The sequence below is a fragment of the Gelidibacter salicanalis genome (assembly GCF_007997285.1).
GTDB classification, from domain to species: domain Bacteria; phylum Bacteroidota; class Bacteroidia; order Flavobacteriales; family Flavobacteriaceae; genus Gelidibacter; species Gelidibacter salicanalis.
The window spans coordinates 1-57,671 of sequence record NZ_VORX01000006.1 but is presented as its reverse complement, the minus strand read 5'-3'; the positions used below and the strand labels follow the sequence as shown (position 1 = coordinate 57,671).

Below are 57,671 nucleotides of genomic sequence, written 5' to 3'. Positions count from 1 at the left end.
ATACGCCGCGGTTTGGCTATGATAGCCGTTTTTATCGTTATAAACAATAGCACCTACGGCGGACTGCGTTTCGCCAATTCTACTATTGATGCTCATCGTTTGCAATGCAGGCGCATTATCTTGACCAAACCATTGCTTACGAGCGGTCAAACGTATCTTTGCACAGTTAGCAACACCAGCCATTGAAGGATGTATCAAATAATAATTGTCAGTTAAATAATCAGAATATATAGGTAATCCTTCTTGCGCAGTACTAAGCTGTGCAGCAAACACTATAAGTATTATTACACAAATTTTTTTAAACATCATAGGTTGTTAGTGTCTTGAGGTATCTAAAATATAGTAATTTCTATCACTACTCGTACCATTCAATTTTCTCGTATGCCAATCACTCTCGCAAATTTATATACCCGTCAAATATATAAATTTTTACGCTCGCATTACCATTCGTCCGAAAAATATTCATTACATCGATAAATGAGCTTGAGATCTTCCAGCCTTAAAATCGCTAACTAATTAGATAGAACAAGATAAACAATTAAAATTGAACTCATATTGACAGATGAGTTATTACAAATTCCGTAATTTCCGCGTTCCGATTAGGGCAAAAGCATCTGGTTAGATGTCATCCTAAGGGCATCCACTAACAGTGTGCATTAAGTCGCCTCAAAAAATCTCTTTTACCCTTTAGTTTTCATATTTTTGCATAAAGAAATGAACCTATGGAAACGATCACAATTTCAATACAGACTACAAGTAACCCAACCATACTGAAATTTGAAGCTGACAAGTTTTTAACCAATCACGAAAGCTTCGAATTTAATAATATTGACGAAGCAAAGGCATCGCCCTTAGCCCAAGAATTGTTCTACCTACCCTTTATCAAAAAAGTCTATATCTCAGGAAACTTTGTTGCCTTAGAGCGATTTGACATTGTAGAATGGGCAGATGTACAAGAAGAAGTTGCTGAGCAGATTGCAAATTATATCAATGCAGGCAAACAGGTGGTCACCGAATCTTCCACACCTAAGCATACACCAACAACCGTTTATGCGGAAAGCACGCCCAACCCTACGGCCATGAAATTTGTGGTGAACAAAAAATTGGTTCCTACTTCTTACGAATTTGTCACTCTTGAAGAAGCCAAACATTCGCCTTTAGCTACTGAATTGTTTCATTTACCCTTTGTAAAAAGTGTGTTCTTTGATGAGAATTTCATCTCCATTACCAAGCACGATAACGCGGACTGGAGTGAAATCACTACGGAATTAAGAGATTTCTTAAAAAACTATATTGAAAGCGGTAAGGATATCATAGCCGCTAATGCTCCAAAAGCAACAAAACAGTCAGAAGCAGATGCCACAGCAGAATTTGAAGATTACGATGATATTTCAAAAGAGATTATCATCATTCTTGAAGAGTATGTAAAGCCTGCAGTAGCCAATGATGGCGGTAATATTGAATTCCAGTCCTATGATCCCGATACTAAAACAGTGAAAGTTATTTTGCAAGGCGCCTGTAGCGGTTGCCCGTCTTCTACCTACACTTTAAAGAATGGTATTGAGAACATGCTCAAGGAAATGTTGAAGGATAAAGAACTGACTGTTGAAGCCATCAATGGGTAATTTAATTTATTATGCTTATCTTTAAGCAAGTAGTAAATTATTAATTAAAAAATCTATAAAAATGTCAGTATTAAAAGTAGTTGAAATTTTATCAAATTCAAATGATAGCTGGGAAGACGCTACCAAGAAAGCCGTCAAACACGCTTCTAAAACCGTTAAAAACATTAAATCTGTTTATGTAAAGGAACAAAGTGCCATCGTTAAAAATGACGAGGTTACGGAGTTTAGAGTAAACTTAAAAATCACTTTCGAAGTGAACTAATTTCGATAGAGACCTTTTTCTAAAATAGCGCTTTTTAAGCGCTATTTTTTTTGCTACAAATCTGATCGTTTTTCTTTAGAATCTACTAAAACACTGGGTTTTGCTTCCTCAAATGCTCCATAAAGCCTCGCGAAATTTTTTATTCCTTTTGATAAATGATAACTTTGCATTTTAACCATAAAAACGATTACATGGAATTACAGCATTGGATTGACAGAGGTTTTGAACTCATAATTATATATGGCCCAAAATTATTAGGGGCTATTGTGATTTGGATTGTAGGCTCATGGGTGATTAAGATGATCATGAAAGGCGCAAGTAAAACAATGCAGCGTGGCAACTACGAAGTAAGTCTTCAGAAATTTCTTTTGAACCTCATTAACTGGGCTCTTAAAATAATTTTAATAATTGTGGTCTTGGGAATTTTTGGCATAGGAACCACATCTTTTGCTGCAATTTTGGCCGCTGCAGGTTTAGCTATCGGTTTAGCGCTGCAGGGCTCATTGGCCAACTTTGCTGGTGGCGTATTGCTTATGATCTTTAAACCCTATAGAGTGGGCGATTTTATTGAAGCGCAGGGTGAAGCTGGTTCTGTAAAGGAAATTCAGATTTTTACGACGAAATTAACCACTCCAGACAATAAAGAAATCATCATCCCAAATGGAAAACTCTCAAATGACAATATCGTCAATTATTCTACTATGGAATTGCGCCGGGTTGATTTAGTATTTGGGGTAGGCTATGACTCAGATATCAAAAAAACTAAAGAAATTTTGATGCATCAATTAACTTCACATCCTGCAGTTTTAAAAGAACCCGCTCCGTTAGTGAGGTTGTCAGCACTTGCAGACAGTTCACTTAATTTTAACGTTAGGCCATGGGTTAAAAATGCTGACTATTGGAGTACGTATTATGACTTGATGGAAAGCACTAAAGAAGCATTGGATGCTGCAGGTATCGATATCCCTTACCCACACCAGGTGGAAATTCATAAAGAAGGTTAAGACTTTGCTTTAGTACCAATAAAATCCTTTAAATAAAAAGGCTCAAAATAGGCGACATTTTCAATGTCGCTTTTTTTGTACTTTATAGTGGCCAGTTTGCCCATTTCGTTAGCGGAAGGTAGCTTATTCTCAATAAACAAGGCATTGGGATGCGTAATAATCTGTTTAGTTTTCTCCACACCATTGCCAATAAAATAAACTTTCCCTGCTTCTAAAAACGTTTTAAAACTGTTGGCATCTACTATTTCCGCTTCAATAGGTCTGATTTGTTGGTGATCTTTATCATACACCGCCGCGTATACCTCCATCCGACGTGCATCGAGCATGGGGACGATACAGCCCTCTTCAATATTCAGCTGATGGGACAATGACTCTAACGTATCTACAGCAATCAACGGTTTGTCTAAAGAAAAGCAGAGCCCTTTTGCTGAAGACACCCCAATCCGCAACCCCGTATAAGAACCCGGGCCCCTACTCACCGCAATGGCATTAAGATCTTCTGGTTTTAAATTGGCCTCCTTCAGTACAGCATCCATAAAAAGATGTAAGGATTCGGCATGGGAATAATTGGAATTATAATCTTCCTTTAAAACCAAAATCTCTCCTTCCTTAGAAAGAGAGACAGAACAATTGGTTGTTGCGGTTTCAATATTGAGTATATAAGACATTAGAAACTATTTTATGGACTATTTCTCAATAGCCGCTGGTTCATTCTTTACTTCAATTTTATCGCCAGAATTCAAGGTTTTACTCACCACATTGTAAGGCCCCACAATTATGACGTCATCCTTTTTTAATCCGGATAAGATTTCAATGTTAGAATCGTCCTGAATACCTGTTTTTACAACTCTCAGCCTAGCCTCATCATTTACTTTCACGAAAACGCATTCAAATTTCTCACCACTTTGAGACATTACAATGCCTTCTTCACCGTCTTCTGTTTTGATTGCGGTTTTCTTTACAGATGACGTATCCGTTTTTATGACAATTGCACTAATGGGCACACTCACCACATTCTTACGTCGTTTGGTAATAATATCAACAGTAGCAGTCATTCCCGGTCGGAATGGCGAATAGTTTTCACCTTTTCCTTCCATCAAATCTTCATAAGACTCTTCAATGATTCTAACTTTCACTTTAAAGTTAGTCACCTGATCTGCTGTAAGCGCTCCTGCTGCCGAATTGGCAATTGCAGTGACAATGCCTTTAAATTCTTTTTTAAGATACGCATCCACCTCCACAATGGCTGAGTCGCCTATCTGAACCTTAACAATATCATTTTCGTTGACATCAATTTCAACTTCCATATTGTTTAAATTGGCCACCCTTAAAATTTCAGTACCCGCCATTTGCTGGGTTCCTACAACACGTTCGCCCAATTCTACATCTAATTTAGAAATGGTACCACTCATGGGTGCGTAAATCGTCGTTCTGTTTAAATTGTCTCGCGCTTCACTAACTGAAGCACCAGCACTTTGCACATTGTAATAGGCGGATTGTCTACTAGCTTGTGCAATTTCATAGCCAGATACCGCTTTATCCCATTCGGATTTAGAGATGATTCCTTTTTCAAAAAGCTGTTTGTTACGATCGTAATTAGATTTAGCTTCCCTTAATGAGGCTTCAGCCTGCTCTAAACCTGATTTGATATTTTGATAGGTGGCTTGACTTCTGTTCACTGCGGATTGAATTAAATCAGGGTTGACGCGTACCAATAATTCACCTTTCTTAACTTGCTGTCCTTCTTTAAACGGAAGGTCAATAATTTCGCCAGAAACCTCACTAGAAATTTTGACCTCAACTTCCGGTTGGATTTTACCTGTAGCAGAAACTTTTTCTACAATGTCCATCAAGGCTACTTGTTGTATTTCAACCTCTTTAAAGTTTCCTGTTTTGCCAAACCATCCTGCTTTTTTTCCTACAATCAATACCAAGATCAGCACGACGACTGTGGCTATGATAATTATTATTTTTTTCTTGCTCATAATGGTTAGTTTATAATTAAGGTGTGTGTTGTTTTGTAGTGATTTCTTTCGAATTAAAATTTTAATTCCAAGGCAGGTATTCCAAAGTAAAGTTCAAGCACTTTTAATTTGAAAATATAATCATATTTAGCGCGGTTCAACTCAATTTTACTATTGTCAAATCGGACTTTCGATTGACTGAAATCGAAAGCATTGGTCAGGCCAACGTCGTAACGTTCTTTTGCGTAATCATAAGCCAACTCCTGAGATTCTAAAGCTGATTGGGCCGCTTCGTAAGATTTTAAAGCGCCTTTAACATCAACATAAGCTTGGTATACAGTCGATTCTAAATCTAATTGTGCCTGTTCTAACTGATTCTGTGTACGCTCTAAATTAATTTTACTTCTTTGGATATTTCCTTTGGTAGAAAATCCATTCAAAATTGGAATGTTCAAGGACAGACCGTATGAAATACCATCATTTTGGTACAACTGGTCTACAAATGGATCTGCTCCCACAAGCATGGGTACAGAGTTGGGAAATTCTCCAATAACCGATTGTCCAGTTTCCTGCACCACACCAATCTCTCTAGTCACAATAGGATTGTTAGGGTCAATTGTATTGATGAACGAAGCGGCATCCGTGTATCTTGTATCATAACCAAAAAATGCTGAAAGTGTCGGATAATTGGCACTTTTCGCAATTTGAACATCTTTCTCTGCCAAGTCTACACTTTTTTCGGCAATTTTGATCTCTGCTCTGTTTTCTTTTGCACTTCCAATAATTTCGTAAACATCCTTGTCCGAAATACCCTCATCTACAATATCGTACCCTTCATCTTCAATATCAAAATTCTGATAATCTTTAATCAATAATAATTGTGCCAAGCTAATCAACGACACTTGCACGGCATTTTCAGCATTTACGATGGCTTGTTTTTCACCAGCATCCGTAGCTCTGATTTCCAAAAGATCACCTTGGGGTAAAACCCCTGCATCAACTAGGTCCTGCGTTCTTTGCATTTGATCATTAGTCACTGTGTTTTGTGAAGTCAAAACCTCCAGATTTGCCTTATTCAAAATAACTTGCAAATAGTTGTTGGCTACGAATAATGAAATATCATCCTCCATTTTAGTCAATCTATATTGGGCTGACATTTTTGATATTTTAGCACGTTGCACTTCCCTAAAATTACGCAGACCGTTAAATATGGTATAGCCAACATTTAAACGCCCTGATGCCGAGAAAAATGTGGTGGTTTGCGCATTGTTGGTTACCGGGTTAAAACTCAATCCGGTATTTTCTGATGCATTCGCACTCATGCTAACGTCTGGCAAAAAATTACCAACTGCCTGTAGATTTTCAATATCTGTCAACTTTAAATCCAGTTGGCTTTGCTTTACAGAAATATTGTTTTCCAACGCATATGCCACACATTCTTTAAGTGTCCATTTCTTTACTTGTGCCTGAGATGTGATTGCTACAAGAGCAAAAACGATAAGTATTGATTTTTTCATAATTAATTTATAGGTCTATGTATCAATTAAAGTGTTACACTTAAATACGAATTATTTCTGTTGTGCGTAATCTGGAATGCCTTGAACTTGGTTCCAAACCTTGATTTTATCGGATTTGCTGATGCCATTCTTTACCTGAACAAAAATACCATCACTGATTCCCAGCTCCAAATCCCGACGCTCAAATTTTTGATCGCCTACCATCACTTCCACAAATGGTTTTTTTGTTTTAGGATCATATTGTACCAGAGCTTCCTTAATGGCCAAAACGTTTTCAGCCCTCTCCAAAATAATGGACGCGTTGGCGCTTAAGCCAGCTCGGATAAATGTAGAATCAATCGATTGCAAGGTGCCCTTAATTTCAAATTGAATGGCGCCATTTTCAGCAATACCTTTAGGGGCGATATAATCTAATACTGCGTCAAATTTGACATTTTCGATAGCACCCACAGTAATCTCAAGCGGTAATCCTTCTTTAATTTTACCCACTTCACTTTCGTCCACTTTGCCTTCAAAAATCATCTTCTTCACATCTGCCAAAGAAGCAATTGAAGTGCCTTCATTAAAGTTGTTGGCTTCAATAACTTGGTTCCCCGCTTTTACGGGAACATCTAACACCATCCCAGAAACCGTAGCTCTTACCTGCGTTTGGGCAATATTACCCAATCCTGAAGTGGTACCAGTTTTAACGATATCATAATTTTGACGGGAAGAATTTAAGTTGATTTCCGCCTGTTGTACACTTTGTTTCGTTTGAAGAAAAGTATTTTGGATGCTCTCAAATTCATTGGAAGAAATGACGCCTTTATCGAACAAGGCTTTTTGACGGTCGTAATTAGTTTGCTGGGTTTGCAGATTAATTTTTGCCGTCTGCAATGCTGTTTGGTTGGACGAAATATTATTTTTTGCGCTGGTTAAGGAGGACACATTTGGGATGACACGAATCTGAGCAATTAAATCGCCCGACTTTACATATTCCCCTGCTTCAATAAAAACTTCTTCAATGACCCCAGAAATATTCGATTTAATGAGGACTTCATCTTTTGGGACAATATTTCCTGTGGCTACCGTTTTTACGACAATAGTCTGCTCAATAGGAGAATCGGTGGTGTAAGTGACTGGATCTTCTTGATTCTTTAAATACAAATAGATTAAGGCCGTTGCGAACAAAGCAACGATTAACACTAAAATGATGACTGTTTTTGTTCTTTTCATTTGATAGTTATTATTGTTTTTTATTGGACAAATGGTGCACCTAGCAGATAGTTGTATACAAATAAGACAATACGCAATCGGTGGTTCATTTGATGATTATTATTGTTTTTTAATGGACAAATGTTGTACCTCCAATCCTATGGTTTATGAGTACTAATGTACTGTAAGGTGGTTCCTTTAATAAAATTTATTATTTTATAATGGTCAAGGTGACTAGGACGTTATGTTAGTAATTAATCAATTCTTAAAGCATCTACAGGTTTCATTTTTGTCGCGCTATTGGCAGGTATCAATCCTGCTAACAATCCGGATACCACAAGAATAACCAATGCAACAATGACGACAGACATACTCACACTCGGATTGGCAAAATTTTCTACAGGGCCATTGGCATCCAGGGCATAATTAAAAGCCCAAATGATTCCGGCAGCAAAAGTAATTCCTACCATTCCCGATAAAATAGTCAGAATCAAACTTTCTTGTAATATTTGTGATTTGATGGTCCAAGGAGAGGCCCCTAAGGCGCGTCGTACCCCGATTTCTTTAGTGCGCTCCTTCACCACGATTAACATGATGTTACTGATTCCAATTATACCGGACATCAATACAAGTGCGCCTACAAAATAGCCCACAAATCCGAGGATGGCGAACAAACCGTTAACCCGCCCGAAGGCTTCAGACAAATCGAAATTTCCAATAGCACGTTCATCGTCCGGGTGCACTTTACGTCGACTTTTTAAAGTTTCCATAATTTGGGGTTTGATGGTCGTGATACTCGTACCATCATGAGCAGTCAATGCAAGCCAACCCACATTATCTGCAAAATTGAAAGCTTGTCCAAAGGCGGTAAAAGGCACAAAAATAGTGTTCGCATCTTCTTCCTTATCGCCTTGGCTATTGCTCACCTTAAACGTACCAATCACCATAAAGTTAACGCCATTAATTTTAATATATGTCCCTAAAGCGTCTTCCCCCTTATCATAAAGTCCGTTGACTACACCCGTACCAATCACGCAAACTTTCCGATTGGCGTCGATATCAGAATAACTCACAAAACGTCCCTGAAGGATGTCCATAGGTTGTTGCATGATAAACTCAGGATAATCACCATTCACTTGAAACGCCCCTGTTTTAGTCCCACGGATGACATTGTTTGCCCCACTATAACCGCCCAATTGATTACGGGGAGAAACATATTTAAGTTGTGGAAAATCATTTTTTAAGGCCGTAACATCGTCCAACTTAAAGTTGAAACGGCGTCCTTTAGGCAACCCTTTATAGGGTTTAGAAGTTTGTTGTGTCCAGACGAACATAGAGTTGGTAGCAAAATTACCAAAGCCTGCAGTAACGCCATTCTTAAGGCCATTGGTTAGGGCTAACAACAGCACTAAAATTGTAATGCCCCAGAACACACCAAATGCGGTCAACAAAGTTCTAAACTTATTGGCGTTCAATGCTTCTAATATCTCGTCCCAACGGTCTTTACTGAACATATTATTCGTCTCTTAGTGCATCAATAGGTTTGATTCTAGCCGCGCGGTAGGCAGGAATAAATCCTGCAATGGCGCCAGCAAAAACCAACACAAATACGGTGGATAATGCGGTATTAAAATCTACCTGTGGATATTTTATAAAATCGCTTTCTATCAGTGGTCCTACAAATTCGAGCAGTGCTAATCCCGCCACCAACCCGAAGAGTCCTGAAAACATGGTGACGAAAACAGATTCCTGTAAAATCATGCCTACAATAGACATAGGTTCTGCGCCCAATGCTTTTCTGATGCCGATTTCCTTCGTACGTTCTTTAACGATAATGAGCATAATATTGCCCACGCCAACCACGCCGGCAATGATTGTCCCGATGCCTACAAACCAGAACACGGCTTTAATGGTGTCTACCAAGGAATAGATTTTACGCGCTTCCTCCAAGGTGTTGTTAACGCGAATGGCACTAATATCATCAGGTGCAATAATGTGGGTGGTTTTGATATCATTTTCAATACCTAAAGACACTTGTTCAGAAAGTTTTACGGCCTCATCAAAATTATCGGACATTTTAACGGTATACATCATGCTTCTAATATCATTACCGCCATTAAAAGCCTTTTGTGCCGTGGTAATAGGCATCATCACCTTACTCTCATCACGTTCACCTCCTGGATCAAAAAAAACGCCTACGACCTTGAAGTTGATGCCATATAACGAAATATCCTTGCCAATAGGGTTGTCGCCCTTAAACAGATCGACGCTCAATTTATTCCCAATAACCGCAACTTTTTTATTGCCTACGACATCTGAGTGGTTAATGAACCGCCCTTGGTGAATGTCTGCATTTTCGATAAATTGATTATCTGGCATAACGCCTTGAATCCTGTAGTTTCCGGATTCATTTTTATAATTGACCAATCCGCCCCAAATGGTATAGAAGGCCGATTTATATTCTAAATTGTCGTCGTACTTGGTGACAATATCATTAAAATCTTGATTTTTGAGTTGAATGCGTCGTCCGGGGTTTAAGCCCTTGTATTCTTTGGTGGTGACGCCTGTCCAGACGGAAATGCTGTTGGTGGCGTCCTTTTCAAATTGAGAGGTGACCCCGTTCTGAATTCCAGAACTAAAGCCAAGAAGAATGACTAAAATAAAAATCCCTGAGGCGACAGATAACCCCGTTAAAAACGTACGAAGCTTGTTTTTACTTAAGGTTTCAAATATTTCTTGCCACCGTTCAATATCAAACATACTGAGAGGCTCTTACTTGTTCTACAAAGCTATCGTCAATAATAACACCGTCTTTTAAATTGACAATACGTTTGGTCATTTGGGCAATATCATGTTCATGGGTAACCACTAAAATGGTTTTGCCTTCGTCATTAATCCCCTGAATGAGATCCATTACTTCATAAGACGTTTTTGTATCTAAAGCGCCGGTAGGTTCATCGGCCAATAATACTTTAGGGTCACTTGCCAAAGCTCTGGCAATGGCAACACGTTGTTTTTGACCACCAGACAACTCACTGGGCAAATGGTGAGACCACGGTGCTAAGCCTACCTTATCGAGATAGTGCATTGCACGCTCTACACGTTCTTTACGTGCTACACCCTGATAATATAAGGGTAGCGCCACATTATCTAAAGCCGATTTATAATTGATTAAATTAAACGATTGAAAAATAAATCCGAGGAATTTATTGCGGTAGTTAGCGGCAATTTTCTCATTTAGATTTTTAATGGGAACAGTGTCTAAGGTGTAAGATCCTTCATCAGCTTCGTCCAACATGCCCAAGATATTAAGTAAGGTCGATTTTCCTGATCCTGAAGATCCCATGATAGATACCAATTCACCTTCTTTCACGTCAAAATTAATTCCTTTTAAAACATGAAGTGAATTGTTTCCCATGTGATAGGACTTGTGTAAATCTTTTATTTGTATCATATAGAGACGGTTGATTGTACAATGTTACATAAAACAAGACGCTAACTCTATTAACAAATTGTTAAGACTTGTACTAAATGTGCTCTATTTAGACTATTAAAAAGAGAAATTGTTACACAAGTAACTTAAATTTTATGCTTTTTTCTTGCGGAAGTACTTCATATAAATGGCAAGTCCAATGCCGCCCACCAATAAATAAGGAATGACCATGAGGTAAACAATCCCGTCATTTACCCCTTTTGCAGTAGATTGTCCATCTTCACTTTCTAAAACCGCGCGACACATGGCACACTGTGCATTTGTATTGACGAATGTAAACAGCGTAAAGAGCACTAAGAAAATTTTCTTCTTCATGTTAAGCATAATAAGGTGAAATCATAATATAAACAACAACTCCTGAAATCGCAACATACAACCATAACGGGAAAGTGATTCGGGCAATTTTTTTATGGCGTTCAATATTGTTGGTAATCGCCCTCACATAGGTAATCAAAACAAAAGGAATGATGATAATAGATAATATAATATGAGTAATTAATATAAAGAAATACACCGTTCTCATCACACCCTCCCCACCATAAGACGTAGAATTACTGGTCATATGATACGCTACATACATGACCAAAAACAACACCGAGCAGCCAATTGCAGTAGTCATCAATTTTTTATGAAGCGCAATTTTTTTATTTTTAATAGCCACAAAGCCAATCACCAATAGTACAGCCGTAAGAGCGTTGATTGTGGCATAAATGGGTGGTAAGAACGTAAGTGGGGCAACATCATAGCCCATATCGCGTAAGTTGACTCCGAACAAGCCGGCAACCACTAATGGAATCACGATAGATAAAATGATGATCCACTTATTGTATTTTTTTTCAGCAGCTAGATTCGGGGTCTCCATTATTCTTTCAATAATTTAGCAATATCTTCCTTTAACATGGTGATTTGTTGTTCCATGCCTTCGTCATCGGTTTGTTCTTCTTCAGAAACCATCCCATTGTAGTAAATAAGCGGCATCCCGGAAGCATCGGTACGTGATCTTATATAGCCGTTTTTATCTATCAAGGCAAAATTGCCAGAGTGTTCAAATCCGCCTTCAACGCTATCATCCTTCGCAGTGTAAAGATAAAACCCTTCGTTGGCCAATTTGTAAATATCATCTTGGTTACCCGTCATCAAATGCCAATTAGGGTTTGATATACCGTGCTCTTTGGCATACTCTTTTAAGACTTCAGGGGTATCAATACTAGGGGCAATGGTGAACGAGGCAATCCCAAAATCATCTTCATTAGGAAAAGTATTTTGAAGCTCCAACATATTGAAATTCATTTTCGGACAAATGGTTGGGCACGTGGTAAAGAAAAATTCTAACACATACACTTTACCTTCATAATCTTTATTAGTAATGGTTTCGCCATTCTGGTTTGTAAAACTAAACGATGGGACTTTCTTACGCACGCCATTAAGTTCGATAAATGCCAAATCTGAAAGATTTCCAGGCTTCTTTTTAGGATTTAAATTGATATCCTCGGTCCTACTTTCATCTCTAACCACATCTTTATTGCTGACGCGATCTATAATTTTAGGCACAAAATAGATACCAAATAACAATACAATAAATGATACACCTACGTAAGAATAATTAGTCTTCTTGCTCATCTGTAACTCCTTTTAAATCGTTAGCACGTCGTGTTGTAGAATCAAAGTTGCCTTTACGCTTCTCTCTGTATTCCGTAAATAACACGCGCATATCTTCACTCATTTTATTTTTCAGTATGGCCACTTCTATACAATCGTAAGAGGTCAAATCATAGGCTGCCACCTTTGTTTCCACTTCACGCTCCGTCCGGTCATCTAAACGACCGCGTTGGTTTAAGTCCATATCAACAATAAACACTCGAGAGGTAGAAAGATTACTGTTTAAAGGTCGGTCAGTCTTTAAGCTATTAAAAAGAGATTTGGTCGCGTCATCAGACAAAAACACAAAATGCCAGTACTTTAAATCTTCATGTGATTCAATTTCCTTTTTAAGCAAATCGAGATTGTCCTTTGCTTCAGGTGAGACTACAGCAATGATCTGAAATTTCTTAAACCCCTTAAACTTGTCGTAGATCAGTTCTTTTAAGTTAGATGCGGCTATTATATTCTGAAGCGGATCTTTTCCAAAGAAGGCCAACACAGTAATGTGGTCTTTTAAAGCATTGTCACTATCCGATTGTAGGTCTTGGACGTTCTCCTTAACGATATCCAAGGCATTATAGTTGTGTTTTGCCGGAAGTAACATCAAAAGGAATGCAACGGGAAGAAAAAACAGAATGCTAAGCACTGCATAACGTATGACAAGTTTTTTATCCATTAGAGATGATTTGCATGATTTTTTGTTCTTGAATGTGAGATGTTGTTTCTAAAAACTCCTCCTGAAGTACCGTTGTGCAAAAATAAAAAAGACGGTTCAAATAACCGCCCTTTTCTGTATGTTTAACACTAATATCCTGCTGTTTTACAGCGTGGTATTTTTTAGAAATCTGTCTTTACAAATCCGTTTGCAAAAACACTCTCTATATAGCCACCTTCCTGTAGAATAATGAAGATTAAATAGGAAATTAAAAAGACTCCGGTCCAAACCACCATACGTCTAAAACTTGCCAATTCATCACGCATGTGCATAAAGTCCCAAGTAATATAATACGCCTTTACAATGGTTAAGATGATGAAGATCCAGTTTAAAGCTTTCATACCTAAAACTTGAACATTTAAAATTTCAGGTTTGAAGATCCCCAAAACAACTTCAATAGCTGTCACTAAGGATAAGAAGATTAAAACGCCCCAGATTTTTTGGGTATTGGATTTAAACTTTACTAATCCTCTAAATATTTCTAATTTATGTGCGTCTGCTGCCATGTTTAAAATAAGTTATTCAAGTTATACTAAGTAGAAGAATGTAAATACAAACACCCAAACTAAATCAACAAAATGCCAATACAATCCGACTTTCTCTACCATTTCATAGGATCCTCTTCTTTCGTAGGTTCCGATAAGTACGTTAAAAAAGATGATGATATTTAACATGATTCCAATAGAAACGTGGAATCCGTGAAATCCTGTGATAAAAAAGAAGTAGTTGGCGAATAACGGCGCACCATATTCATTTTGTCTTAAGTTGGCACCTTCAACAACATTCTTTCCTTTTGTTTCTAACTCTCTAAGAGATTCACTGCGAGACAATGTGGTTTTATGTCCATCTTCGCCAGTATAAGTTGTTCTTACAACAAGATTAGGATTGGCTTTAAACCCGTCTAATACCTCCTCAAATGTATAACTTGGTAATGTACTTTCACTGGTAAACCAAAGTCCTGTTCTACTTTCATGACGTTCACGATCTGAACCTTGTGCAATTGCAAAATCTTTTAAGGCTACCTGATTGCCGTCAGCATCCATAATGTGCAAAATATTACCTCCTTCAGTAGCAACCGCGCCGTAAGTCCCTTTAATAAAAGTAGACCACTCGTAAGCTTGAGAGCTTAAGAAGACCAAACCACCAATAATGGTTAAGAACATATAGATGGTTACTTTGGCTTTCTTCATATGATGGCCAGCATCTACTGCCAATACCATAGTTACAGAAGACATGATCAAAATAAAGGTCATGAAAGCCACAAAAATCATCGGATAGTTACCGTGAATAAACGGAACGTGAGTAAAAACGTTATCCGCAATTGGCCAGGAATCTGCAAATTTAAATCTTGAGAATCCGTAAGCAGCCAAGAACCCTGCAAAGGTTAAAGCATCTGATGTGATAAAAAACCACATCATCATTTTGCCATAACTAGTTTTTAGCGGTTCAGTACCTCCACCCCAACGCTTGTTTTCGGCACTAGTTTTCACGACAGTCGTATCCATATGTAGTGATTAGTTGTATTAATTTAAAAAGTTGCACAAAAATAATCAATTTATTCATCTAACGAAACATCCTCATTAAATTTTGAGGCGCTAAACGCAATGATTATTGCTGTTTTCTCTTAATTGTTACCAAATAAAATCAGCAATTATCTTACAAAATATAAAAATAAAAAGAGATATACCCATAGTATATCAATAAAATGCCAAAAAGTAGCGGCCAGTTCGAGACCCAGCATTTGGTCAGCAGTATACTTTTGTTTAAAATGATTATAAATTACCACTAAAATGCAAACCAGACCTACAATGACGTGGGCAATGTGCACCATAGCGATTAAATAGATGTAAGACATGGTAACATTACTGGTTGGACCCGTAAAATTATACCCCAAATCAATGATTTCCTGAAAGCCTAAAAACTGATTGGCAATAAAACCAATGCCCAATCCTAAGGTGGCAAACAACCAAATAGTAGTCAATTGTCTATTATTTTTCTCGAGTGCTTTTTTAGCTAAAATAAAGGTCACACTACTCAATAAGACCAATACTGTGCTCACAATAAAAGCGTTTGGCAATTGAAAATCCGATAACCAATCTTCCCTACTGCTACTCACCACAAAAGCACTGGTCCATCCGGCAAAAGACATGATTAGGGAGACAATCCCAAACCACAGCATCATCTTTTTTGCTCGGCTATTTTTCTCTTCGAAAGTTCCTTGTGTCAAGTCCATATTATCGTATAAATTTATCTGCAACGTAAACAATTTGCAATAAGGTGATGTAAGACACACTTGCAATCATTAATTGTTTGGCTGCTGTTGCTGTTCTTTTTTTGAATAATTCCAATGCGTAATAAATCATCACTAAACCTAAAGCAAAGACAATGACTGCCGCCACAATTGATAGTTTCAAATCTCCGGTGATTCCAAACACTGGAATGATGGAAATCAGTACGGTCCAGATGGTATACATGATGGTTTGGGTGGCTGTGCCTTTATCTCGTTTTCCTGTAGGCAGCATAAAAAAACCACCCTTTTTATAGTCATCGAATAAAAACCATCCGATGGCCCAAAAATGTGGAAACTGCCAAAAGAATTGAATCGCGAATAAGGTTCCTGGCTCTATTCCAAAATCATTGCGTGCGGCAACCCAACCCAACATAAACGGTATGGCTCCAGGGATAGCTCCTGCAAACACTGATAAAGGCGTTTTGGTTTTTAAAGGAGTATAGACACTTGTATATAAAAATATAGAAATGGCGCCGTACATGGCGGTTCTTGGATTGATCACATACAAGGTCCCAATACCCAAGATTGTAAAAATAACCGCAAGAGTAAAGGCTGAATTGACGGACATCCGACCGGAAGGAATGGGCCTGTTTTTGGTACGATCCATCAACGCATCTAAATCGCGCTCTATAATTTGGTTGTAAGCATTAGACGCGCCAACCATAAAATAGCCTCCAAAAGCCAATAATACAATAATACCAAAGTCAATAGACTCAGCACCCAGCAGATACCCCGCTATGGCCGAGAAGACCACACTTAAGGACAACCTCATCTTGGTTATTTCCTTAAAATCAGAAATAATAGAGACCTTTGAAATTGAAGTTTGCGTGATTGCCAATTGCTCTTGTATTTGTCGCTTTTGAATGCGAGTGCAAAGATACTTTGAAAATTGGTTTTGAGCAATTCAAATTCGCATTAAATAAATTAGAATGGGGAATTTGATATTCAACAAAATAGAAGTCCGTTTTCTAACTCGTAAAACACCACTTTGTAGCTTGAGTATAGTGATGGATGTAAGTGATATTTTGTTTCCGACACCATTTATTTAATAATCAAAATACCAATTGAACAAGTCGGTTTTGACGCCCACATTAAACCACACCGTACTGTTATTAAACGTGGTTTCGGTATTCGCTTCTGGATTAAAATTTCTAAAACTCACATTGGTAAAGATTTTTAAATGACTCACCGGATTCACAACATAGCCCGCCTGCAACTCCGCATTAAAAGTTTTGGTCGTGTTGCCCTGCCCTATTTTTACACCAGAATCAAATGGTCGCTCATTATAATTTCTGTAAACATCTCCGCCGTAGCTGAAATTATCGGTCCCGTCATTAAAATCAAATCCTCGGGTACCAAAGATGAATTTAGCATCTGCAAACCAACGCTCGTAGTTATAATGGCCAATAGCTATAAATTCCCTAAAGTTAGCACCCCACAAGTGCGCCATAGGCTGGTTGCTGTGGGCGTAATTATTAACTATGGTATTATGCGAATAGGTATAAGGGCGCACTTGGTTATATTCTAGTCGCAGCATTAAATTGTCCACTTTAAAAGCGTCATAATATTTGACACCTAATTGGTATCCAAATTTGTTCTTCCAACTTTTATTTTGAGCTTTCACATCGCTCAAGGAAAATTCATCTAATACAAATTGTCCGTACAAATTGATTTTATTGTTCCATTTATATTTTGCGGAAGCACCTACGATCGCATTTCCTGAACCCTGCCCTGCTTCAAACTCCACCGCCCTAAAAAAGATGATGGGATTCAGGTAATTGACATCAAAGCCCCTGCCATTGGTATCGGTCCACATTACCGATTCAAAAAGCCCAATATTTAAGCGTTTGGATACGTTCCAGCTTAAATAATGATTGGCCATATACTTGGTCAAAAAAGCCTTGTCTTCAACTACGGCATCGCGCACATCGCGGAGCCACATCCAGGTATTTGTATATTTAATTTTCCAGAATTTGGTGTTTAATTTTAAAAACGTCTGCGGATTCGATACGTCACTTTGCAATAAGGAACGATAGCCATCCCCTATAAAATTCTTACCATGGCCAAATTGCACATTAATGAATTTGGCCGGTGCATAAGACAAATACGCTTCGGCCACCGGATAATCATACGCATCCTCTTTAAAACGTTTGGCAATACCCCTTCCAGGAACAATGGCCGGATCAGGACCAAAAGCTTTTAAACTCTCGGCATATTGATTGTAATATTGAGCAAAACGCCCTTGACTTTCAAAAACAGAAGCTGAAAAACTAAACTTTCTACCGAGACCCCCCTGAATGTAGATCCCTCTAGTATTATTATAAGTGGTAGAAAAATCAGCATCAGTATCTTTACCAACTTGCAAATCGAAGACTGGATCAATCGTAAACCAATAATCTGCTCCTTGTAGTTGCACCAAATGCTCATCAAATAATTTTCTGCTCCACCAAGCATCTGAACCTTTTAACAAAGCAGCTTTTTCAGCTTTAAAATTGTAATATGGTGCCACTTCTTCATACACAAATGGTTTTGCTGCTGTATGGCTATTAGTACCCAAAGCGTTCATATCAGGATCAAAACGCGAATAGTATTGGTGCGTAAATGGAATGTTTAACTGACTGCTATATTCGAGACCTTCATATTTTTTAATGGCTTTGGTTATGCTATCAAATTCATTGGAGATAATGGCATTGAGATCTTCAGCCTGTGTGAACCTTTTTTCTTCTTCTATTGTGCTCGTACCAAATTCTGAAGGGTGGACGAGTGGGATTTTTATAGCTAACGAATATTGATAAAAGGTTGGCTTTCCATTGTAAGTACCAGGCACTGTTTTAGGAAGGCCAGCAAACACTTTTTTGGCCTCATCTTTTAAGGCTTCAGATAGCGCTTCAACGTAAAGCACATGGATGTCGCCTTCCTTATCCACTTCAAAAAGCACTTTTACATTGCCTTTATATTGATTTTTTAAGAGCTCTTGTGGCAGCTCAAAATTTTCAAAAATATACAGATTGAGTTTAGAGTTAAAACAGGCCTTCAAATCGTTGATGGGCTGGTCCTTACAACCAGGAAAAACGGGTGGTTTTTCATATATTTTGACATTCTGAGAAATACTGCTAAGATAAAAACAGAGACATACACTTAAGAAGACATACTTCATAGACAGTTCCAACCAATTTTTAAAGGAAAGATACTATTTTTTTTAAAATAGATGGATACTATGTCAAAAGTTAGCGCCTTATTCAAATTCAAAAAGAGTTATTGAGATCAAGCTTCTCATAAAGGTGACTCAATAACTCTAGGAAATTAGGTGATGTTTTTGGATGACTTATTGCACATCAAAAATAATAGGTAAGGTATACATCACAGAAACCGGGCGGTGGCGTTGTTTGCCTGGTGTTAATTGTGGCACTTTACTTAAAACCCGCTTGGCTTCCTCCTCCAATTTAGGTGAAGGTGCTCTAGACATGATTTCCGTAACGTTCCCTTTTTCATCAATTTTAAATTGCACATAAATTTTTTGTACGCCCGTCATACCCATGTCACTCGCAATACTCGTGTCGAATCCTTTCTGGATAAGTGTACTGAGTTTATCGGACATACAGGATCTCCGTTCGTCATTAGTAGTCGCAGCTTCACAACCTGGGTAAATTGGCACTTGCTCAACACCTAAAATATTAAAAATTTCAGGTTCATCACGCTCTGGTGGGGCAACCAGATTGATGTGGTCAGGATTGATGGGTTCATGATATACTTCAGGCTCGGTTAACAAAACTTCAGACGGGGCTTCAAAATTGTCTGGCTTGATGATTGGCGTTTGGTTTAATAACACGATTGGTTTTTGAGGTTCCATGCGTCTTAACTTGTTTTCTTCCATCTTAAATAGTTCAGGCGTTACTTCGGCAAAAGGCTCATCGATGACTACTTGACTCAATTGAACATTTTTGCTCTCAAATTTCATCTCAAATAAGGTATAGGTCACAAGCAAACAGAGAATCAACCCGACTTGAAAATATAGCGCGGAGTTTTTTTGTAAATTTGCATCATGCTTGTGAGGTTTTACGTGACGTGGATTGCTCTGGCCAGCAATTTCACTCGTATTTTTAGAATTCTTCATAATATTTAGATTTAAACTGTTAATATTATGCTAAAATCACAACAAGCATACCAAAACGAAAATCCCGACTAAATTAGTCGGGATTCTTATTTTAACGAATTGACACCGAAGGCAATACCACTTAAAAACCAAAAAACCCCGAAGCTTTCGCAACGGGGTTTTACTATTGTAATATGTTTTGTTAATCTTGAACTTGGAACAAGATTGGTAGAGAATACGGTACTGTTACCGCTTTACCTCTTTGCTTACCAGGTTTCATTTTAGGTAGCAAGCCAATCACACGTTGTGCTTCCTTCTCTAAACCAGGGTGCGGTGCTCTAGCCATAATGTTGGTAATACTACCAGACTTATCAATCTTAAAGATCACGCTAATACGTTGTCTTCCTGAAAGACCTAATTCTGATGCTAAATCGGTATTAAATTTCTTATTTACAAATTGACTGATTTTATCAGACATACATTGTTTTTTAGCATTGTTTCCATTTTCGTTTTCACAACCAGGAAAAACTGGTACATTTTCAATAACTGCAAACGGGACTTCAATATCTTCTTCTGGAGCATCTACAACAACCACATCTTCAACCTTCGCTATTTTGTCATCCTGATTTGTTTCAGTAGACTCAATAATAGTCTCTTCAACTTCTTTCTCATCCTCAACAATCTTTATCTCTTCTGGCGCTGCTGGTGGCGGCGGTGGTGGAGGTGGAGGCGTTTGTAACTGCTCAGTAATTGGAATTTCTTCTTCCAATTCGTCATCCATATTGATCATTCCAATATCAATGGCCTCTTTATCGTAAGTCTTGTAATTGATAGCCAAATTGGTTAACAATAACATTAAAGCAAGCCCTACTGCGAAATAGATCGAACTATTTCTACCGACGTCTGCTTTTCTATTTTTTTTTGGTTCCATGTGCTTAGAGTGTTTTAGGAATGCTAAAATAACCAATAATTTGTTAAAAAAGCAAGGGATTAATTTAATTTAACTTTAACTTTCTATAGAAGACTACTAAGAGTACAGCAAATATTGCACCAAAAACATTGGCAATCATATCATAAACGTCAAAGGTCCTGGTACTCGTTAAATAATTTTGAAACAATTCCATCAATACCCCATAGATTGCTGCTGCAGCAAGGGCAAATACTAAAGCGTTTTTATTCTTTAACGTATTTAAATAATTGTACACCAAAATGGTGAGTACAAAATAAGCTCCTGAATGGTAAATTTTATCATCAAAGGTTGACCCTAAGTTTTGGATATTACCAAGTGTAGCCAAGCTCAGCACCAGCAATATAGCTGCATAAGCTATAAGCAGCGCTAAAGCAAAATATTTATGCACCTATTAATTCTTTGTAGGCATCCGCTGAAAGTAACCCGTCAATTTGAGTCACATCTGAAAGCTTAATTTTAATCATCCAACCGTCGCCATAAGGATCTGAATTCACTTTTTCCGGCTCATCTTCCAATGCAGAGTTGAATTCAATAATCTCTCCTGAAAGTGGCAAGAACAAATCAGATACTGTTTTTACAGCTTCAACGGTTCCAAAAATTTCCTCAATCTCTAAAGTTTCATCTACAGTTTCAACTTCAACATAAACGATGTCTCCTAATTCACCTTGTGCGAAATCTGTAATGCCTACAGTTGCAACATCACCATCAATGCTAATCCATTCATGGTCTTTGGTATACTTTAATTGTGCTGGTATATTCATTATTGTAATAAATTTATTAGTAAAGCAAATGTACTTTTTTAAAAGCCGTTAATCAAAATTAATTGCCGAAATTATATCGCAAGGTAATGCCAGACCGTATTGTGGTTTGTGGGAATGCCGTGGATATGGCATATTCTGAGAATGTATAATCAAAATAGAAAATTCCGGTCAAGTTTTTACTGAACGCATAATCTGCAGAATATTTTACACCCCAGATGGTTTGCCCTGAGGTGACCTGATTGTCATCTAAATCTAAATACCTGATGATGGTCTTATTGTCGCGTAAAGACACATCGGCCTTCATGTTCAGATCAGCCTTGATGATTTGGGTAGGTCCCGCCATTTTAGAACGTATTCTTACGTCCTTAATGCGATAACCCAAGCCTAAGGTATACTCATTTCCCTTGATCTCCGTGAGCAAATTATTGTCAAAACTTAAAGAAAGGATGCGGTCCTTTTTTACCTCAGCTAAAATCTTTACTGAATTCTGCATTTCAAAATCCAATTTTACCAATGGGCTAAACATTTCTTCTAAGTTGATATTACTGAACAAGGTTTGATTTTTAAAATTGCCACCCTGGTCAAGTGCCTCCGGAGTGTCCTGATCATAATCTAAATTGGTTCTGAACTGATTAATGGTATATCCAGAGCGGTAGCCATGAGACACTGAAAAACGCTTGAACTTATCTTTAAACCATTTTAGACGCATTAACCCAGTATATTTTAAAGTCCAGTTAGGAATTGGAATATCTCTAAATGCCTTGAGTTTCACATTATCTGGGTTAGACCCTTGGTAGGCCGATAGAAAAGCGGGTAATAATACGGCTTGGTTGTTTTTACCGAAACCTACAGGGTAGCCTTCCGCATCCGTAGGGTAGGCATTGTTTCCATAAAAATCTTGGGCCAAGCGTTGCGCAATCACCAATCGGTTAGATCTGAAATCATTAAAAGCCGCGGATTGTTGCTCATCACTCGGGCTAAACGCGGTTTTAATTAGCGCTGTTGAGATATTGAAATTCCCAAAAGAATTGGTAATGAGCGTGTTGTAGGCATCACTAATCCCATCATTGTCAAAATCTAAAGTGTTGAAATTTTCATTAGTGTTTTCAGAATACATCCTACTCCCTATCAGATCAATTTTTAAATCCTTGATCACTTCAATATTGGCAGACACATCCAGAATACGATTGGTCACTTCGGAGTACTGCTGATTAAAGTCAGGGTACACGGTTAGCCATCCATTTCTAGCCACTAAATCCCTTATATCGCTTTGGCTCCCAAAAGTGTAGCCAAAGGTTGGTTTCATAGTCCCTATAAAACCGGGAGTTCTTAAGTAGCCCGGTAAAAACGACCCATTATTTTCACTGTAGTTAACTTGCACCCGTTTAACCATAGTTACCACATCCACAAAAGTATTGAAAGCCTTGGTGCCGGCATTAGAATCAGGGTTTTTCTGCTGTTCAGCATTTGGATTGTTCGGATTGGTTCTGCGTTCCAAACCATCAGGCGTAGGACGCCTATTTTGCGCCGCAGCGTTCGCATTCCCTTTTCTGACCAGCCCCACGTACTTATACAAAGTTTCCATGTTTAAAGTGGAATTGATGTTATGGGTATTGGCGTTCTGTATGGAATTCCCTAAGTTATAATTGGTAGTAACGCCCGTGGTTTCATCTATGATGGGCAGATTGGTGTTCAAATCTGAACCTTTTTGCCATTGGAAATCGCCAGTATAAGAATACGTCGCTTTTAAGAAACTAAAGGTCGGAATTTTATAAAGTGGGATTTCATAATTTAATTGCAACTGCTGATTCTGAATGTTTGGATCTCCAAAATCAAAAAAGCCGTCCCACACCGTTAAGGTTGGATCTTGTCTGCCATTAATCACATCATCCACAAAATAGTTTCTCACGATATTGGTGTTGTTCGCTGAAAAATTCAAGTTTAATGACTTTGATAATTGGTAGTTGAGGGCATACTGAAAATCGAATCTGTAATTTCGTCGGAACAATTCTTCCAAGCCAATATTATTGCCTGCCAACTCCACCTCTCTAAACTTCTGTTTATTGAATTGACGCAAGATATCCGAATTAACCGTAAAACTATTCGGCAATAAATTGAAATTGATGTCCTTTAAAATTTTAAGATATTTGTTGGTGAACAACGAGTCATTTTTAGCAAAAGGCTCATACGTAATCGGTTCAAAACTATAGGCGTAATTAACTCCGGTCCTTAAATTTTGATCTAAGGCATTTTCAATTTCAAAATCGCGATGCTCTACCTTATTATAGGAATAATTAAAGGTCAGGTTCTCCACATCGTAGAATCGCGGTTTTTCATCGCCTGTACGCTGTTTTCGCACCCCAATAAAATTGATGCTTTTCCGTTTGGTATAATCTTGAGACTGTTCTAGAATTTCATCCTCTTCCTCAGACGAACGTGCTGCCTCACGTCTTGAATCTAAAGTTAAATCGTTATAATATTGATCGTATTTAGGCGTGATCATCTCTTCACTCTGCCCATAATTAAACGGTACTTGAATGCCCCATTTCTTAGGCAATAGTTGACCTAAATTCATATTGGTCACCACATCGTATTGTTGCACGTCTTCACGACTGCGCTCATTAGGACGTTGTTCTATCCCGCCAAAACCTACGGTGCTTTGTCTTCCAGTAGCACTGATGTCAGCAAAATCCGCAATGTTGGAGTCCATACTTAATACTGCAGCCCAACCGCCTTCATTATCTAAATCAGAAAGACGCAATTCATTAAACCATACTTTACCACATAAATTGGTTGCGGTAGTGTTGTTTTTTACGCCCACCATCAACACTCTGACATCTCCAAAGTTAGGATTTCCTTTTATGGCGACACGGGTTTCTCCCACTTCAAAAGAATCGGCGCCAGAAACTAATACAGGCCCTGCTGAGGTCACGTTATAAAGGGTTGGGATTTGATTGGACAACGTACCATCGCTAATTCCCATAGATTTAATTTGCTGTAAAACATCTAAGGTGATATCAATTTCATTTTCAGAAGGCCAAACCTGATCACGTCCGGCACCAGATACCACGTTTAATGGCACTTGAATTTCATAGAAATTTTGGGTAAAGTCATTCCCCATGCGAATAAATCCGACCATTTCGCCTGGATTTAAAGTGCGTCCTTCCGTCGCTTCAGCGTGCATAAACATTTTAAGTTTCTTGTACTGACGCATGTCAATGCTGATATTTTTATAGACGCCGCGAGAGTCGCCACCTTCCAATTCGCATACCTCAACGACCAAAGACTGTTCGTTTTGTCGTTGGATATTGTTGTTGTTATTCAACTGCTCCAATTCTACGCCTGGAGGCAGCACGTAATTACCTTCATTTTCTTGTAATCCAATAACCCCCACACTAAAGGATGCATCACTACTGTTGTTGGTAGGATCCGCATCTAAATCTAAACCATAGCGTCTCCAATCACTTCTAACCAAATCTAAACTTGCAAAACGCATGACGGTTGGTTGAGAGAATTCTTTTAAATACATTCGCGCAAAGCGGATGGATCTGATATCTGTAATTCCGCCAATAGCACGTGTGGCCTCATCGATCGGGATTCGGAATTGGTACCATCTCACATCTCTATTTTCGCCATTAGGCAAGGTGATGTTTCTGGTTTTAACGTCATTTATTAAAGCATTGTTAGGATTGTCTAAACTGGCACGAGAAATATCAACTTCATATTCATAATAACTATCAATGGTGTTCATGGTGTTATCTCTGTTGATATCCTCTACATCAGGTTGCGTGGTGCTACCGCGATTGGTGTCCGAAAAGACATCAGGTGAGTTGCCCTCCGTACCGTTATATTTTTTGTACCGATCAAAAATATTCCCTTCTGCCTGTAAAAAATACTGGTAATTATCGTTAGAAGGATCATCGCCAAATTGCGATCCAAATTCTGCGATTTCCTTAGCATCGTTATAACCATCATAACCGACATCCTGATTTTCGCGCTCTGTTCCCAGACTTGAAAATGCATAGATTAGGGATTGGTTACGGGGCACCACAGAACCAAATTCGGTAGTATTCAAGCCGCTGACATCACCAGTATCTGGCAACCCATTTTCGTACTGTTTTTTACCGTCTTTAAGGATGTCTTCAGAAATATTTCCAAGATTTAAAAGCAACTTCCCGCCCGGGTTAGTCGGATTATCCAAGAATGGATCTTGCACCCAAAATTCAATATATTCAACGTTGGCCTGCTCAAAGTCCGTGCTGGTAATTTGACGTGTGATACCCGCCCAACTGTCACGAGGAGAAGTTAAGGTGTTTGGCAAATTAATATTTTGAGTCTGGAAATTATAAGGTCCGCGTTCATTAGGATAATAGGCCAAATCTAATGTTTGGATCACCGTGCTTTGCCCCTGTACCAAATCGCGTTGCGGGAAAATCTCGTCTATAAAAACACGTCTGGCATATAAGTCGGACAGATCATTCTCAGTAATCCCGTTAGGACGTTGCGAACTGTAAAAAATAGGATCAACGCTGTACCAATTAAGCATCGCTCTATTGTACCCGTTTTGGATGCCAATGTCATCTTCATTGACGCCAATTCCCAATTTTTTTGGACGACTGGACAAGAACCATGCTTGTGGCGCTAATAAATCGATACTCCCTTGCGAACCTTCAAAGTCATCTACATAAGCGGTTGATTCCCCCTGAAAATCGGTGCCTTTTGGAGCGCCAGGCATGAGGTAAGCAAATTCGCCTCTAACCGACAGGTTGGAAGGCACATCCGTATCAATATTTGGCAGTTTATTAGCCAAACGGGTTAGGAAAGGTACGTCTGTCGAGTAATTCCCGTTCAGACCTAAAATAGTATTATTAATCGATTCTGAATTGTAATTGGCTTTTTGGGTGATGGGACGTTCACTAAGATTTAGAAACGTGGCCCCAAGTACAAAATTCTCATTAAATTGATGCTCTACGTTGATACCGGTGAAACGTTTGGTCTGTTGGCCGAACACCGCATTGTTTTCTACTGATACATTAATCGGCGTGTTGGAGGCTTTCAGTGCTTGGTCTAAAATCTCAACCCGTCCTAGTTGATAGTTCACCGTATAATCTACCCCTTCTACTAACACACGGCCACCCGCGGTTACTTTAACAGAACCTCTCGGCACATTAAAAGCACCAATGGCAATGCCATCACTTCCCGTAGATTTATAACGGCCTTTTAATTGGAATTTATTCTTGTCGGCCTCTTCTAATGCGGCTGTTTTGGTGCCTTTATAAAGCAAGTCGTACACATACTTTTCCTGATTGGGATTCGTGTAGGTCGGATCATTATAATCTGAAGGATAGGCAGGATCTGCCAAAACATCAAAAAGATATTTCCCGAAAGGCTCTACTTTTGTGAAGATAATTTTCCCATTTTGGGTCAACACGGTGATGCCCGGTACAAAATCGAAAAATCCATCTCCATTTTGCTGCGGATCGTTGTTGTAGTTCAACCGGTCTAAATGAAACAGGCGGATTAATGGTGTTTCCATTATGGGCGTATCATCAGAAGGATCAGGAGTATTATTATCATAAGGTGGGAAAGCAGTGCCTTCAACTGGTTTAATATAATTGAGCGGTGAGGCTTCCGTATAGAAAATATTTAATTTAAAATCTTCTTGGCTCAATTGGTAGGCGCCAGAGTCATAAATATTCTTCATCATCAAATCCCAAATCGGTTGATTCACGTTAGTGATCGCGCTCTTTAGCATCTTTAGGATCAAGTTATTGTTATTGATCACAATATTTCCGGTATTAGGATCAGTAGCTGAGTCCGTAGCCTCAACCCCATCATTCGCAAACTCCCCAACTTGGTACACCTTGTCTCCCACCGTATATTGGTAAGCCACGGCAAGCACCTCATCATTAAGTAAGCGTTGGTTTAAGGAAATATACCCCAATTGGGTTTGAAGCGTGTAATCATACCCTTCAATCAACTTTCTCGCATTCTCCAATTTGCCAAAGTCAAAACCTTCATTTGCGGGAATATTGATTCCTTGCTCAACACGGGTTATGTCTCTAACGGCAGTATTTAAGTTAGATCCGGCTCCTCCAATGTTAGTAGGATCAAAGCCGTTGTTTTTATTGTCTGGGAGTGGACCTGGCCTTAAGATACTCACATCAGACCCCACCCGTTGCGATTCCCCAAGATCCTGAAAAGCCGCCACATTACGCACATTATCGGTTTGGTTGCTCCGGTTGGTGACCCAGACTTCTATACGGGTAATTTGAACATTACTATTGATGTAGGGGTAACGCTGCAGGGCAACGTCATAGCGGTCTCTAAAATATTGTGCTAAGAAAAAATGCCGATTCTCGTCATAATCGCGCGCGTAAAATGAGAATTCTTCAAGCGTGCCGCCACCTTGTGCCACAACGGAGCGCGACTGTGATTTCTGCTCAGAAAACACCGCTGTAACCCGTGTTTTCCCGAATTGCAATTCGGTTTTAACCCCAAACAAACTCTGTGCTCCGGTAATCAATGAACTGTTGAGCGGCATGCTAACGTTACCTACCTCAATTTTTCTGACGATATCGTCTTCAGTTGGGGTGTATTCTAATTTGATTAGATTTTGAAAATCGAAAGTGGATTCAGTGTCGTAATTAGCGGTGACCTGCAGACGGGTACCCACTTTACCCAATAAACTCAAGCTGATGCGTTGATCAAAATCGAAGGTAAAATTACTGCGGTTTCGAGGTGAAAACGATGGATTGTCCTGTTTGGTAAACAGGATTCCCAAATCCATTTCTACCGAGCCTTGCGGTACGACCTCAATGGTATTCCCGCCAAATATCGATTCAAAAAAACCGGAATTAACGTAAAACTCTGGTAAAAGATTTTTTTGCTGCCCTTCTGTACCGTCTTTTTTTCCTTCGGCGATATCAACTTTCTGCTTGTAATAATTTTTCAGATTCTCTTCCAATACCAATTTCTGGTATTCCGTGGGCGTTAGGATAAGTGGGTAATTGATATTAAAACTTCCTACTGTTTGGGTAAAGATATACCGATCCGTGATTGGATCATATGTGTATTTTGATACAATACTTTTAGGATTAGGCATTTTTATGCTGCCTAACACATGGCCCGTTTTAGTGCTGTCCTGTGCTGCTGGAATTTCCTGTGAAAACCCGAATTGACTGATGAACACTACTATGACCAGAAGCCATACACGTTTTAAAGACTGAAATAAGCTTGGGTTAGTGGTGCTCAAAATCGGTTATAAATTTTTTAATGCCGCCTTTATAATAACTTCAACGTTGGCATCTGGTTGGTTGGCAACAATTTTCTCAACAACACGTTCAGCTTGTTTTCGTGCAAATCCGAGAACTTCTAAAGCTGATAACGCTTCATCTTTATGAGTATTGTTTTGGACTACAGAAAGTTCATCTATGTCATACACTTTAAGAACTTTATCCTTTAGATCCAAGATCACGCGAGCGGCGGTCTTTGCGCCAATGCCTTTGATGGATTGGATTAATGCCACATCACCATGAGCAATGCCCTCGCGCACCTGTTTAGGAGTTAAAGAGGACAACATGGTACGTGCCGTACTAGAACCAACGCCACTAACCGAAATTAATAATTTAAAGATTTCGCGTTCCGCAATGGAAGAAAAACCAAATAAGGTATGGGAGTCCTCCTTGACTTGCAAATACGTATACAGCTTTAAGGATTCCACATCGGGAATTTGAGAATAGGTGTGCAATGAAATATTGATGTGATAGCCTATCCCATTACAATCTATGACAACATCAGTTAAATTTTTTTCAACAAGTTTCCCTTGAATATGTGTAATCATGTACTGGCTTTAGATGATTTCAAATGTAATAAAATTATTTTCATTGCTCAGCGGATTACTTGGCTAAAGCCGCTTTCACTTCTTGCTCCTTTTTCTCCTTATACTGCGCGTCAATCACCGCAATAGCGGTCATATTCACAATCTCATCTACACTGGCATCCAACTGAAGAATGTGCACTGGTTTACGCATCCCCATCATTATTGGCCCAATAGACTCTGCTTTATTTAACTCTTTTAAAAGTTTATAGGTGATGTTTGCCGAATCTAAACTTGGAAAAATTAGGGTGTTTACTTTGCGTCCCGCCAATTTTGAGAAAGGGAAGAACTCCTGAAGCATGTCTTGGTTTAAAGCAAAATCTGTTTGCAATTCACCATCCACCACCAATTCGGGATTGGATTCGTGTAAAATTTTCACTGCATCTCTCACCTTGGTCGCCCTCGGACTAGGTGAAGAACCAAAGTTTGCAAAGGAAATCATGGCCATAACAGGCTCCATCCCGAACATTCTTACCGTTCTTGCGGTCATTTGGGCAATTTTGGCCAAATCTTCCGCCGGAGGATCAATGTTAATAGAGGTATCACTTAAAAACATAGGCCCACGTTGAGTCATCATAAGGTTTGTCGTAGCAATACGTGTGGCGCCTTTGGCCAAACCAATCAATTCTAACATCGGTTTTACTACAGAAGGATAACTGCGTGAGAAACCAGATATCAAAGCATCTGCATCACCTTCATTGACCATCATGGCGGCAAAATAGTTACGCTCGCGCATTAATTTTTGGGCCGAATATAAGGTCACACCTTTGCGTTTGCGTTGTGACCAATACACTTCCGCATATCTATTACGACGTTGTTCTTCATCGTCCGTTTTAGGGTCGATAATTTCAACATTGGCATCAAATTCAATTTCCGCCATCAAACTCAATATCGTTTCTCGTCTTCCCAAAAGAATCGGAATGGAAATACCTTCATCAAAAGCAATTTGAGCAGCTTTTAAAACATCTAAATGGTCAGCTTCTGCATACACCACGCGCTTCGGGTCCATTTTTGCACGGTTGGTCAGTAAGCGTACAATTTTATTATCAGAACCTAAACGTTCCAACAAACTATCGCGGTACTTTTCCCAATCATGTATGGCCTCTTTAGCTACACCACTTTCCATGGCGGCTTTTGCCACCGCTGGTGGCACTTCAGCAATCAAGCGAGGGTCAAAAGGTTTCGGAATAATGTATTCTCTACCAAAGGTCAGATGGGTTTCGCCGTAAGCAATATTAACCTGCTCAGGCACATTTTGCTTGGCCAAATTAGCCAGTGCGGTTACTGCGGCCATTTTCATGGCTTCGTTTATTTTAGTGGCCCTAACATCTAGAGCACCTCTAAAAATATAAGGAAATCCGAGTACATTATTTACTTGATTAGGATGGTCAGAACGGCCTGTAGCCATAATGACATCCTTACGTGTGTCAATTGCCAATTGGTAATCAATTTCAGGATCCGGATTGGCCAAAGCGAACACAATCGGGTTATCTGCCATAGACAGCAACATCTCAGGAGAGAGAATATTAGAGGTGGATAAACCAATAAAAACGTCGGCATTTTGCAGCGCCTCTGCTAAGGTATCAATTTCGCGGTGGGTTGCAAATTCTGCTTTTTCCGCAGTTAAATCGGTACGTGTCTGTCTGATAACGCCTTTACTATCGGTCATCACAATATGTTCACGTTGAGCACCAAATGCTTGGTACAAACGGGTACATGAAATAGCGGCAGCACCGGCTCCACTAATCACAATCTGCACCTCTGCCATGCTCTTACCCGCAAGTTCTAAGGCATTCAACAAGGCTGCTGCCGATATAATAGCCGTCCCGTGCTGATCATCATGCATGACCGGAATGTCTAACTCCTCTTTTAATCGACGTTCAATTTCAAAAGCTTCTGGAGCTTTAATATCTTCTAAATTAATCCCTCCAAACGTTGGGGCAATCATTTTAACGGTCTGAATAAATTCCTCAACATTTTCAGTATTCACCTCAATATCAAATACATCAATATCAGAAAATATTTTAAATAGAAGTCCTTTTCCTTCCATCACTGGTTTAGAGGCTTCCGGACCAATATTGCCTAATCCTAAAACGGCAGTACCGTTAGAGATTACCGCTACCAAATTACCTTTGGCTGTATATTTATAAACGTTGTTGACATCTTTAGCAATCTCCAAACAAGGTTCTGCAACTCCCGGTGAATAAGCCAAGGACAAATCGCGTTGTGTCGCGTATTTTTTGGTAGGAACGACCTGAATTTTACCAGGTGTCGGTTTTGCGTGGTATACTAATGCCTCTCTACGTTTGCTCTGTTTGCTCATATTATTAAAAATTTTGCTAAGAAGCAAAGGTAAGCGTTTTATGAGAAATGTAAACTGACATTAAATGGAATTGCATAAATTTATTTACCTAACGGATGCTGTAAAACTAAGTCTAGAACAAGTATCCCTAAAGTCCGTAAATTCCGTGATTTTAAACCAAGAAAATTAATAGTTTTACCACACTATATTTTTGATAGTGAACACGGCAATTGAATTATATTTGTAAGTTGTATTTTTGAATCCCCAATGTGCTGATGCTTTTAAAATCCCTGCTTTTTATAAGTCTATTTTGTTTAGGTCACGGTGTTGTTTTTTCACAAGAAAAGAGCACTGAAAAAGACTCTACCAATATGTACCAAAAATTAGAGGTATATTCTAAAAAAAGAAAATTCACCAAAGCACTTCACAAACTCGTTTTCAGATCGACCGCAAAAAAACCGCTTAATGCGGTTAAGAATCAGCCCAAGCAAGATTTTGCGCAGTTTGAAGGTAAAATTATCCGCAACATTACTATAGGGAGCCATGACCCGTTTGGATTCTCTTTTTCAGATAGCACTGAAACGGCGAATAGCTGGGTAGAAAAAACCGGAAACTTTATCCATATCAAAACAAAAGCGTTTGCCATAAGAAACACGCTGCTCATTAAAGAGAACACGCCGTTAGATACGTTTCTCTTGAGAGAGAGTGAGCGGTTGTTACGTTCGCAAAATTATATCCGTCGGGTGGAAGTGACCGCAAAACCTGTAGAGACCTCTAACGATTCAATCGACCTTAATGTTGAAGTTTTAGATTCATGGAGTTTAATTCCTAACGCAACGGCCTCTACCTCAAAAACAAAACTAAAATTAAAGAATAGAAATTTTTTAGGTTTTGGCCATGAGTTTAGCAATACAGTTGTAAAAAGTCTGGAAGAAGGTAATTATGGTTACGACATGAGTTATACCGTTCCAAATTTTAAGAACACCTTTATCGAAACCACATTAGCCTACAGAACGGATTTAAATGGCTATTACACAAAACTGCTTAAAATTGACCGCCCTTTTTATTCCGCCTTATCCAAATGGGCCGGTGGAATTTATTTTGATGAACAATATCGCAAGGAATACATCCATAACGGCGATCCAGAACTTCAACTTCAAGATTTTAAGTACTTAACCCAAGATTTTTGGGGTGGTCAGGCGTATCAACTTTTTAAAGGGAATTCAGAAAGAGAGCGAACCACAAATTTTATAACCAGTCTGCGCTACCTGCATGTTGACTATAAAGAACGCCCAACAGCCGCATATGATCCTGTGGGTTATTTTGCTAATGAAACATTTTATTTGGGCAGTGTGGGAATTGCTTCCAGACAATTCGTTAAAGATGATTATATTTTTAGAGATGGCACCATTGAGGATGTACCCGTTGGGACGGTGTATGCGGTGACGGGAGGTTACCAGCGAAAAAATGAGCGCAATCGGATGTATGTGGGTGTTAAGGCTTCCCATGGCAATTACTTTAATTGGGGATTTTTAAGTACCAATTTTGAGATCGGAAGTTTTGTGGACAATAACCATTTGGAGCAAACTACCATTTCATTGCAGGCCAATTATTTTACAAAGCTCATCTCCTTGGGGAAAGAATGGAAGATGCGTCAATTTGTAAAACCTCAAATTCTGATTGGTACAAATCGGCTAGATTCAGAAGGAGACCGTCTCACCATTGACCACAACAATAAGTTTAGAGGGGTCTATGATCATAACTTTGATCTTAAAAATGGCGCAGGAATTAGAGGCTTTGATAGTGACATTATGGGAACCAAAAAATATGTTCTGTCTTTACAAACACAGTTCTATTCTCCTTGGGATTTATGGGGTTTTCGAATGAACCCGTACCTCAATTTTAGTGCTGCTGCTTTGGGGGACGAAGGCACGTCCATAACCAATAGTAAGGTGTACACCTCTTTTGGAGCCGGATTTATTATCCGTAATGACTATTTGGTTTTCAGTTCCTTTCAAGTGTCTTTTTCCTTTTATCCTCAAATTCCGGGACATGGAGAAAATATTATTAAATCCAACGCTTTTGAAACTGACGATTTTGGATTTCAAAGTTTCGACTTAGGAAAACCTAAACCGGTGTGGTATAATTAAATTAACCTTCTTTTATAAAATTAATATTACGCTTTAAACCTTCGAATTTTGTGCGTTTTACTGGCGATTTTGTAAAGAGATCCTTAAACACATCTTCAGTAATATCTTCCCAATCTTTTTTGGTCATGGATAATAAATCAGGATGCGGATTAAATAAGGGTTCACTATGCGCTTTCGAAAAACGATTCCAAGGACAGACGTCTTGGCAGATGTCACAACCGAACATCCAATCGTCAAATTTGCCTTTAAATTCGCTAGGGATTTTATCTTTTAATTCGATGGTAAAATATGAAATACACTTACTGCCATCTACCACATAAGGTTCCGTAATGGCTTGGGTGGGGCAGGCGTCAATACATTTGGTACAGGTACCACAATGGTCTGTTGTGGGTAGATCATATTCCAATTCGAGATCAATAATTAATTCTGCCACAAAATGAAATGATCCGGCTTGTTGGGTTAGCAGCAGGGTATGTTTTCCCACCCAACCTAAACCAGATTTGGCCGCCCATGCTTTGTCTAATACAGGAGCAGAATCCGTAAAGGCGCGACCGTGCACCTCGCCGATTTCCTCTTGAATGAAATTTAGAAGTGATTTAAGTTTGTCTTTAATGACAAAATGATAATCTGTCCCGTAGGCGTATTTAGAAATTTTATAGGTGTGGTCTATTTGGTGTTCTTCGGGATAATAATTTAATAGTAAGGAAATAACCGATTTAGAATCCTCCACCAGTTTTGTGGGGTCCAAACGTTTGTCAAAATGATTTTCCATATAGCGCATCTCCCCGTGCATATTGTTTTTGAGGTAGCGCTCCAATCGTGGTGCTTCTTCCTCCAAAAATTGAGCTCTGCTAATGCCACAAGACAAAAATCCGAGGCGTTTAGCTTCTGATTTTATGAGTTGGCTGTATTTGGATTTATGATTCACTCTTTAATTTGTTAATTTACTATCTGCCTGATGGCAATCTAAATATTCGTCTGGCTGCACGTTGTTAAACTTTTGTCAGGCTGAGCGTAGTCGAAGCCCATAAGAAACTCATAAAGTGCGATGTACTCGCCTATCACGTTAAACTCTGTGCTCGTCTCTCAGGCTGAGCGCAGTCGAAGCCCTTACTTTCCATTATCAGGCCCATATTTATAATGCGTCGCATTCCGACATTCCGCTAATATTTGCAATCTATCAAAATCCCCCTCAATTAAGGCCTTCTTTTTAGCCCTTGACCACCCTTTTAATTTCTTTTCATAAAAAATAGCTTGCAACACATCATTAAACTCTTGATAAAATTCCATTTTGACTGGTCGTTTCTTAAACGTGTAACAATCTTTATGTTTTCCTAGTTGATGCTCTTCAAATCTACGTGCAACATCGTTTGTGATTCTGGTGTAATAGGAATCGTCAGCACATTTTAAAATATAAACGTAATACTGGCACATTTCGTTTTGATTTGGTTTTGATCACTATTATTAATTTCTGAGTTAAATAGGGCTTCGACTGCGCTCAGCCTGACAGTTCGTTTGTTAACGCTGTTTTTCATCTAAAGCTTCGACTGCGCTCAGCTTGACAACCTCACCCTTAAACACGCCTTTCAAATCGCATTAACGCATTTTTAGGCTTTAAGGATATTAGAGGGGTGATTTCAATAGTCTCAAATTCTGGGTGAATTTTATAGTTTTTAATCAATTCTGTTACCGCGATAATCATTTCAGACATGGCGAAATTGTTACCGATACATTTTCTTGGGCCTGCTCCGAATGGAAAGTACTGGGAAGAAAATTGACGACTTCCCTCGCTAAAACGCTCTGGCATAAAGCGGTCAGGAGTTTTCCATAAATCTGGATGACGGTGGATTTCATAGATCGAAAATAACAGATTCGATTCTTTTTTGAACAGCAAATTATTAAATACGTCTTCTTCTATATTCACCCGATCAATAAAATACACCGGTGGGTATAAACGCATTGCTTCTTCAATAACCTGTTGGCAAATTTTGGAGGCCATTACCCTTTGCATGATATCAGCAGAATCTGATGGTGTTGCCAAACTTTCTCTATAAATCTTTTCTTGCCACTCTGGGTGTTGCGCTAAGAGTTGAAAAGTAAACGTGAGTGCATTGGAGGTAGTTTCATGACCTGCCGTAAACAAAATCAAGATTTCATCTATCAATTGTTCTTCGTCCATAAAATTGCCATCTTCATAACGCGCTTCCAAGAGCATGTCTAATAAATCGTCATGGCGTTCTGAGGCATTGCGTCTGGTGTTCACAATAGTTTTGAGTATTTGACGGGCTTCTCTGGTGAGTTCCAAATGCTTTTCTATAGTGCCGCTAGCCTTAAACCACCATCCTAAATAGGGTTGACGCAATTCTCTTACCAACATTCTTTGGGCTGCTTCTGTGATAAACTGTAAGCGGTTGATGTCTTCTGTACTTGCAGCACTGCTGAATAAGGATTTTACCACCGTTTGAAAAGCCAAATCATTAAGCACCGGGAAGGCATCCATAGTTTTGCCCGGCTGGATACGCTGATATTCGGATTGGATGGCCGCTAACACTTTACTCATTAAATTTGACAGATGCGACTTATGAAAGGCAGGTTGAATTAATTGGCGTTGTTTTTTCCACAGCTCACCTTCAGCCGTAAGCAAGCCTCGGCCCACATACTTGACCAAGTCTACCGTTTGAATTTTAGACTTCTTATAGTTTTTTTGATTTTTTTGCAGGACATATTCGGCAAACGCAGCGTCTCGTGAAAAGACTACTTCATTGGTAAATCCGACTTTTAATTTAAAGGTATCGCCTTTTGCCGTGAAGTTGGCGTGATGAAATGGCAAAGGGTTTTTAAGAATATCAAGTGAATGCTTAAGAAAGTCAATTAAAGGAACAGTAGGGATGTCATTGTTGCTTGGCATTATATGGAACTTTATGGTGCTAATTTATAAACTTGAACTGCTGCTTCCCCTCATTGACGAGTACAACACTGAAAAGGCTAAACTAATTGAAGAGACCGCCTTGAATATTACTCTTAACTCTTCCCAAATGTTTATAGGCCAAATCCGTGACTTCCCTACCTCTAGGGGTGCGCATGATAAAGCCTTGCTGAATTAAGAATGGTTCATAAACTTCTTCTATGGTTTCCGCACTTTCACTCACCGCGGTAGCCAAGGTGGTGATTCCTACTGGACCGCCCTTGAACTTATCGATAATGGTCATCAATATTTTGTTGTCCATTTCATCAAGACCGTGAGCATCTACATTGAGTGCTTTAAGGGCGAATTTAGCTATCGTGATATCAATGCTCCCATTGCCTTTGATTTGAGCGAAATCGCGCACGCGTCGTAGCAGGGCATTCGAAATACGCGGGGTACCTCTACTCCTACCAGCTATTTCAACCGCCGCTTCCATTGAAATGGGAACATTTAAAATAGATGCACTCCGTTGTGTGATAGTGGTGAGCAATTCTGTGTCATAATATTGCAATCTGCTCTGGATTCCAAACCGTGCGCGCATTGGGGAGGTAAGTAAGCCTGACCTCGTGGTAGCGCCAATCAATGTAAACGGATTTAAGTTGATTTGCACCGTCCGGGCATTAGGCCCTGACTCAATCATAATGTCAATTTTATAGTCTTCCATGGCGGAATACAAATATTCTTCCACTATGGGGCTCAACCGATGGATTTCATCAATAAACAATACGTCGCGTTCATCAAGATTGGTCAACAGTCCGGCAAGATCTCCAGGTTTGTCTAAAACAGGACCAGAGGTCACCTTTATATTAGCACCCAACTCACTTGCCAAGATGTGGGCCAAGGTTGTCTTACCGAGTCCAGGAGGGCCGTGAAATAAGGTATGGTCTAAAGCTTCGTTTCGTTGATTTGCCGCCTCTACAAATATTTTTAAATTTTCCAACACCTGATCCTGACCAGAGAAATCATCAAAGGATAAAGGTCTTAATTTTTTCTCGACATCAAATTCTTCAGGAGAAAAATTGTCGTTGGATGGATTGAGGTTGTCGTTCATGTTATTTCCCACAACAGTGGGAATCTTATTTTAATTAATACTAGTGTCTATAGATATTATTCCGATGGACAGAAAACAAAGATAAACAAAAAGCCTTTCTTATTAAGAAAGGCTTTTGAGTTAGGATTGAATTTTGAGAGGTCTTAAAGACGCTCGCATTCTAAAATTTTATTAGTGTTGAAGTTCCTCTTCACCTTCTTTTAAAGGGACGTTCTGAGGCACAAAGTCATCATCATGACCTGGTTTACTGTAATCATATGACCAACGGTATACATGAGGAATAGCTCCTGGCCAGTTGCCATGGATATGTTTTACTGGTGTCGTCCATTCCAACGTCGTTGATCTCCACGGATTTTGAACCGCTTTCGCCCCCATAAACATGCTAGAAAAGAAGTTGTACAAATACACAATCTGAACAATACCTCCAATGATAGCAAAAATAGTAATAACAATATTCACATCAGCTAAATCGTCAAATAACGGGAATGCTGAGTTGGTATAGTAACGTCTTGGTAATCCTGCCATACCGATAAAATGCATAGGAAAGAATACGCCGTACGCACAAATTGCAGTCACCCAAAAGTGAATATAACCTAGGTTTTTATTCAACATTCTACCAAACATTTTAGGATACCAGTGGTACACCCCTGCAAACATTCCGTAAATAGCTGAGATACCCATAACTAAATGGAAGTGAGCAATTACGAAATACGTATCGTGTACGTTAATATCTAAGGCACTATCTCCCAGAATAATTCCGGTTAAACCACCAGTGATAAACGTCGATACGAATCCGATAGAGAATAACATGGCCGGGTTCATCTGTAGATTTCCTTTCCATAAGGTCGTAATCCAGTTGAATGCTTTTACGGCAGATGGAATAGCAATTAATAATGTGGTAAAGGTAAATACAGACCCTAAGAATGGATTCATCCCTGACACGAACATATGGTGACCCCAAACAATTGTCGATAAGAAGGCAATTGCTAAAATGGAAGCAACCATCGCACGGTATCCGAAAATTGGTTTACGTGCATTAGAGGCCATAATTTCTGACACTAATCCCATGGCTGGTAAAATCACAATATATACTTCCGGGTGTCCTAAGAACCAGAATAAATGCTCAAATAACACAGGAGATCCACCTTGGTAATGCAAAACTTCACCTTGAATAAAAATATCTGATAAAAAGAAGGACGTACCAAAGCTTCTATCCATGATCAATAATAATGCTGCTGCAAACAATACTGGGAAAGAAACCACACCAATAATTGCAGTTACAAAGAACGCCCAAATGGTCAATGGCAAACGCGTCATGCTCATTCCTTTGGTACGCATGTTAATAACCGTAACAATATAGTTTAATGACCCTAATAAAGAGGATGCAATAAAGATAGCCATTGAGATTAACCATAAGGTCATCCCCATTCCTGAACCTCCTTGAGCCATTGGCAACGCACTTAACGGCGGATAGATTGTCCAACCCGCTGCTGCAGGTCCTGCTTCAACAAATAATGAGATCAACATGATGATACTTGAAAGGAAAAACAACCAATAGGATACCATGTTCAAAAATCCAGAAGCCATATCTCGCGCACCAATTTGCAGCGGAATAAGAAGATTACTAAAGGTTCCACTCAAACCAGCAGTCAATACGAAGAATACCATGATGGTACCGTGAATGGTGACTAATGCCAAATAAATGTCAGCATCCATGACCCCGCCTGGTGCCCATTTGCCCAATAACGCTTCAAAAAGCACGTTTGGCTCTTCTGGCCAAGCAATTTGAATACGGAACATGATAGACATCAAAACCCCGATGATACCCATTAAGGTACCAGTAATAAGGTATTGTTTGGCGATCATCTTGTGATCTTGACTAAAGATATACTTAGTTACAAAGGTTTCTTTGTGATGATGTCCGTGATCGTCGTCGTGTGCGTGAATATCTACTGCGTGTGTTGACATAATCTATATATACTGTTTATAAAACGATTTTTGTTATTATTTCAATGATTCTTTGAAGGTCTTTTGCTCTTTAATCCAAGCATCATACTCTTCTTGGGTTTCCACTATAATATTCATTTGCATATTATAATGCGACTTCCCACAAATCTTGTTGCAAAGTAATAGAAAATGGAACTCGTAAGGATCTAAAGCTCCTTCACCTTTAGCCATTAACTCTTTACTTTTCTCTGCGCGAATATTATTAATATTATTAACCTTATCAATCATATCTGGCGTTTCACGCATCTCTTTAGTAGTGATAGACGGTGTAAAACCAAATTTAGTAATCATTCCAGGTACAGAGTTCATTTGCGCTCTAAAGTGAGGCATGTAAACTGAGTGCAGTACATCTTGAGAACGGATTTCAAATAGCACTGGTTTCCCAACAACTAAATGCAATTCCTTAACCACAATATCATCCTGTGCATTGGGATCAGCTTCATCGATACCTAACACATTAGCCTTGTCAATATCAATCAATCTAACGTTGGCCATTCCCAAAACATTATCCTGACCAGCGTAACGTGCGGTCCAGTTAAACTGTTGTCCATAAATTTCAACAATCATAGGGTCAGCATCCTCATCAACATTCATAATAGACGTCCATGTAAATAAGCCGTAGATGATCAATCCAGCTAAAACGATTACAGGAATGATGGTCCAAATGGCTTCCAAAGTATTATTGTCCGCAAAGAATAAAGCTTTCTTTCCTTTTTCTCCTCTGTATTTAAAGGCGAACCAGTGTAATAGAAATTGGGTGATGATCTGAACTGTAAATATTACAGCCATAGAAATCAACATTAAATTGTCAATTTCTGAACCATGCTCTGATGCCGCATTGGACACCAATGGTAAATCTCCCCATTTTACAAATGAAATAATAGTAATGGCATAGATAAAGACCAAGAAGCCCATCATCAAATAACCATTGATCTTATTATCGTAATCTGTTGCAATTCCACTATGAGACGTGTCAGTACTTACTTGAGCAAGATCAAATATTTTGACCATTTGCCAAATAGCTACCGCTATGAATAGTACTATGATAATTGTTAATAAAGCAGTCATTGTCGTTTCTCTTCTTTATATATTATTATTAATAATGGAAATGTTCGCTCTCTTTAAGGAATGGATTGTTCTTAACGGTAAGCGGTGCTTTTGCCAATGACGAGAACACAACCAATAAGAATAAACCTCCAAATAATAGAATTGATCCTATTTCAGGAATTCCAATAAACCATTGATCGCCTACTGTTGCTGGCATGATCATGACAAAGATATCTACATAATGACCTACTAATATTAGGACACCACACATCATCACGAACCATGGAATACGCTTGTAATCACTGTTCATTAAAATTAATAATGGGAACAAGAAATTAAGCACCAACATTCCGAAGAATGGTAAATTATAATCTTCAATGCGGGTTACAAAGTACGTGACTTCTTCAGGGATGTTCGCATACCAAATCAACATGAATTGTGAGAACCATAAATATGTCCACAAGACACTAAACCCGAACATATACTTTGCCAAATCATGAATATGACTGTCGTTTACAAGAGGTAAATGTCCCAATGACTTTAAGAATATGGCCACCATTGCAATCACGGTGACACCACTAACCAGCATTCCTGACAATACATACCAACCAAATAAGGTGCTAAACCAGTGTGGATCTACACTCATGACCCAGTCCCAAGACATGATTGATTCGGTATAAATAAAGAATACTAAAAATCCTGCCGCAATTCTGAATGATTTTTTAAAGTTACTCTTATCACCTGGTTCAGCGGTATCTTGTGCGATAGAAAACTTTCGCGCAAAATGTCGGTATCCCACCCAACCTGCAATAAATATCGCGGCTCTAATTAAGAACCAAGGAATATTTAAATAGCTTGATTTATTTTGAATCAATTTATCATCAGCAACCACCTCTGGGTTCATCCAAATAAAGATTTCATTATGGTGACCGATATAGTGGGAGCCTACTGCAATAGCTACAACGATAATTGCACCTGGCAATAAATAGGCACTAATACCCTCCATCACTCGATTTAATAATGGCGACCATCCTGATTGTGCCGCAACGTTAATCGCATAGAATGCTAAAACTCCTAAAGAAATCATCATAAAGAAAAAGGCAGCGACATACATTGCAGACCATGGTCTCTTAGCTAAACGTTCTTGAACGTGTGCTGCATGTTCGTCATCATGAACACCTTGATCCACATCTGCCGTAGCATCATGTGCTCCAATGTCATGTGTATTATCAGCATGATTTTCTACACCTGCAACAACATGTGCTTCTGTAGGTACATCGTGTCCACCACCATGACCGTCATCCGCCAACATTATTTTTACCTCTTCTAAAGATTTATGAGATGTCATAAAACCATAAGCCACTCCTAAAACTCCTAGGACGATTAGGATGATGGAAAATGTCTTTAATCTATTTGAAATTGTGTACATATCTATATTGAATCTTTAACAGTCTGACTTCCTCCTAATTCTGATTTAAGTTGCATTACATAATCCACAACTTGCCAACGCTCTTCTTCATCCAATTGATTGGCATAAGACCCCATCACGTTTTTACCATAATGAATAGTGTGATACACACTACCTTCAGTCAAAGCTCTTCCTGGATCGTCAAATGCAGGCACTCCTAAAATCTTTTCACGAGTTACTAAAATACCTTTACCATCTCCTTTTTTACCATGACAAACAGCACAGTAAATATCGTATAGCTGACCACCTCTTGGCGAATCAATAGTGGTGGAATCCAAAGGATTTTTTAACGTTGCTTTTGCTAAGTCATACCCTTCTAAAGATCCGTCAATATCAAAAGGCTTATGGCCTCTGGCTACAGATCCGTCAGCGGGCAATTTGGCCTCCATTCCATCAGGTAAAAAATCAGCTTCTCCATAAGCTTCATAGCCTACAGACTCATACATATCTGGAAAATACTGATAATTAGGTCTAGAATTCTCCTGACATGATGCAAAAGAGATCAACACTACCATCAATACTACTAATTTAAATAAGCTTTTCATGTGTATTAGTGTGCTTTATCAATTAAGGTAACTTCTACTGCTCCTGTATTTCTTAAGATATCAAACTGCTCATCAATATTATGACCAGCACTAATTTCCATTAAGAAATGATCGTCTGTTGTTCTTACATCTGGGTTTTCAGCTTCTTTAAACGGCCAAAGTTTACTGCGTAAGTAAAACGTGATGACCATTAAATGCGCTGAAAAAAACACCGTCAACTCAAACATAATCGGCACGAATGCCGGCATGCCTTCAATATAGCTGAAACTTGGTTTTCCACCAATGTTTTGCGGCCAATCTTCAATCATGATATAATCCATCATTACTGTTGCAACGACTAAACCAATAACGCCATAAATAAATGCAGTGATTGCTAATCGCGTTGGTGCCAATCCCATCGCTTTGTCCAATCCGTGAACTGGAAAAGGCGTGTATATTTCTTCAATGTGATAGCGTTCTGCCCTTACTTTTTTAACGGCAGCCATTAAGACATCATCATCGGTATAAATAGCGTGTATAACTTTTGAAGATTCTTCCATACTACTATTGGTTGTTAATTAAAGTTAGCGCTTGTCCTGCCCAATTATCACGTTCAGCTCTTCCTGGAGATGATGCTGTGATTTCGTCTAACAAGTCATATTCTCTTTTTGTCATATTACTCACTTGCATATAAGAATAGATCCCAATACCATTAAGAACTTCTTCCATATTTGGTCCTATCCCGTTAATTTGCTGTAAGTCGTCTTTGGTATGCGTTAGCGGATCAAATGCTCCAACACCATCCATTAGTTTGGTGATAGCTTCAGGATCATGTGGCGTGGCTGTTGAAGGCATACTCACTATAGGTGCTCCTGAATGTGCAATGACACGATGTGTACGCGCATCAATACCTGTACCGACTAAGCTTCCGCCTGAATCTCTAATTCTCTTATAGCTCTCACCAGAAGATTTTAAAATCGTTTTAATCTCTGCTTGTGCAATCACTGGGAATGTACGTGCATATAATAGGAACAATACAAAAAAGAATCCGATGGTTCCGATAAAAATTCCAATATCAACAAAGGTTGGAGAGAACATGGTCCAAGATGATGGCAAGTAATCTCTGTGTAATGACGTCGCGATAATCACGAAACGCTCAAACCACATCCCAACGTTTACAACGATAGAGATAAAGAACGAAAACATAATACTCGTTCTCAATTTTTTGAACCACATAAACTGTGGTGAGAACACGTTACACGTCATCATAAATAAGTAGGCCCACCAGTAAGGTCCGGTTGCTCTATTTAAGAAAGCGTACTGCTCATACTCTACTCCTGAATACCATGCGATAAACAACTCAGTAATATACGCTACCCCAACTATAGAACCCGTAATCATGATCACGATGTTCATCAATTCAATATGCTGAACTGTAATATAATCTTCTAAACTCACCACTTTTCTCATGATGATCAGCAAGGTGTTTACCATCGCAAATCCTGAGAATACCGCTCCAGCAACAAAGTATGGAGGGAAAATGGTCGTATGCCATCCTGGAATAACGGATGTCGCGAAGTCAAAAGATACAATCGTATGTACAGAAAGTACAAGTGGTGTTGCTAAACCTGCAAGTACCAAAGATACTTCTTCAAAACGTTGCCAATCTTTAGCTCTACCTGACCATCCAAAACTTAATAAAGAATAGATTTTCTTTTGGAAAGGTTTTACCGCTCTATCTCTTAACATGGCAAAATCAGGTAACAAACCAGTCCACCAGAATACTAATGACACCGATAAATACGTAGAAATTGCAAACACGTCCCAAAGTAAAGGCGAGTTAAAGTTAACCCACAGGGATCCAAATTGATTCGGAATTGGCAATACCCAATACGCTAACCACGGACGTCCCATGTGAATGATTGGGAACAATCCCGCTTGAACTACCGCAAAAATAGTCATAGCCTCCGCAGAACGGTTAATTGCCATACGCCACTTTTGACGAAACAATAACAATACTGCTGAAATCAGTGTTCCTGCGTGACCGATACCTACCCACCAAACGAAATTGGTAATGTCCCAGGCCCAACCAATGGTTTTGTTTAGACCCCAAACACCAATCCCTGTGGAAACGGTATATATGATACAACCAATACCCCAAAGAAAAGCGAGAAGCGAGATAGAAAAAACTATCCACCACGACTTATTGGCTTTTCCTTCTACAGGCTTAGCTATATCCACGGAAACATCGTGGTATGATTTTTCACCTCTAACTAAAGGTCTTCTAATAGGTGCTTCGTAATGAGACGCCATAATGCTTTTAGAATTATATCTTAATTAATTTACTATGCTTCGGTTGTATTTCTCACAATAGTCTGATACTGTACATTTGGTTTGGTACCAATGTATTCCAGTGCGTGATACATACGTTTATCTTCTTTGAGTTTCGCAACTTTACTTTCTTTATCGTTGATGTCTCCAAAAACCATCGCTCCAGTGCCACAAGCCGCAGAACACGCTGTTTGGAATTCGCCATCCTTAATTTCACGACCATCACGTTTGGCATCAAGAATCGTCTTTTGTGTTTTTTGGATACACAATGAACATTTTTCCATCACTCCACGAGAACGCACAACGACATCAGGATTCAATACCATACGCCCAAGATCATTGTTCATGTGGTAATCAAACTCATCATTCTTAGCGTACAAGAACCAGTTGAAACGACGCACTTTATAAGGACAGTTGTTTGCACAGTAACGTGTACCAACACATCTGTTATACGCCATATGGTTTTGACCTTGACGTCCATGAGATGTTGCTGCCACCGGACAAACGGTTTCACAAGGTGCATGGTTACAGTGCTGACACATCATAGGTTGGAACGCTACCTGAGGATTGTCAGCAGCAATTTCCATTTCGTGTAAAGTATTCTTAATACCTGTATCGCCAGTTAAGCCACTAGCAGATTCTTTCTTAATAATATCTCCAGTAAAGGTGTCTTCAGAAGAATAGTATCTATCAATACGCAACCAGTGCATATCTCTACTTTTTCTTACTTCAGCTTTCCCTACTACCGGAACGTTGTTTTCAGCGTGACATGCAATAACACAAGCGCCACAGCCTGTACACGAATTCAAATCAATAGACAAGTTAAAGTGATGTCCAATAGAGCGATCAAATTCATCCCAAAGATCAACATCAGAAGATCTTATTGAAGTTTCGACGTGATTTAAAGAAACTTTTGGTACGGCATTGTAATAATCCTTATCCTTTGTATTGAAAATTTCAAGTGTGGTTTCTTTGATGATGTCCCCACGTCCCATTAAGGTGTTGTGCAATTGGATACACGCAAACTCGTGCTCTCCCGCAACAACCTTCACTGAAACATCTTGAACGTTATTGAAGTTGGTATATAACTTATAAGCGTTTACTCCAGTTTGCATTTCTTCTTTAAGACCTTTGGTACGTCCGTAACCAAATGACATTCCTAAAGAGCCCACTGCTTGTCCTGGTTGGATGATTGCAGGTACCGTCATGGCAACACCATTAACCGTTATTTCAACCACGCTACCGTTAAGACCACCATCAGCAACATGCCAGTTTTTGATGCCTAATTCTTTTGCATCTGCACTAGAAACCGTTACATAGTTGTCCCAAGACGTTCTGGTAATTGGATCAGGAAACTCCTGTAACCAAGGGTTATTAGCTTGTTGTCCATCGCCCATACCAGTTTTGGTATAGAGTTGTAACTCCATGCCTTTACCTTTGGCAGCGCTAGCTAATGTTCTAGCAGCTTCTCCTCCAGAAGAGGCCGTCATGGATTGGGCAGCAACATCACCTTCCGGTGCTGATTCAGGCCCTGATGCCAATACACTGGTCAACCCAGTAGATACGAACATCCCATCGTGTAATGCTTGATTAAATGAAGCACCACCGAGTACACCAGTATCCCAATTTTCTTTGATGAAATCGTAATACGAAAGATCACTTCCTGTCCATTTTAACAACGCATCTTGAAATTGACGTGTGTCAAAAAGTGGACGAATGGTTGGCTGGGTTAACCCAAAATGACCTTTTTTAAGTTCTACATCTCCCCAAGATTCTAAATAGTGAGGCGATGCAGCAATATATTGTGATTCAGAAGCAGTCTCATCAGCTTTCATAGAGAATGCGATAGACAATTCTGTTTGCTTTAATCCTTCAGAAAATTCCTTTGCATTTGGCAAGGTATATAGTGGATTCACACCACTCATGATAAGGGCACCTACTTTCCCGGCTTTCATATCAGCCACTAAAGTCATTACCTCTTTATTACTACCTTGTCTGGTTTTAACTGGCGTTGCAGCATCAAAAGCTTTACTACCTAAAGCCGCATTGATTTCTAATGCCACCGTTTGTGCATTCACATCATCAATACCTGTCACAAGAACAGCATTACTTCCTGCTCTTTTCAATTCAGAAGCTACCTTTTGGATGCTTTCATCAATGTGTGAAGGCAAATCTGTAGCTACAGATTGACCAGTGATATAACCGAATAGTTTAGCTAATATCTGTTTTTGTTGTGATGGCGTCGCCGGAATACGTTTATCCGCATTGGCTCCGGTTAAAGACATGTTAGATTCTACTTGAATATGTCTGGACATTTTCCCGTCTTTAGGGACACGTCCTTGAGCATAACCAACTTCGAATCCGCCACCTTGCCAATCGCCAAGGAAATCAGCTCCAACAGAAACGATTACCGCTGCTTTCGAAAAATCGTAACTTGCAAAAGCGCGTACGCCGTATTTTGCTTGAAAGGCGTCTAATGCCGCAGATTCAGATACGGCATCGTATACTACGTGACGTACAGAACCATACTTTTCCTTAAATTTTGAAATCAACTTGCTGGTAGAGGGACTTGCAAAAGTTTGGGTCAATAACACAATCTCTTTTCCGCCATTCATCACATCCGTCAATTTCTGATTGGTTTCAGAATCGAAAGTTGACCACGAAATGTTCTTACCTTGTTTCTGAGGGCCTGTTACTCTTAAGTTGTCGTATAATCCTAAAACAGAAGCGTGAACCCTAGCGTTAACACCGCCTTTGGCAGCTTCTAGATCATTACTTTCGATTTTAATTGGACGACCTTCGCGAGTTTTCACTAAAACACTAGCAAAATCAAAACCATCAGCAATTGTTGTAGCGTAGTAATTAGCCACACCAGGTATGATCTCTTCTGGTTGTACAACGTAAGGAATCGATTTGACCACCGGACCTTCACAAGCTGCTAAAGAAGCTGCTGCTGTACTAAAACCAACATATTTTAAGAAATCACGACGTGTTGTTGAAGACTTTTCTAAATTGGATTTATTACCTAAAAATTCGTCAGTTGGAATTTCTGTAACAAATTCATTTTGTCTAAGTGCCTCAACAATAGAGCTGTCTGTATTTAGCTCCTCAACACTTTTCCAGTATTTCTTGTTTGATGACATAATTTATATTTACGATTTTTGATTTCCGATCTACGATTCTAATTTACAGATTGTCACTAGTTTTGGCAATCGTAATTCTTCAATCGTAATTCTAAGATATTATACCTTTTTTTGTTTGTTCAAAAGAGCGTCTGTAAAAGAACTTGTGCTCCTTGTTAGTATTTAGTAATGGCATTTACCACATTCCAAACCACCCATTTGTGCAACGGTAAGTTTTTCAACACCATATTTTTTAGATAACTGCTCGTGAATTTTAGTGTAATACGCGTTATCCTCTACCTTCACATCGGTCTCTCTATGGCAATTGATACACCAGCCCATAGTTAATGGTGCATGTTGCGACATGATTTCCATAGTTTCAACAGGACCGTGACACGTTTGACATTCAATACCACCAACTGTAACGTGCTGGGAGTGGTTAAAGTAAGCAAAGTCAGGTAAGTTGTGAATACGGATCCATTTTACCGGCTGTGGCTCTCCTATGTATTTCTGATCAGCAACACTCCACCCTGTAGCAGCATAAAGTTTTTCAATTTCCTTGTTGTAATCTACACCATATTCCTGTCCTTCAGCGAGCGTCTCTGGAGACACTTCAGAAATAGATTTATGACAGTTCATACACACATTTAAGGAAGGGATACCAGATTGCTTACTAACTCTCGCTGAGGAGTGACAGTATTTACAATCGATAGCATTATCGCCCGCGTGGATTCTATGGGAATAGTGAATTGGTTGCACTGGTGCGTAACCTTGATCAACACCCACTTGCATAAAGTAACCGTATACAAAGTAGCCACTAGTTAATAACAACATAATAACGGCTACAATGACTAAGAATTGATTCTGAACAAATGCTTTCCAAATAGAAACTCCTTTTTGATCTTCAACCATCACACCTTTAGCTTCAGCAAAGCGGTTTAATGTGCGTCTTACCAAAATTAGCGCCATGGCCAACAAGGCAAATAAAACGGCAAGGGCTCCAAGAATTAATGTATTTGAAGTTCCAGAGTCGCCGCCTGAACCAGCATTAGGCTCAGCACCAGCTACTGGAGCTGGAGGAGCTGCTTTTTCTTCACCAGTGTAGGCCAAGATATCACTGATATCCTGATCTGACAACTGAGGGAAAGGGCTCATTGGCATTTTATTGTACTCGTTGTAAATTTGATTCGCGTAAGGGTCACCAGACTTAATAAGACCGGCACTATTGTGTATCCACGCTGTCAACCAAGCTCTATCAAGACCTTGCTCATCAGCCAACCGTTGCTCAATATTGCGAAGCGCTGGACCCGTACTTGGCCCGTCTAACTTATGACATGCGGCACAATTGGAGTTGTATAATGTTTTTCCCTTGGCAGGATCACCATCTTGAGCGTGAAGCGATGTTGAAAACGTAAGTAAAATAAGGAACCCTAATTGTAGTAGATTAGCGGCCAATTTACGGTGTATCACCTGTTTCATATTATTAGTTGAATTATCTTCCAAACTTTGGTATGATTTTTTCATTTAAAAAGAAAAAAATACAGTTATAAAATCTCTCGCAAAAGTAATACTTAAAGTCGATTATGGAAATGTTACAGTTCTGTTAATTGATAATTTATAAACATTCTAAATAATAAACCAACCCTTATTCTAGTTAATTAAAATGACATGAGCGGATTGCAAATTAAATTTGATATTTTTGCAAATTGTGAATGGTTAAGTATAAATCAATTACAACATCAAACAAGGAATATATAATTAAAAAGCATAAAACACCATGATAAAACCTATTGTAAAATTAGCCTTTATTGCCCTTACTCTTTTTTCTAGCACTCATGTGGTCGTGGCCCAACAAGGCACGGTTTCCGTTGAACAACCAAAAGATATTGAAAAACTGTTAGAGTTTAAAAAAGACTTGCGCAGTATGGAGGCTTTTAGAATTCAGGTGTATAATGGCTCCAGAAGTGGCGCAGAGTCTGCAAAAAGCCAAGCCACCAGTTTGTTCCCAGAATGGAGTAATTCCATTGAATACGAACAACCAAATTACAAGATTTGGGTGGGAAATTTTAGAACACGATTAGAAGCTGACCGCGCCCTCATGACGGTTAAGAAAAGCTATGCTAATGCGTTTATCCTGTTGCCTAAAATCAAATAAAAACAGTCAGTTTGAACCCATGTCATCGTTGCCGAGACTACGTAAGATCAAAATTCTTATGAAAGGTTTCTAGGGATCAATAGAGGACTCAATTTTCAAATAAAACTGAACACCTTTTAGACGGCGTAAGAGACTTTAAGAACATTTCACATCCCAAACTATAAGACATAAAAAAAGCGACTCTCGGAGTCGCTTTTTTAATTCTATAGTGTTAAATTATTTCAATTTCTTTTTCACTTCTACCTCATGGAACGCTTCGATAACATCATTTTCTTTAATGTCGTTATAGTTTTTAATTTGCATACCACAATCATAACCTTTAGAAACTTCTCTAACATCATCCTTAAATCGTTTCAATGAGGACAGTTCTCCTGTGTAAACAACCACACCTTCTCTAATCAAGCGGATGCTTGAATTTCTGAAGATCTTACCTGTAGTCACCATACATCCGGCAATCGTTCCAATTTTAGAAACTTTAAAGATTTCTCTGATCTCAGCGGTACCCGTAATTTCTTCTTTCAGCTCAGGAGACAACATGCCCTCCATCGCATCTTTAAGATCATTGATCGCGTCATAGATAATAGAGTACATTCTGATATCAATTTCTTCCTTGTCTGCAATTTGACGTGCATTCCCCATTGGGCGTACGTTAAATCCGATAATAATGGCATCAGACGCAGTAGCTAGCAACACATCACTTTCAGTAATGGCCCCTACTCCTTTATGGATAATGTTCACCTGAATTTCTTCAGTTGACAATTTCTGGAACGAGTCGGTCAAAGCTTCCACTGATCCATCCACATCACCTTTAAGAATAATGTTCAACTCTTGGAAATCTCCAAGGGCGATACGACGACCGATTTCATCAAGCGTGATGTGACGTTGTGTTCTTACAGATTGCTCACGTTGTAACTGTGTACGTTTTGCTGCAATTTGTTTCGCTTCGCGCTCATCAGCAAAGACGTTAAACTTATCACCTGCCTGTGGCGCCCCGTCCAATCCTAAGATGGAGACTGGTGTAGAAGGTCCTGCACTTCTCACGTCATTTCCACGTTCATCATGCATTGCTCTTACTTTACCACTGTTTTTACCAGCAAGTACATAATCTCCAACTTTTAATGTCCCAGCTTGTACTAAGATGGTAGATACATATCCTCTACCCTTATCTAAAAAGGCTTCTACTACCGTACCAACGGCATTTTTATTTGGATTTGCTTTAAGCTCTAACAATTCGGCTTCTAGCAATACTTTCTCCAATAATTCTTTAACCCCTTCCCCTGTTTTAGCGGAGATATCATGCGATTGGATTTTTCCACCCCAGTCTTCAACCAACAAGTTCATTTGTGCCAAGCCTTCTTTTACTTTTTCAGGATTTGCACTAGGTTTATCTATTTTATTAATCGCAAAAACGATTGGCACACCCGCTGCTTGCGCATGGGCAATAGCTTCTTTAGTTTGTGGCATGATCGCATCATCCGCAGCAATTACAATAATCGCCAAATCGGTTACTTGAGCTCCACGAGCACGCATGGCTGTAAAGGCCTCGTGACCCGGTGTATCTAAGAATGCCATCTTCTGACCGCCTTCTAACTGTACGCCGTAAGCACCAATATGCTGTGTAATACCACCAGATTCTCCAGCAATAACGTTCTCCTTACGAATGTAATCCAAAAGTGACGTTTTTCCGTGATCGACGTGTCCCATTACGGTAACAATCGGCGCACGTTCAATCAACTCTTCAGGTTTGTCTTCAATAACAACTATGCTGTCTTCAAGATCAGAGGTTACAAACTCCACATCATACCCAAACTCATCAGCAACTACTGATAAAGTTTCAGCATCCAAACGTTGGTTCATGGTCACCATCATCCCTAACGACATACATGCTGAGATGATTTGCGTCACTGGCACATCCATCATCGTAGCCACCTCGCTTGCCGTAACAAATTCAGTTACTTTCAACACTTTGCTTTCCGCTGCTTGCTGCTCGATATCCTTTTCCGTTTGTGTACGGTGTTGATCTCTCTTGTCTCTTCTATATTTAGCACCTTTGCCTTTATTCGTTTTCCCTTGAAGTTTTTCAAGTGTCTCACGAACTTGCTTTTGTACATCAGCTTCGCTTGGTTCTTCTTTTACAGTACTGGTTCTATTACCAGGTTTCCCTTTGTAATTTGGACTTGCACCTCTATTAGCACCAAAAGCCGGCTTATCGCCAGGAGCTGCAGGCCCTTTGCTAATACGACGTCTCTTTTTCTTGTTAGCGTCACTAATAGCAGGCTTTTTCTCTTCTTTTTTCTTCTTCGGTTTATTAAACTGAGAAAGATCTATCTTTTCACCGGCAATTTTAGGTCCGGTTAATTTTTGATATTGTGTTTTGATTTGCTCATCACCAAATTCAGGAGTTTTTGGTGTTTGCGCCACTTCAGGACCTTTAGGGGCCTCCGTAGTTTTTGGCGTTTCAGTTTTTACAACTGGAGCTTCTTTTTTAATCTCTTCTTTAGGTGTCTCTACCTTTTTAGGCTCTTCCTTAGCTTCCACCCTTGGCGTTTCCCTAGCTACAGGTGCAGCTTTTTCAACGGGTGCAGGTTGCTCCAAAGGCTTAGGCTGCTTTGGTTCTTCAACAGGCTTGTCCACCTTAGGCTCTTCAGTCTTAGGTTTCTCTTCAACCTTTGGCGCTTCAGGTTTAGGTTTTTCAACTGCTTCCGGCTTCTTAGGATCCAGATCAATTTTACCTACTTGTTTTGGCCCACTTAAAGACGCTCTTGCTTTAACAACTTGTTTGCTGGCCTCTTCCTTCTTCAGTTTCTCCTCAATCTCTCTTTCACGTTGCTCACGCAATTCTTCCTTTTCTTTCAACTTTGCCTCACTAACCTCCTGGGAGGCCATTTTCTTATTGGCATCAGTTTGAAATTCATTGGAAAGAATGGAGTGAACATCCTCTGATATTTTCGTATTGGGACTCTTCTCCACCGTCACGCCCTTTGATTCTAAAAAATCAACTGCACGATCAATGGAAATATTGAGTTCTCTTAATACTTTATTTAATCTAATTGTATCAGCCATAAATTGCTTCTAATATAACTTAATATGTGTTATTCTTCAAATTCTTCCTTAAGAATTCTGATAACATCTAAAATGGTTTCTTCTTCTAGATCGGTTCTCTTAACCAGATCCTGAACATCTTGTTCTAATATACTCTTAGCAGTATCTAAACCTGCTTTGCTGAATTCTGCAATGATCCAACCTTCAATTTCATCAGTAAATTCTGATAATTCAACATCCTCTTCAGCACCTTCTCTAAAGACATCAATTTCATATCCTGTCAACTGTCCAGCCAATCGAATATTGTGACCGCCTCTACCAATTGCTTTACTCACTTCTTCTGGTTTAAGAAGCACTTCAGCGCGTTTGGTTTCTTCGTTAAGTTTTACAGAGGTCACCCTTGCTGGACTCAAAGCCCTGGTGATGAACAACTGGATATTACTGGTGTAGTTAATGACGTCAATATTTTCATTGCCCAACTCTCTAACGATACCGTGAATTCGAGATCCTTTCATCCCTACACAAGCGCCCACAGGGTCAATTCTATCATCGTAAGAATCTACCGCAACTTTCGCTTTCTCACCTGGCATACGTACTACTTTCTTAACCGTAATTAAACCGTCAAAAACTTCTGGAATTTCCTGCTCGAACAGTTTCTCCAAAAATACCGGAGCGGTTCTAGACATGATGATGGTTGGCTTATTACCTTTAAGTTCAACACTTTCTATAATACCTTTCACATTTTCTCCTTTACGGAAGAAATCAGAAGGGATTTGTTTTTCCTTTGGAAGGATGATCTCGTTGCCTTCATCATCCAATAAAATAATAGCTCTGTGACGGATATGGTGTACTTCCGCCGTATAAATTTCACCTACTAAATCCTTAAAGTGCTTGTAGATATTCGTATTGTCATGCTCATGAATTTTAGAAATCAAATTCTGACGCAATGCCAAAATAGAACGTCTTCCTAAATCGATAAGTTTTACGGCTTCTGCAACATCTTCCCCTACTTCAAAATCCGGTTCAATTTTGCGTGCTTCAGATAATTCAATCTCTTGGTTAGGCTCTTCTACCTCACCATCAGCGACAACAATTCTGTTTCTCCAGATTTCTAAATCTCCTTTATCAGGATTTATAATGATATCAAAGTTATCGTCATCTCCATACTTCTTCTTCAATGCATTTCTCAAAACATCTTCTAAAATCGCCATTAAGGTGACACGATCGATTAATTTATCGTCCTTAAATTCTGAAAAAGAATCAATTAACGCAATATTCTCCATAACTTATCGAATTAAAATTTTATTATCACTTTAGCTTCTAAAATATCATCATACATAATTTTAGCCTGCTTATTTACCACTATTTTACCTTTACCTACTGGTTTCGGTTCTTTTGTTGTCCACTCTAAAGTCACTCCAGCCTCATCAACTTCCGTTAATTCACCCTCAATTTTCAAATCAGGTTTTGCTTTCACTTCCAAAGTTCTGCCGATGTTTTTCTTATACTGACGCTCATTAATCAAAGGTGATGTGGCACCCGCTGAGGCCACATCCAAAGAAAAATCGACTTCTTCTCGGTCTAAATCGTTCTCAATGGCCCGACTTACAAACACGCAATCTTCTACAGTCACACCGTTATCGCCGTCAATAACCACGCTGATTTTATGATCAGAATTTATCTTCAAATCGATTAGAAAAAGATCTGGCCTTTCTTCTAATCCGTTATTAATTAAGTCTTTAACTGTCTTCTCACTCAGCATATAATTAGTATAAAAAGAGGGGACTTTCTTGTCCCCTCGTGTTTTCTTTTACCATTCAGCGGTGCAAATATACAATTTTTTTATTGATTTATCCAAAGGATATAAAGTCGATTTTTATTATTAAATTTAGGATTAACTACATATCTTCCACCTCATGAAAAAAATTCTTGTACCCACCGACTTCTCAGAACAGGCCGAAAACGCCCTAAAAGTAGCCGCTCAGTTGGCTAAAAAACATGGTTCTGAAATCTTTATCTTGCACATGCTCGAGCTGCCCATGCAAGAAGTTGATATGATGAACACGGCCAGCCCTTTACCAGAAGCCATGTTTTTTGTGAAACTAGCCCAACAAAAATTTGAAGACCTTTTGTCTCGAGATTATCTGAAAGGTATTGTGGTGCACGATATTGTAAAAAACTATCCCTCATTCAGCAGCATTATTGATACCTGCCACGAACATAATGTCGATTTGATTGTCATGGGATCTCACGGAGCTTCAGGACTGAAAGAAATGTTTATTGGCTCTAATACTGAAAAAGTGGTCCGCACCTCAGATATTCCGGTGATGGTTATCAAGAATGAGCACGCCGAATTTAGTGTAGATCGATTTGTATTTGCTTCAGATTTTAACAAAGATAATCGAGAGACCTACAAACAAGCCACCGACATCGCAAAATTGTTTGGCGCCAAAATGTATTTGGTCATGGTCAATACCGCCAATAGTTTTACACCTACGGCAATAGCCAACAGCCGGATCCAGGATTTCATAAAAGGTTCTGATTTTAAAGACTATACCACACACATTTACAATGATGAGAGTGTTGAAATGGGCATTTTGAACTTTTCAAAAGAGATTGATGCCGATTTAATTGGCATCAGCACCCATGGCCGACAGGGGATTGCGCATTTCTTTAATGGCAGCATTAGTGAAGACCTGGTGAATCATGCGAAACGCCCAGTGATTACTTTTAAAATATAGGAATTTAGACCGCTGCGCAATTAGAATAGAGAATAGAGACCGCTGCGCTGTTGTGAAATAGACCGCTGCGCTGTTAGAACAAAGAATCAAGACCGCTGCGCTGTTAGATTTGACTCGGCTTTGATAATAAAATTTGGATTTTTGGAATATGGATAAAGTCTAAATTAGACAATTGGAATAAAAACTCAGAACTTTATTCTAGCTCCCAGGCGTCTCTTCTCTTTTTTCTATTCTCTCTATTCTTGTAAAATAGACCGCTTCGCTGTTGAAATAGACCGCTTCGCTATTAGAATAGAGAATTGAGACCGCTTCGCTGTTAGATTTGAGTGGGCTTTATTTTGAGATTTGGATTTTTGGAATCTGGATAAAGTCAAATTTACACAATTGGATGGAATAAAAAGTCAGAACTTGATTCTAGCTCCCCATCATCTCTTCTCTTTTTTCTATTCTCTCAGTTCTTTTAAAATAGACCGCTTCGCTGTTGAAATAGATCGCTTCGCTATTAGAATAAAGAATCAAGACCGCTGCGCTGTTAGATTGGAGTGGGCTTTATTTTGAGATTTGGATTTTTGGAATCTGGATAAAGCCAAATTTACACAATTGGATGGAATAAAAAGTCAGAACTTGATTCTAGCTCCCCATCATCTCTTCTCTTTTTTCTATTCTCTCAGTTCTTTTAAAATAGACCGCTTCGCTGTTGAAATAAACCGCTTCGCTATTAGAATAGAGAATAGAGACCGCTGCGCTGTTAGATTGGAGTGGGCTTTATTTTGAGATTTGGATTTTTGGAATCTGGATAAAGCCTAATTTACACAATTGGAATAAAAAGTCAGAACTTGATTCTAGCTCCCCATCATCTCTTCTCTATTCTCTCTATTCTTGTAAAAAAGATCGCTACGCTGCTAGAACCAAGAATCAAGACCGCAGCGCTGTTAGACTTGAGTCAGCCTTAATAATCAAATTTGGGATAATTTAGTAATCGAACAGTCTTCTCTCTTCTCTCTTCTCTCTATTCTATTTTCTATGTTCTATTTAAAGAAAATCCAAAAAACAAAAAATCCCGACATATTGCTATATCGGGATTTCAATTCTTGTTGGCCTACTAGGGCTCACTTCGTCTTCGCTCAGCATAAACTTCTCGCCCTAGTAGATAGAGCTGTCAAACAAAAAATCCCGACTTATTTCTAAATCGGGATTTCAATTCTTGTTGGCCTACTAGGGCTTACTTCGAGGATCATTCCTAAAAGTTGTGTGTGAATTGAAATAGAATTTTGATTTTTGCAAAAAAAACCTGACTTTGGAAAATTATTTGGACCTACTGAAACTCATTCTTCCTGAATTTTTAATCAACCATTTCG

At 39.1% G+C, this 57,671-nt stretch carries 45 protein-coding genes (1 of these 45 running past the window's edge); 6 read left to right on the top strand and 39 right to left on the bottom strand.

The genetic code is table 11. From position 1 onward, the window contains the following. Nucleotides 1-309, bottom strand: the start of a protein-coding gene (locus ES711_RS12490; RefSeq protein WP_146893640.1) for a PorP/SprF family type IX secretion system membrane protein. The gene continues 702 nt to the left of window position 1, outside the view; only the first 309 of its 1,011 coding nucleotides appear in the window; the start codon lies at nucleotides 307-309; its stop codon lies beyond the left edge, outside the window. Between the two features lie 413 nt (nucleotides 310-722). On the opposite strand from ES711_RS12490, the gene ES711_RS12485 reads away from it, so the two are divergent. From ES711_RS12485 to ES711_RS12475, 3 genes are all read left to right on the top strand, one after another. Further along, nucleotides 723-1,625 carry a NifU family protein gene (locus tag ES711_RS12485; protein WP_146893639.1) on the top strand — a complete coding sequence of 301 codons (903 nt, stop codon included), beginning with the start codon at nucleotides 723-725 and terminating at the stop codon, nucleotides 1,623-1,625. A 61-nt stretch (nucleotides 1,626-1,686) separates the two neighbouring features. Then, complete coding sequence (locus tag ES711_RS12480; protein WP_146893638.1) at nucleotides 1,687-1,887, top strand: dodecin family protein; 201 nt, start codon at nucleotides 1,687-1,689, stop codon at nucleotides 1,885-1,887. Nucleotides 1,888-2,078: 191 nt separating this feature from the next. Beyond that, nucleotides 2,079-2,891, top strand: a complete 813-nt coding sequence (locus ES711_RS12475; RefSeq protein ID WP_146893637.1) for a mechanosensitive ion channel family protein — start codon at nucleotides 2,079-2,081, stop codon at nucleotides 2,889-2,891. Here the strand turns inward: ES711_RS12475 and tsaB are convergent. The 23 genes from tsaB to ES711_RS12360 all read right to left on the bottom strand — a co-directional run bounded on the left by tsaB (nucleotide 2,888) and on the right by ES711_RS12360 (nucleotide 31,731). After that, nucleotides 2,888-3,559 carry a tRNA (adenosine(37)-N6)-threonylcarbamoyltransferase complex dimerization subunit type 1 TsaB gene (gene tsaB / locus ES711_RS12470; protein WP_146893636.1) on the bottom strand — a complete coding sequence of 224 codons (672 nt, stop codon included), beginning with the start codon at nucleotides 3,557-3,559 and terminating at the stop codon, nucleotides 2,888-2,890. The genes ES711_RS12475 and tsaB overlap by 4 nt on opposite strands. A gap of 18 nt (nucleotides 3,560-3,577) precedes the next feature. Continuing rightward, on the bottom strand, nucleotides 3,578-4,876 hold the full coding sequence (locus tag ES711_RS12465) for an efflux RND transporter periplasmic adaptor subunit (RefSeq protein ID WP_146893635.1): 1,299 nt from the start codon (nucleotides 4,874-4,876) through the stop codon (nucleotides 3,578-3,580). Nucleotides 4,877-4,929: 53 nt separating this feature from the next. Further along, the gene (locus ES711_RS12460; protein ID WP_146893634.1) at nucleotides 4,930-6,372 is read right to left on the bottom strand and encodes a TolC family protein; all 1,443 of its coding nucleotides are present in this window, start codon (nucleotides 6,370-6,372) and stop codon (nucleotides 4,930-4,932) included. A 51-nt stretch (nucleotides 6,373-6,423) separates the two neighbouring features. Next, a complete protein-coding gene (locus ES711_RS12455; RefSeq protein WP_146893633.1) occupies nucleotides 6,424-7,587 on the bottom strand; it encodes an efflux RND transporter periplasmic adaptor subunit in 1,164 nt (387 codons plus the stop codon). A 233-nt stretch (nucleotides 7,588-7,820) separates the two neighbouring features. Continuing rightward, on the bottom strand, nucleotides 7,821-9,080 hold the full coding sequence (locus tag ES711_RS12450; RefSeq protein WP_146893632.1) for an ABC transporter permease: 1,260 nt from the start codon (nucleotides 9,078-9,080) through the stop codon (nucleotides 7,821-7,823). Between the two features lies 1 nt (nucleotide 9,081). Then, on the bottom strand, nucleotides 9,082-10,326 hold the full coding sequence (locus ES711_RS12445) for an ABC transporter permease (RefSeq protein ID WP_146893631.1): 1,245 nt from the start codon (nucleotides 10,324-10,326) through the stop codon (nucleotides 9,082-9,084). Beyond that, nucleotides 10,319-11,020 carry an ABC transporter ATP-binding protein gene (locus ES711_RS12440; RefSeq protein ID WP_146893630.1) on the bottom strand — a complete coding sequence of 234 codons (702 nt, stop codon included), beginning with the start codon at nucleotides 11,018-11,020 and terminating at the stop codon, nucleotides 10,319-10,321. The genes ES711_RS12445 and ES711_RS12440 overlap by 8 nt, the downstream gene beginning before the upstream one ends. A gap of 132 nt (nucleotides 11,021-11,152) precedes the next feature. Further along, the gene (locus ES711_RS12435; protein ID WP_146893629.1) at nucleotides 11,153-11,374 is read right to left on the bottom strand and encodes a hypothetical protein; all 222 of its coding nucleotides are present in this window, start codon (nucleotides 11,372-11,374) and stop codon (nucleotides 11,153-11,155) included. A gap of 1 nt (nucleotide 11,375) precedes the next feature. Continuing rightward, the gene (locus tag ES711_RS12430; protein ID WP_146893628.1) at nucleotides 11,376-11,921 is read right to left on the bottom strand and encodes a DUF420 domain-containing protein; all 546 of its coding nucleotides are present in this window, start codon (nucleotides 11,919-11,921) and stop codon (nucleotides 11,376-11,378) included. Further along, nucleotides 11,921-12,679: an SCO family protein gene (locus ES711_RS12425; protein ID WP_146893627.1), complete on the bottom strand. Its 759-nt coding sequence runs from the start codon at nucleotides 12,677-12,679 to the stop codon at nucleotides 11,921-11,923. Before ES711_RS12425 ends, ES711_RS12430 begins: the two co-directional genes overlap by 1 nt. After that, nucleotides 12,663-13,376 carry a hypothetical protein gene (locus tag ES711_RS12420; RefSeq protein ID WP_146893626.1) on the bottom strand — a complete coding sequence of 238 codons (714 nt, stop codon included), beginning with the start codon at nucleotides 13,374-13,376 and terminating at the stop codon, nucleotides 12,663-12,665. Before ES711_RS12420 ends, ES711_RS12425 begins: the two co-directional genes overlap by 17 nt. A 161-nt stretch (nucleotides 13,377-13,537) precedes the next feature. Next, entirely contained in the window at nucleotides 13,538-13,921 is a 384-nt protein-coding gene (locus tag ES711_RS12415; protein ID WP_146893625.1) for a cytochrome C oxidase subunit IV family protein, read from the bottom strand. Between the two features lie 21 nt (nucleotides 13,922-13,942). Next, nucleotides 13,943-14,920 (bottom strand): cytochrome c oxidase subunit 3, encoded by a 978-nt coding sequence (locus ES711_RS12410; RefSeq protein WP_146893624.1) that lies wholly within the window; start codon nucleotides 14,918-14,920, stop codon nucleotides 13,943-13,945. 146 nt (nucleotides 14,921-15,066) lie between these two features. Beyond that, nucleotides 15,067-15,648, bottom strand: coding sequence for a cytochrome c oxidase subunit 3 (locus tag ES711_RS12405; RefSeq protein ID WP_146893623.1), 582 nt, complete (start codon nucleotides 15,646-15,648; stop codon nucleotides 15,067-15,069). Between the two features lies 1 nt (nucleotide 15,649). Beyond that, a complete protein-coding gene (cyoE, locus tag ES711_RS12400; RefSeq protein WP_146893622.1) occupies nucleotides 15,650-16,543 on the bottom strand; it encodes a heme o synthase in 894 nt (297 codons plus the stop codon). Nucleotides 16,544-16,750: 207 nt separating this feature from the next. Further along, the gene (locus ES711_RS12395; RefSeq protein ID WP_146893621.1) at nucleotides 16,751-18,862 is read right to left on the bottom strand and encodes an energy transducer TonB; all 2,112 of its coding nucleotides are present in this window, start codon (nucleotides 18,860-18,862) and stop codon (nucleotides 16,751-16,753) included. A 168-nt stretch (nucleotides 18,863-19,030) separates the two neighbouring features. After that, the gene (locus ES711_RS12390) at nucleotides 19,031-19,819 is read right to left on the bottom strand and encodes an energy transducer TonB (RefSeq protein ID WP_146893620.1); all 789 of its coding nucleotides are present in this window, start codon (nucleotides 19,817-19,819) and stop codon (nucleotides 19,031-19,033) included. A 181-nt stretch (nucleotides 19,820-20,000) separates the two neighbouring features. Next, entirely contained in the window at nucleotides 20,001-20,729 is a 729-nt protein-coding gene (locus tag ES711_RS12385) for an energy transducer TonB (protein ID WP_146893619.1), read from the bottom strand. Between the two features lie 64 nt (nucleotides 20,730-20,793). Further along, a complete protein-coding gene (locus tag ES711_RS12380; protein ID WP_146893618.1) occupies nucleotides 20,794-21,156 on the bottom strand; it encodes a VanZ family protein in 363 nt (120 codons plus the stop codon). After that, entirely contained in the window at nucleotides 21,149-21,529 is a 381-nt protein-coding gene (gene gcvH / locus ES711_RS12375; RefSeq protein ID WP_146893617.1) for a glycine cleavage system protein GcvH, read from the bottom strand. The genes ES711_RS12380 and gcvH overlap by 8 nt, the downstream gene beginning before the upstream one ends. Before the next feature lie 58 nt (nucleotides 21,530-21,587). Beyond that, complete coding sequence (gene sov, locus ES711_RS12370) at nucleotides 21,588-28,784, bottom strand: T9SS outer membrane translocon Sov/SprA (RefSeq protein ID WP_146893616.1); 7,197 nt, start codon at nucleotides 28,782-28,784, stop codon at nucleotides 21,588-21,590. A gap of 6 nt (nucleotides 28,785-28,790) precedes the next feature. Then, complete coding sequence (gene ruvA, locus ES711_RS12365; protein WP_146893615.1) at nucleotides 28,791-29,372, bottom strand: Holliday junction branch migration protein RuvA; 582 nt, start codon at nucleotides 29,370-29,372, stop codon at nucleotides 28,791-28,793. 55 nt (nucleotides 29,373-29,427) lie between these two features. Then, nucleotides 29,428-31,731, bottom strand: coding sequence for an NADP-dependent malic enzyme (locus tag ES711_RS12360; protein ID WP_146893614.1), 2,304 nt, complete (start codon nucleotides 31,729-31,731; stop codon nucleotides 29,428-29,430). Nucleotides 31,732-32,081: 350 nt separating this feature from the next. On the opposite strand from ES711_RS12360, the gene ES711_RS12355 reads away from it, so the two are divergent. Further along, a complete protein-coding gene (locus ES711_RS12355; protein WP_246139189.1) occupies nucleotides 32,082-33,860 on the top strand; it encodes a hypothetical protein in 1,779 nt (592 codons plus the stop codon). A 1-nt stretch (nucleotide 33,861) separates the two neighbouring features. Here the strand turns inward: ES711_RS12355 and queG are convergent, their stop codons facing one another. From queG to ES711_RS12295, 12 genes are all read right to left on the bottom strand, one after another. Beyond that, nucleotides 33,862-34,788 (bottom strand): tRNA epoxyqueuosine(34) reductase QueG, encoded by a 927-nt coding sequence (queG, locus tag ES711_RS12350; protein ID WP_146893612.1) that lies wholly within the window; start codon nucleotides 34,786-34,788, stop codon nucleotides 33,862-33,864. Between the two features lie 182 nt (nucleotides 34,789-34,970). Next, complete coding sequence (locus tag ES711_RS12345; RefSeq protein ID WP_146893611.1) at nucleotides 34,971-35,294, bottom strand: GIY-YIG nuclease family protein; 324 nt, start codon at nucleotides 35,292-35,294, stop codon at nucleotides 34,971-34,973. A gap of 139 nt (nucleotides 35,295-35,433) precedes the next feature. Next, on the bottom strand, nucleotides 35,434-36,768 hold the full coding sequence (locus ES711_RS12340; protein ID WP_146893610.1) for a cytochrome P450: 1,335 nt from the start codon (nucleotides 36,766-36,768) through the stop codon (nucleotides 35,434-35,436). 82 nt (nucleotides 36,769-36,850) lie between these two features. After that, nucleotides 36,851-37,876: a Holliday junction branch migration DNA helicase RuvB gene (gene ruvB / locus ES711_RS12335; protein WP_146893776.1), complete on the bottom strand. Its 1,026-nt coding sequence runs from the start codon at nucleotides 37,874-37,876 to the stop codon at nucleotides 36,851-36,853. 171 nt (nucleotides 37,877-38,047) lie between these two features. After that, nucleotides 38,048-39,844 carry a cytochrome c oxidase subunit I gene (locus ES711_RS12330; RefSeq protein ID WP_146893609.1) on the bottom strand — a complete coding sequence of 599 codons (1,797 nt, stop codon included), beginning with the start codon at nucleotides 39,842-39,844 and terminating at the stop codon, nucleotides 38,048-38,050. A 36-nt stretch (nucleotides 39,845-39,880) separates the two neighbouring features. After that, nucleotides 39,881-40,951 (bottom strand): cytochrome c oxidase subunit II, encoded by a 1,071-nt coding sequence (locus ES711_RS12325; protein ID WP_146893608.1) that lies wholly within the window; start codon nucleotides 40,949-40,951, stop codon nucleotides 39,881-39,883. Between the two features lie 28 nt (nucleotides 40,952-40,979). Then, nucleotides 40,980-42,359, bottom strand: a complete 1,380-nt coding sequence (locus tag ES711_RS12320; RefSeq protein ID WP_146893607.1) for a quinol:cytochrome C oxidoreductase — start codon at nucleotides 42,357-42,359, stop codon at nucleotides 40,980-40,982. 2 nt (nucleotides 42,360-42,361) lie between these two features. After that, nucleotides 42,362-42,943 carry a c-type cytochrome gene (locus ES711_RS12315; RefSeq protein ID WP_146893606.1) on the bottom strand — a complete coding sequence of 194 codons (582 nt, stop codon included), beginning with the start codon at nucleotides 42,941-42,943 and terminating at the stop codon, nucleotides 42,362-42,364. A gap of 5 nt (nucleotides 42,944-42,948) precedes the next feature. After that, a complete protein-coding gene (locus tag ES711_RS12310) occupies nucleotides 42,949-43,482 on the bottom strand; it encodes a DUF3341 domain-containing protein (RefSeq protein ID WP_146893605.1) in 534 nt (177 codons plus the stop codon). Between the two features lie 4 nt (nucleotides 43,483-43,486). Further along, nucleotides 43,487-45,235 carry an NrfD/PsrC family molybdoenzyme membrane anchor subunit gene (gene nrfD, locus ES711_RS12305; protein WP_146893604.1) on the bottom strand — a complete coding sequence of 583 codons (1,749 nt, stop codon included), beginning with the start codon at nucleotides 45,233-45,235 and terminating at the stop codon, nucleotides 43,487-43,489. 32 nt (nucleotides 45,236-45,267) lie between these two features. Continuing rightward, a complete protein-coding gene (locus tag ES711_RS12300) occupies nucleotides 45,268-48,396 on the bottom strand; it encodes a TAT-variant-translocated molybdopterin oxidoreductase (protein ID WP_146893603.1) in 3,129 nt (1,042 codons plus the stop codon). A 162-nt stretch (nucleotides 48,397-48,558) separates the two neighbouring features. Continuing rightward, complete coding sequence (locus tag ES711_RS12295) at nucleotides 48,559-49,854, bottom strand: c-type cytochrome (RefSeq protein ID WP_146893602.1); 1,296 nt, start codon at nucleotides 49,852-49,854, stop codon at nucleotides 48,559-48,561. Between the two features lie 298 nt (nucleotides 49,855-50,152). On the opposite strand from ES711_RS12295, the gene ES711_RS12290 reads away from it, so the two are divergent. Beyond that, nucleotides 50,153-50,530, top strand: coding sequence for an SPOR domain-containing protein (locus tag ES711_RS12290; RefSeq protein ID WP_146893601.1), 378 nt, complete (start codon nucleotides 50,153-50,155; stop codon nucleotides 50,528-50,530). A 216-nt stretch (nucleotides 50,531-50,746) separates the two neighbouring features. Here the strand turns inward: ES711_RS12290 and infB are convergent, their stop codons facing one another. Genes infB through rimP form a run of 3 tightly spaced genes read right to left on the bottom strand, consistent with a single transcriptional unit; the run spans nucleotide 50,747 to nucleotide 55,334 of the window. After that, complete coding sequence (gene infB, locus ES711_RS12285; protein ID WP_146893600.1) at nucleotides 50,747-53,593, bottom strand: translation initiation factor IF-2; 2,847 nt, start codon at nucleotides 53,591-53,593, stop codon at nucleotides 50,747-50,749. A gap of 29 nt (nucleotides 53,594-53,622) precedes the next feature. Next, complete coding sequence (gene nusA, locus ES711_RS12280) at nucleotides 53,623-54,855, bottom strand: transcription termination factor NusA (RefSeq protein WP_146893599.1); 1,233 nt, start codon at nucleotides 54,853-54,855, stop codon at nucleotides 53,623-53,625. A gap of 11 nt (nucleotides 54,856-54,866) precedes the next feature. Then, nucleotides 54,867-55,334 (bottom strand): ribosome assembly cofactor RimP, encoded by a 468-nt coding sequence (rimP, locus tag ES711_RS12275; RefSeq protein WP_317129874.1) that lies wholly within the window; start codon nucleotides 55,332-55,334, stop codon nucleotides 54,867-54,869. 154 nt (nucleotides 55,335-55,488) lie between these two features. Here rimP and ES711_RS12270 point away from each other — a divergent pair, with 154 nt between their 5' ends. Further along, nucleotides 55,489-56,313, top strand: a complete 825-nt coding sequence (locus ES711_RS12270) for a universal stress protein (protein ID WP_146893598.1) — start codon at nucleotides 55,489-55,491, stop codon at nucleotides 56,311-56,313. The last annotated feature ends 1,358 nt before the right edge of the window (nucleotides 56,314-57,671 follow it).

What these genes read in the sequence shown, in the direction of transcription:
- ES711_RS12485 (WP_146893639.1), top strand. Translation starts at nt 723, where the DNA reads ATGGAAACGATCACAATTTCAATACAGACTACAAGTAACCCAACCATA.
- ES711_RS12480 (WP_146893638.1), top strand. Translation starts at nt 1,687, where the DNA reads ATGTCAGTATTAAAAGTAGTTGAAATTTTATCAAATTCAAATGATAGC.
- ES711_RS12475 (WP_146893637.1), top strand. Translation starts at nt 2,079, where the DNA reads ATGGAATTACAGCATTGGATTGACAGAGGTTTTGAACTCATAATTATA.
- tsaB (WP_146893636.1), bottom strand. Translation starts at nt 3,559, where the DNA reads ATGTCTTATATACTCAATATTGAAACCGCAACAACCAATTGTTCTGTC.
- ES711_RS12465 (WP_146893635.1), bottom strand. Translation starts at nt 4,876, where the DNA reads ATGAGCAAGAAAAAAATAATAATTATCATAGCCACAGTCGTCGTGCTG.
- ES711_RS12460 (WP_146893634.1), bottom strand. Translation starts at nt 6,372, where the DNA reads ATGAAAAAATCAATACTTATCGTTTTTGCTCTTGTAGCAATCACATCT.
- ES711_RS12455 (WP_146893633.1), bottom strand. Translation starts at nt 7,587, where the DNA reads ATGAAAAGAACAAAAACAGTCATCATTTTAGTGTTAATCGTTGCTTTG.
- ES711_RS12450 (WP_146893632.1), bottom strand. Translation starts at nt 9,080, where the DNA reads ATGTTCAGTAAAGACCGTTGGGACGAGATATTAGAAGCATTGAACGCC.
- ES711_RS12445 (WP_146893631.1), bottom strand. Translation starts at nt 10,326, where the DNA reads ATGTTTGATATTGAACGGTGGCAAGAAATATTTGAAACCTTAAGTAAA.
- ES711_RS12440 (WP_146893630.1), bottom strand. Translation starts at nt 11,020, where the DNA reads ATGATACAAATAAAAGATTTACACAAGTCCTATCACATGGGAAACAAT.
- ES711_RS12435 (WP_146893629.1), bottom strand. Translation starts at nt 11,374, where the DNA reads ATGAAGAAGAAAATTTTCTTAGTGCTCTTTACGCTGTTTACATTCGTC.
- ES711_RS12430 (WP_146893628.1), bottom strand. Translation starts at nt 11,921, where the DNA reads ATGGAGACCCCGAATCTAGCTGCTGAAAAAAAATACAATAAGTGGATC.
- ES711_RS12425 (WP_146893627.1), bottom strand. Translation starts at nt 12,679, where the DNA reads ATGAGCAAGAAGACTAATTATTCTTACGTAGGTGTATCATTTATTGTA.
- ES711_RS12420 (WP_146893626.1), bottom strand. Translation starts at nt 13,376, where the DNA reads ATGGATAAAAAACTTGTCATACGTTATGCAGTGCTTAGCATTCTGTTT.
- ES711_RS12415 (WP_146893625.1), bottom strand. Translation starts at nt 13,921, where the DNA reads ATGGCAGCAGACGCACATAAATTAGAAATATTTAGAGGATTAGTAAAG.
- ES711_RS12410 (WP_146893624.1), bottom strand. Translation starts at nt 14,920, where the DNA reads ATGGATACGACTGTCGTGAAAACTAGTGCCGAAAACAAGCGTTGGGGT.
- ES711_RS12405 (WP_146893623.1), bottom strand. Translation starts at nt 15,648, where the DNA reads ATGGACTTGACACAAGGAACTTTCGAAGAGAAAAATAGCCGAGCAAAA.
- ES711_RS12395 (WP_146893621.1), bottom strand. Translation starts at nt 18,862, where the DNA reads ATGAAGTATGTCTTCTTAAGTGTATGTCTCTGTTTTTATCTTAGCAGT.
- ES711_RS12390 (WP_146893620.1), bottom strand. Translation starts at nt 19,819, where the DNA reads ATGAAGAATTCTAAAAATACGAGTGAAATTGCTGGCCAGAGCAATCCA.
- ES711_RS12385 (WP_146893619.1), bottom strand. Translation starts at nt 20,729, where the DNA reads ATGGAACCAAAAAAAAATAGAAAAGCAGACGTCGGTAGAAATAGTTCG.
- gcvH (WP_146893617.1), bottom strand. Translation starts at nt 21,529, where the DNA reads ATGAATATACCAGCACAATTAAAGTATACCAAAGACCATGAATGGATT.
- ruvA (WP_146893615.1), bottom strand. Translation starts at nt 29,372, where the DNA reads ATGATTACACATATTCAAGGGAAACTTGTTGAAAAAAATTTAACTGAT.
- ES711_RS12360 (WP_146893614.1), bottom strand. Translation starts at nt 31,731, where the DNA reads ATGAGCAAACAGAGCAAACGTAGAGAGGCATTAGTATACCACGCAAAA.
- ES711_RS12355 (WP_246139189.1), top strand. Translation starts at nt 32,082, where the DNA reads ATGTACCAAAAATTAGAGGTATATTCTAAAAAAAGAAAATTCACCAAA.
- ES711_RS12345 (WP_146893611.1), bottom strand. Translation starts at nt 35,294, where the DNA reads ATGTGCCAGTATTACGTTTATATTTTAAAATGTGCTGACGATTCCTAT.
- ES711_RS12340 (WP_146893610.1), bottom strand. Translation starts at nt 36,768, where the DNA reads ATGCCAAGCAACAATGACATCCCTACTGTTCCTTTAATTGACTTTCTT.
- ruvB (WP_146893776.1), bottom strand. Translation starts at nt 37,876, where the DNA reads ATGAACGACAACCTCAATCCATCCAACGACAATTTTTCTCCTGAAGAA.
- ES711_RS12330 (WP_146893609.1), bottom strand. Translation starts at nt 39,844, where the DNA reads ATGTCAACACACGCAGTAGATATTCACGCACACGACGACGATCACGGA.
- ES711_RS12325 (WP_146893608.1), bottom strand. Translation starts at nt 40,951, where the DNA reads ATGACTGCTTTATTAACAATTATCATAGTACTATTCATAGCGGTAGCT.
- ES711_RS12320 (WP_146893607.1), bottom strand. Translation starts at nt 42,359, where the DNA reads ATGTACACAATTTCAAATAGATTAAAGACATTTTCCATCATCCTAATC.
- ES711_RS12315 (WP_146893606.1), bottom strand. Translation starts at nt 42,943, where the DNA reads ATGAAAAGCTTATTTAAATTAGTAGTATTGATGGTAGTGTTGATCTCT.
- ES711_RS12310 (WP_146893605.1), bottom strand. Translation starts at nt 43,482, where the DNA reads ATGGAAGAATCTTCAAAAGTTATACACGCTATTTATACCGATGATGAT.
- nrfD (WP_146893604.1), bottom strand. Translation starts at nt 45,235, where the DNA reads ATGGCGTCTCATTACGAAGCACCTATTAGAAGACCTTTAGTTAGAGGT.
- ES711_RS12300 (WP_146893603.1), bottom strand. Translation starts at nt 48,396, where the DNA reads ATGTCATCAAACAAGAAATACTGGAAAAGTGTTGAGGAGCTAAATACA.
- ES711_RS12295 (WP_146893602.1), bottom strand. Translation starts at nt 49,854, where the DNA reads ATGAAACAGGTGATACACCGTAAATTGGCCGCTAATCTACTACAATTA.
- ES711_RS12290 (WP_146893601.1), top strand. Translation starts at nt 50,153, where the DNA reads ATGATAAAACCTATTGTAAAATTAGCCTTTATTGCCCTTACTCTTTTT.
- infB (WP_146893600.1), bottom strand. Translation starts at nt 53,593, where the DNA reads ATGGCTGATACAATTAGATTAAATAAAGTATTAAGAGAACTCAATATT.
- nusA (WP_146893599.1), bottom strand. Translation starts at nt 54,855, where the DNA reads ATGGAGAATATTGCGTTAATTGATTCTTTTTCAGAATTTAAGGACGAT.
- rimP (WP_317129874.1), bottom strand. Translation starts at nt 55,334, where the DNA reads ATGCTGAGTGAGAAGACAGTTAAAGACTTAATTAATAACGGATTAGAA.
- ES711_RS12270 (WP_146893598.1), top strand. Translation starts at nt 55,489, where the DNA reads ATGAAAAAAATTCTTGTACCCACCGACTTCTCAGAACAGGCCGAAAAC.